A 55,575-nucleotide genomic window follows, 5' to 3' on the forward strand; every position below is an offset into this window, starting at 1 on the left:
GGGGACGACGCGACCGGGCGCCTCGCGGATCGCGGGGCGCCCGGTCGTCTCGAAGTCATGCCCGCAGGATACGACCTCAGGCGGTGAAGCGCGGGAACGCGGCGGCGCCGGCGTACTTCGCGGCGCCCTCCAGCTCCTCCTCGATGCGCATCAGCTGGTTGTACTTGTTGACGCGCTCGCCACGGGCGGGGGCGCCCGACTTGATCTGGCCGCAGTTGGTGGCCACGGCGAGGTCGGCGATGATCGTGTCCTCGGTCTCACCGGAGCGGTGGGACATCATGCAGCGGAAGCCGCTGCGGTGGGCGAGGTCCACGGCGTCGAAGGTCTCGGACAGTGAGCCGATCTGGTTGACCTTCACCAGCAGGGCGTTGGCGGACTTCTCGAGGATTCCGCGACCCAGGCGCTCGGGATTGGTGACGAACAGGTCGTCGCCCACCAGCTGCACCTTGTCGCCGAGGCGCTCGGTCATGGCGTTCCAGCCCTCCCAGTCGTCCTCGTTCAGCGGGTCCTCGATGGAGACCAGCGGGTAGGAGGCGACCAGCTCGGCGTAGTACTCGATCATCTCGGTGGCGGACTTCTTCTCGCCCTCGAAGGTGTAGGAGCCGTCCTCGAAGAACTCCGAGGCGGCCACGTCCAGGGCCAGGGCGACGTCCGCACCGGCCTTGTAGCCGGCCTTCTCGATCGCCTCGACGATCAGGTCCAGGGCCTCGCGGTTGGAGCCCAGGTTCGGGGCGAATCCGCCCTCGTCGCCCAGGCCGGTGGCCAGGCCACGGTCCTTCAGCACGGCCTTGAGCGCGTGATAGACCTCAGCGCCCATGCGCACGGCCTCCTTGAAGGAGTCCGCGCCGATCGGGGCGATCATGAACTCCTGGATGTCGACGTTGGAGTCCGCGTGGGAACCGCCGTTGAGGATGTTCATCATCGGCACGGGCAGGATGTGGGCATTGGCGCCGCCCAGGTACTGGTAGAGGGGCACGCCGGCGGAATCGGCGCCGGCCTTGGCCACGGCCAGGGAGACGCCCAGGATGGCGTTGGCGCCCAGGGTGCCCTTGTTCTTCGAGCCGTCCAGCTCGATCATCGTGGAGTCGATCAGGCGCAGCTCCTGCACGTCCAGGCCCACCACCTTCGGGCCGATCTCCTCGATGACGGCGTCGACGGCCTGCTGCACGCCCTTGCCCAGGTAGCGGCCCTTGTCGCCGTCACGGCGCTCGACGGCCTCGAAGGCCCCGGTGGAGGCGCCGGAGGGGACCTCGGCGCGGGCGAAGGTGCCGTCGTCGAGCAGGACCTCGACCTCGACGGTGGGGTTGCCGCGGGAGTCCAGGATCTCGCGGGCGTGGACGGCATCGATGAAGGCTGCCATGTGCTGTTCCTTCCATAAGGGTGAGGATCGGTCACGGCCGGTCGGCGCTGACCGTCCACGCACCAGTCTAGGTGCACTCCCTCGGGACGTCAGAGGGATCGCGGATCATCCGCCGGTGCCGCGCCCTGGGCGCGCATGCGGGCCAGAAGTGACCTCAGGGCGCTCTCCGGGTCGATGTCGCGCGCCTCGGCGGCCACCCCCACATCCAGCAGGGCACGGCCGATGTCCCCGCCCCAGTCCTCGCGGTCCTCGGTGTCGACCTGATGGTCCGCGCTCTCCAGCAGCTCTTCGAGCCGGCCCGCGGAGCGCGCGCGATGGACAGCCTTGGCGGCTGTCTGCAGGGACGGCAGGCCGGCGGGGATGGAGTCGAACCAGCCCGTGCGCCTTCCACCGCTGGCCTCCTGCTCGGCGGCCTTGACGGCGTGCCACTGGGCGATGATCTCGTCCACGTCGGCGCGGTCGTGCAGGGCGCGATCGCGATCCTCGCCGAAGATGTGGGGGTTGCGCCGCTCCATCTTGGCGATGAAGGAGCGGGCCACATCGTCGACGTCCCACGCGGGGTCCTCGTCCTGCCCGATGCGGGCATGGAACAGGATCTGGAACAGCAGGTCGCCGAGCTCGTCCGTCAGCGCGGTGGAGCCGTGAGCCGCCGGGGTGTCGATCACCTCGAGCACCTCGTGGGTCTCCTCCAGCAGGTACCGGGCCAGGGAGGCGTGGGTCTGCCGGTGCGTCCACGCGTCGCCATCGGGCGCGCGCAGCGCCTCCATCACTTCGACCGCACGCAGCAGGGCGGTTCCGCGCGGCGAAGGGAGGGACTCGTCGGATGCCGGATGGTCCTCGGCGGGCAGCTGGTCGGAGGGGGTCACGAGGCCGAGGCTACCGAGGCGGGGACCAGGGTGCGCAGCACCGCCCGTGCCCAGTCCAGCAGTTCGTGGTCGCGCAGCTCGGTGCCGCCCACGCGCGCGGTGGTGGGACGCGGCACCAGCACCTGTCGGGTGGCGGGCTTGAGCACGGTGCCCGGGTACAGGCGCTTGATCCGCAGCGCGGCGGAGTCCGGCACCTCCAGGTGTGCGAAGCGGATCATCTTGCCCTGGGCCTGGACCTCCTCGACACCGGCGGCGCGGGCGTCGATCCGGAAGCGGGCCACGTCCAGCAGCACCTCAACCGGGGCCGGCGGGGCACCGTAGCGATCGGTGAGCTCGGCCCGCACCTGCTCGATCTCCTCGACCTCCCGCACGGCGGAGAGCTTCGAGTACGCCTCCAGCCGCAGCCGTTCGGAGCCGATGTAGTCGTGCGGGATGTGGGCGTCCAGCGGGAGCTCCACCCGGATCTCCTTCTCGGGGGCGCCGCCCTCGCCGCGGAAGGCGGCCACGGCCTCGCCGACCATCCGCACGTACAGGTCGAAGCCCACCCCGGCGATGTGCCCGGACTGCTCTCCGCCCAGCAGGTTGCCCGCACCGCGGATCTCCAGATCCTTCATGGCCACCTGCATGCCGGCGCCCAGGTCCGTGTTGGTGGCCAGGGTGGTCAGCCGGTCGTGCGCGGTCTCGGTCAGCGGCCTGGAGCCGTCGTAGAGGAAGTAGGCGTAGGCGCGCTCGGAGGAGCGCCCCACCCGGCCTCGCAGCTGGTGCAGCTGGCTGAGACCGAACTTGTCGGCGTTCTCCACGATCAAGGTGTTGGCGTTGGCGATGTCCAGGCCGGTCTCGACGATGGTGGTGCACACCAGCACGTCGAACTCCTTCTCCCAGAAGTCGATGATCACCCGTTCCAGCTGGTGCTCGTTCATCTTGCCGTGCGCCACCTGCACGCGGGCATCGGGCACCAGCTCGCGCAGGTGCTGGGCCGTGCGGTCGATGTCCTCCACCCGGTTGTGGATGTAGAACACCTGGCCGTCCCGCAGCAGCTCGCGGCGGATCGCGGCGGTGACCTGCTTGTCGTCCTGGACCCCGACGTAGGTGAGCACGGGATGGCGCTCCTCCGGCGGGGTGGCCAGGATCGACATCTCGCGGATGCCGGTGACGGCCATCTCCAGGGTGCGCGGGATCGGGGTGGCGCTCATGGCCAGCACGTCCACGTTCGTGCGCAGGGCCTTCAGGGTCTCCTTGTGCTCCACGCCGAAGCGCTGCTCCTCGTCGACGATCAGCAGGCCCAGGTCCTTGAACCGCACCTGCCCGGTCAGCAGACGGTGGGTGCCGATCACCACGTCGACGCTGCCGTCGGCGATGCCGTCGATGGTGGCCTGGGAGTCGGCCGGGGACTGGAAGCGGGACAGGCCCCGCACGGTGACGGGAAAGCCGGTGTACCGCTCGGTGAAGGTGTCCAGGTGCTGCTGGGCCAGCAGCGTCGTGGGGGCCAGCACGGCGACCTGCTTGCCGTCCTGGACGGCCTTGAAGGCCGCGCGCACGGCGATCTCGGTCTTGCCGTAGCCGACGTCGCCCAGGATCAGGCGGTCCATGGGGACGGGCTTCTCCATGTCGGCCTTGACGTCGTCGATGGTGACGAGCTGGTCCGGGGTCTCCGCGAACTCGAAGGCGTCCTCGAGCTCCCGCTGCCAGGGGGTGTCCGGGGCGAAGGAGTGCCCGGGCGCGGACTGCCGCGCCGAGTACAGGCGCACCAGCTCGTCGGCGATCTCGCGGATGGCCTTGCGGGCGCGGGACTTGGTCTTGGCCCAATCCGCCCCGCCCATGCGGTTGATCGACGGCTCCTCGCCGCCCACGTACTTGGTGACCTGGTCGAGCTGGTCGCTGGGCACGTAGAGCCGGTCCCCGGGCTGCCCCTTCTTGGAGGCCGCGTACTCGATGACCAGGTACTCGCGGGTGGTGCGCTTCGCTCCCGCACCCACGGTGCGGCTGGTCATCTCCACGAAGCGACCCACGCCATGGTGGGCGTGGACCACGTGGTCCCCGGGCCGCAGCTGCAGGGGGTCCACCACGTTGCGGCGGCGGGTGGGCATCTTGCGCTCCTCGCCGCGACGGGCACCGGACTTGCCGGTCAGGTCCCGCTCCGAGGCGAGGATGATCTTGGCCGTCTCGTCGACCAGGCCCGCGGGGAAGGGACCGACGGTGACCACGGCCTCGCCGGGGACCACCGGTGCGTCGAGACGCTCCGCGTACACGGCGGGAAGCCCCTCGGCACGCAGGTTCTCCACGGCGTGACGGGCACCGCCCGGGCCCATCATGGTGGCGATCACGGACCAGCCCTCGCGGCGCCGCGCCTCGAGGTCCTTGGCGGCGTCCCCGGGCTTGCCGGAGTAGCCGGGGTGCGTGGTGGCCCTGGCGGTGACGTCCACATCGGTCTCGAGTCCGAAGGCGGCCAGGGTGAACCAGGGGCGGCCGCCCTTCCGCGCACGCTCGACGGCCTCGGCCAGCGGAACGAAGCTGGCATCGCCCACGTCGATGGGCAGCCCTCCCCCGGTGGCCGCGCTGGACCAGGCCGCGGCGAGGAACTCCTCGGTGGTGGAGACCAGCTCGTTCGCACGGCTGCGCACCTTCTCCGGCTCCAGCACCAGGAACCGGGCGCCGGCGGGCAGGACGTCGGAGACCTGCTCCATCTGCTCCACCAGCACGGGGCTGAGGGACTCCATGCCCTCGGCGGCGATGCCCGCGGCGATGCGCAGCAGGATCTCGCGGGCGCCGGGGAGCTGTTCGGCCATGGCCCGGGCGCGCTCGCGCACCTGCGGGGTCAGCAGGATCTCGCGGCAGGGCGGGGCGTCCAGTCCGTGGGGCACGACCTCCAGGGAGCGCTGGTCGGCGACGGAGAAGTACCGCACTTCGTCGATCTCGTCGCCGAACAGGTCCACCCGCACCGGATGGGGCTCGGTCGGCGGGAACACGTCCAGGATGCCGCCGCGCACGGCGAACTCCCCGCGCTTCTCCACCATGTCCACGCGCGCGTAGGCAGCGTCCGCCAGGGCCTGCACCAGGTCATCCAGGGGGTACTCGTCACCGGTGCGGGCGCGGACGGGCATCAGGTCGCCCAGACCCGTGGCGATCGGCTGCAGCAGGGTGCGCACGGGCATCAGCAGCACGTGCACGGGCTGCTCCGTCTCGGGGTGCGCGATGCGGCGCAGAGTGGCCAGGCGGCGGGCCACGGTGTCGGCTCGGGGCGAGAGCTTCTCGTGCGGGAGGGTCTCCCAGGCGGGCAGCTCCGCCAGGTGGTCAGTGCCCACCAGGCAGCTCAGGGCGGAGCGGATGTCCTCCGCCGAGCGGGTGGTGGGAGTGATCACGACCAGCGGGTGCTGGGCATCGGCGCGGCGCGCGAGATCTGCCACGGCGAAGGGGAACAGCCCCGTCGCCGCGACGATGCTGCCGCCCTCCCCGGTCTCGGAGCCCTCCTCGACGAGGGCGCGGATGGCGGTGAGGTCATCCCCCTGCGCGATGTGCTCGAGCAGCGGGCCCAGAGGGGCACGCCGCGCAGGGGCATCGGCAGGGTTGCGGCGGGCGGTGTCGGTGCTCATCGGGCCTCCCGGGAGTGGAAGTGCTGCTGGGCGGGAGCGAGGCCCTCGAGGACCAGCGCCTCCACCGCATCGGCGGCATCGGAGATCAGCAGCTCGAGGGTGCGCCGCTCGGTGCTGGAGAAGGGTGCCAGGACGTGATCGGCGGTGTCGCGACTGCCCGGTGGACGGCCCACGCCCACCCGGACGCGGAGGTAGTCCTTGGTGCCCAGCGCCTTGGAGATGTCGCGCAGGCCGTTGTGGCCGCCCTCCCCGCCGCCGCGCTTGAGGCGGATGGCGTCGAAGGGGATGTCCACCTCGTCGTGCACGACGACGACGCGCTCCGGGGGCACGTCGTAGTAGGCGGCCAGCGCCTTCACGGGGCCCCCGGAGACGTTCATGTAGGTGGTGGTCTTGGCCAGGACCACGCGCTCGTCGGCGCCGGGGATGCCCAGCCGCCCCTCGAGCACCACGGCCTGGGCGCGACGCGCCGCCCCGAAGCGCCCACCAGCGGCCTGCGCGATGTGGTCCACCACCATCTGGCCGACGTTGTGGCGGGTGGCGGCGTACTTCGGCCCGGGGTTGCCCAGGCCCACCACCAGGTGGGTGCCGCTGAGGCGATCGGCCGAGTTCATGCACAGCTCCTTGGGGCGATGAGCGATGGGCGGGGGATGCGGCGGAATGCGGCCGCAGGGCGATATGCGCACCAGGGCGGCATGCGCACCAGGGCGGCATGCGCGCGGAGGCAGCACAGGGCCCCCGCAACGGTACCGGGGCGCCGCGCTCATGCGCGACGCCCCGGCGGCGTGTGTGAGGAACCGAGCGCGCGCCCGGTCCGGGTCACTCCTCCTCGGAGGCCTCCTCGGACTCCTCGCCCTCGGCGCCCTCGGACTCCTCGCCCTCGGTGCCCTCGGCGTCCTCGTCCTCGGTCTCCTCTTCCTCGGCGCGCGGGATGGACACGGCCACGACCAGCAGCTCGGCGTCGGTGACCAGATCGGAGCCCGCGGGAAGGGTGACGTCGCCGGCGAAGAGCTGGTAGCCCTCCTCGGTGCCCTCGACGTCGACCTCGATCTGCTCCGGGACGTTCATCGCGTCGGCGGAGAGGGTGAGGGTCTGAGCGTCGACCACGGCGATGGCCGGCGGGACCGGCTCACCGGTCAGGACCACGGGGATGTCGACCTCGACCTTCTCGCCCCTGCGGACCACGATGAGGTCCAGGTGGGTGATCAGGCGCTTGAGCGGGTGGCGCTGGATGTCCTTGATCAGGGCCAACTTGGTCTCGCCACCGGGCAGGGCCAGCTCGATCAGGGCGTTGGGGTTGCGAGCCAGCAGCGCGGTCTCGTGACCGGGCAGGACCAGGTGGGTGGGATCCTCGCCGTGGCCGTACAGGACCGCGGGGATCTTGTCCTCGCGACGGATGCGGCGGGCGGCGCCCTTGCCGAACTCCTCGCGGAGCTCGATGTTCAGCTTCTCAGCCATGGGTTCTCCTCGGCGGTGGTGGGCCATCTCGGTTCTCGACGGCGAGAACGCGACGGCGCACGGACCGGCAGCCCAGGCATCCGCACCGCGTCGATCACGGAGCGGGCTGGCCCGCTCCCTCGCCGAAGTACCCGGTCACCCTATCCCGTCCGGGCCGGCCATGGGAGATGGCCATGGGCCGCCGCCCTGCGATCTTGCTCACCGGGAACGGCGAAGCAGCGTGGAGGACGACACAGGCCAGCGGGAGACGACGGCGCAGGAGCACGGGCGACAACGGCACCGGCCCGCGGGAGACGACGGCGCAGGACCGCAGGAGGCAACGGCACAGGCCAGCGGGAGATAACTGCGCAGGGCCACGGGAGACGGCGGAAGCGGCGGAGCCGGGTGGCTCCACCGCTTCCTGGTGGTGTGGTCGCGCTGTGGCGATGCTCAGAGGATCACTTGCGCGAGAGGAGGTAGTCCAGGGAGTAGCGGCCGGGGCCGGTCAGGAACAGGGTCACGCCCGGGACGAAGTAGTACAGCGAGGACTCGAAGGCGATGCCGCCGTGCTCGCCGATCCACCCGCCGGGGATGTTGAACAGGACGATGATGAAGACGAACATCAGCGCCATCAGGAAGGCGCAGATGCGGGTCATCAGGCCGAAGGCGAGGACGAAGCCCAGCAGCAGCTGGCCGGCCACGACCATGAAGCCGAACAGGGCGGGGGCGATGCTGCCGACGGGGGCCTCCGACATCATGCCGACGAAGCCGGAGTACCCGGTGGCCTTGGCCCAGCCGTGGAAGAAGAGGAGGAGCATCCCGAGACGAAGCACCAGCAGACCGGCGTCCTTCAGGGCCGGGTTCTCCATGAAGTCCAGGGTGATGAACCGGACCAGCGGGTTGCGGGAGCGGGTGGTGTCCGCGGTGGTGCGGGGGTATCGGTGGCGACGGCGGGAGTAGACATGTCGTCCTCGTCCTTGCTGTGGGGAGTTATCGGGAAGTCAGAGGAGTCCTGCTGACACCGAGAATTCTTCCGGCCGAGATTTTGTCAGGAAGGGACAAACGTCCGTGCGGAGCACTTCTCGAGAAGGTGATCCATTGCACGTCGTCTCGGTCAGGATCGGGCACCAGCGAGTCTCGCCCGCAGCGCTGCACGGCGCGACACGCGAGGGCGACGACGGCGAATCCCCCGATCTCCACCGGGGGCGGCGGGATTCGGGGGATTCGGCGTCGAGCCCGGCGGCGTGTCGCGCAGTGCCGTGGAGGCTCAGACCTCACCGTCGAAGAGGCTGGTCACCGAGCCGTCGTCGAACACGGCGCGGATGGCGCGGGCGATCAGCGGGGCGATCGACAGCTGGGTGAGTCGGTCGAACTGCTTCTCCTCCGGGATCGGCAGGGTGTTGGTGCACACCACCTCCCGCACGGAGCTGTTCTTCAAGCGCTCCGTGGCGGGTGCGGAGAGGATGCCGTGGGTGGTGGCGATGACCACCGAGTCCGCACCGTGGCCCATCAGGGCATCGGCGGCCTGGACGATGGTGCCGCCGGTGTCGACCATGTCGTCCACCAGGATGCAGGTCTTCCCGGAGACCTCGCCGATCACGCGCTTGGCCACGGCCTGGTTGGGCCGGTTGATGTCGCGGGACTTGTGGATGAACGCCAGGCCCACGCCGCCCAGCTTCTTGGCCCACTGCTCGGCCACGCGGATGCGGCCGGCATCCGGGGAGACCACCACGACGTCCTCCTGGCCGTACTTGCCGGCCACGTAGTCGGCGAGGATCGGCAGGGCCATCAGGTGATCCACCGGACGGTCGAAGTACCCCTGCACCTGCGGGGCGTGCAGGTCTACGGAGATCATCCGGTCGATACCGGCGGTCTGGTACAGATCGGCCACCAGACGGGCGGAGATCGGCTCGCGGCCGCGGTGCTTCTTGTCCTGCCGGGCGTAGGGGAAGCTGGGGGCGATCGCGGTGATGCGCTTGGCGGAGGCCCGCTTGAGCGCGTCGATCATGATCAGGTGCTCCATCAGCCAGGTGTTGATGGGGGCGGGGTGGGACTGCAGAACGAACGCATCGGTGCCGCGCACGGACTCGCCGTAGCGCACGTAGATCTCGCCGTTGGCGAAGTCCCAGGCGTCCATCGGGAGCACCTCGACGCCGAGCTCCTCGGAGACCTGCTGGGCCAGTTCGGGGTGAGCCCGGCCGGTGGCGAGCACCAGGCGCTTCTCTCCGGTGGTGACGATTCCGCTCATCGCTGCAGGTGCTCCTTGTTGTCGTCGGCGTCCGGCCCGGCGGTTGACTCGGCCCCGGGCCCGCTCTGGGCGGCCAGGGCCGCGCGTGCCGCGTCCTCGGCCGCCGTCCCGGCACGTCGTCTCAGGGTCCATCCTTCCACGTTCCGCTGCGCCACCGCGTTCACGGCCAGCGCCCCGGGCGGTACGTCCTTGCGCACCACGGTGCCCGCCCCGGTGGCCGCACCGTCCCCGATGGCGACGGGTGCGACGAGCACGCTGTCGGAGCCGACGCGCACGTGCTTGCCCACCGTGGTGCGGTGCTTCTTCTGGCCGTCGTAGTTGGCAAAGATCGTGGCGGCACCGATGTTGGTGCCCTCCCCGATCTCGGCATCACCGACGTAGCTCAGGTGCGGCACCTTGGCGTCCTCGCCGATCTGGGCGTTCTTGGTCTCCACGAACCCGCCGATCTTGCCGCGGGCACCCAGGGCGGTGCCGGGCCGCAGGTACGTGAAGGGGCCCACGGTGGCCTCCGGTCCGATCACGGCGAGCACGGAGTGGGTGCGCACCACCTCGGCGCGGGCACCCACCTCGGTGTCGCGCAGTGTGCAGTCGGGGCCGATCACGGCGTCCTCACCGATGTCGGTGGCGCCGTGCAACTGCACGCCCGGCAGGATCACGGCATCGGTGCCGATGGAGACATCGGCGTCGATCCAGGTGGTGGAGGGGTCCACGATGGTGACCCCTGCCCGCATGTGGCGCTCCAGGATGCGGCGGTTCATCTCCGCGCCGAGCTGGGCGAGCTGCACGCGGTCGTTGGCGCCCTCGACCATCATGGCGTCCTCGGTGACCATGGCCCGAACGGTCCGGCCGTCGGAGCGCGCGATGCCCAGAACGTCGGTGAGGTACATCTCGCCCTGGGCGTTGTCGGTGCCGATGCGCCCCAGGGCATCCCGCAGCACCTGCAGGTCGAAGGCGTAGATGCCGGAGTTGATCTCGTCGATCCCGCGTTGGGACTCGGTGGCGTCCTTGTGCTCGACGATGCCGACCACCTCGGTGCCGTCGTCGCTGCGCAGGATGCGGCCGTACCCGGTGGGATCGGCCACCCGGGCGCTGAGCACGGTGACCGCGGCGCCGGCCTGCTCATGCGCGGCGACCAGCTCGCGCAGGGTGCCGGCCTCCAGCAGCGGGACGTCCCCGTAGGTGACCAGGACCGTACCGGAGGAGGCGCTGACCTTCTCCAGCCCGCACTGGACGGCGCGGCCCGTGCCGGGGATCTCGTCCTGATCGGCGATGGTGACCTCGGGCGCATGGTCGGCCAGGTGCTGGATCAGCCGCTCGCGCTCGTGGCGCACCACCACCACCAGCTCGGCGGGACCGGTCCCCTCGGCGGCGGTGATGGCGTGCCCCAGCAGGGACCGGCCACCGATCGGGTGCAGCACCTTGGGGGTGCGGGACTTCATGCGGGTCCCGGCCCCGGCGGCCAGGACGACGACTGCGGCGGGCGCGGAGGTTTCCACGTCGGCGGCTCCTCGGATCGACAACGGGTGTCTGGCCACCGCACTGCGCAGAACAGCGTCGATGGTCGTTCCGCCATCAGGACTCGAACCTGAAACATCAGAACCAAAATCTGAGGTGTTGCCGATTACACCATGGCGGATCCGCTCCCTCGGTGACCGCCGACGGGAAGCACCGCCACCGGCCGGGACGCGTGCCCGATCCTATCCGTGGGAGACTCCGGGCATGTCCCAGACGGATGCACCACGGACCCGCTCCGCCCGGATGACGGGCCGGGAGCGCCGCGAGCAGCTGGTGGCCGTGGGTCGTCGTCTCTTCGCCGAGAAGGGCTACGACGCCACCAGCGTGGAGGAGATCGCCGCGCGCGCGAAGGTGTCCAAGCCGCTCGTGTACGAGCACTTCGGGGGCAAGGAGGGGCTGTACGCGGTGGTGGTGGACCGCGAGATCGCCACCCTGCTGGCGGTGCTGGAGGAATCCCTGAAGGACCAGCGCATCCACCCCCGGCTGCTGATGGAGCAGGCGGCCATGGCGTTCCTGTCCTACATCGACGAGCACGAGGACGGCTTCCGGATCCTGGTGCGCGACTCCCCCGTCTCCCAGAGCGGGGGCACCTTCTCGGCCCTGCTGACGGATGTGGTCCGGCGCACCGAGCACATCCTGGTGGCCCAGTTCAAGCTGCGCGCCTATCCCACGCGCGATGCGCCGCTGTACGCGCAGATGCTGGTGGGGATGGTCGCGTACACCGGGCAGTGGTGGCTGGAGACCCGCAGCCCCGCCAAGGAGGTGGTCGCCGCTCGCATGGTCAATCTCTCCTGGCACGGACTGGGGGCGCTCGAGAAGAAGCCGGAGCTCGGGCGGCGGCCCGCGGGCTGAGCAGGCGGCGCGCGGGCTGAGCAGGCGGCGCGCCTGGGGCCGCCGCAGGGCAGCTCATCGAGCACGGCGGCACGCACGAGTCGGCCCCTCTAGACTCGATCCATGACCTCCTCGTCCTCCCCCGCCCCCGATGCCGGTCGTGACGAGGTCGACCGCATCATCGCGGGCTGGCGCCGGGCGCGCGCGGATCTCGACACCGCCCCCCTGGGCGTGTTCTCGCGCATCTCCCGGCTGGCACGCCTGCTGGAGGCGGCGCGCCGCGAGGCGTTCTCCGGGGCCGGGCTGGAGGGCTGGGAGTTCGACATGCTCTCGGCGCTGCGGCGCAGCGGGGAGGATGCGCTGTCCCCCGGGGCACTGGCCCAGCAGACCCTGGTCACCAGCGGCACCATGACCACCCGGCTCGACAAGCTCAGCGCCCGCGGGCTGGTGAGCCGCTCACGCAGCCCGCACGACGGCCGCGCGGTGGAGGTGCGACTGCTGCCCGAGGGCATCACCCGCATCGACGCCGCCATGGAGCGCCTGCTGACGGCGGAGGACTCCCTGCTGGAGCCCCTGGACGCCCAGGAGCGCGAGGTGCTGGCCTCGATGCTGCGCACCCTGGCCCTCGGCTTCGAACCTGCGGACGAGGACGGGGCCTGATCCGCACCTCCCGACCCCCGGGGTGCTGCATCGCTGGTGGCCCGCCCCGCACCGGTCGCCCCTCCATCCGATCACCACGAACGCCCCCACGAAAGAAGCTCCTGCATGGCCCACCTGCTCGGCGCCCAGTCCCTCCACGTCGCCCTGCCCGACCGCGTGCTGCTGGACTCCATCACCCTGGGCATCGACGCGGGCGACCGGATCGGCGTGGTGGGTCGCAACGGGGACGGCAAGTCGACCCTGCTGCGGCTGCTGGCCCGCCAGACCGAACCCCATGCGGGCCGTGTCACGGTGCGGGGCGGCGTCCGGGTGGGAGTGCTCGATCAGCGCGACGAGGCCACCGCCGGTGCCACCGTGCGCGAGCGCGTGGTGGGCGATCGGCCCGAGCACGAATGGGCCTCCGACCCGCGGATCCGCGACGTGCTGGGCGGCCTGCTGGGAGGCATCGACCTGGAGGAGCAGCTTCCCTCCCTCTCGGGCGGCCAGCTGCGGCGAGTACACCTGGCCGCCCTGCTGGTGGGCGACTGGGACGTGCTGCTGCTGGATGAGCCCACCAACCATCTTGATGTGGAGGGCATCGCGTGGCTCGCCCAGCACCTGCGTGGACGCTGGCCCCGCGGTGCGGGGGGCCTGGTGGTCATCACCCACGACCGCTGGTTCCTCGACGAGGTGTGCACGCGCATGTGGGAGGTGCACGACGGGGTGGTGGAGCCCTTCGAGGGCGGGTACGCCGCCTACGTTCTGCAGCGCGTGGAGCGCGACCGCCAGGCCGCCGCCGTCGAGGCCAAGCGGCAGAACCTGATGCGCAAGGAGCTGGCGTGGCTGCGGCGCGGCGCACCGGCGCGCACCTCCAAGCCCAAGTTCCGCATCGACGCCGCCAATGAGCTGATCGCCGGAGAGCCCCCGGTGCGCGACACCGTGGAGCTGACCCGCCTGGCCACCTCACGCCTGGGTCGTGACGTTCTGGACCTGCTGGACGTGGACGCCGGCTACAACGGCACCCCGGTGCTCCAGGACGTCACCGTGCACATCGGTCCCGCCGACCGCATCGGCGTGCTCGGCCCCAACGGAGCCGGCAAGTCGACCCTGCTGGCCCTGATCACCGGGGACCTGGAGCCGATGGCCGGTCGCGTCAAGCGCGGGAAGACAGTGACCGTCAGGCAGGTCTCCCAGCGCCTGACCGGACTGGAAGAGCTGGGCGAGCAGAGGATCAGCGACGTCGTGGGCCGCTACCGCACCAGCTACACGGCGGGGAAGGACGAGGTGAGCCCCGGCCAGCTCCTGGAGCGCCTGGGCTTCACCGCTGCCCATCAGAAGGTGCAGGTCAAGGAGCTCAGCGGCGGGCAGCAGCGGCGGCTGGACCTGCTGCTGACCCTGCTGGAGGAGCCCAACGTGCTGGTCCTGGACGAGCCCACCAACGACATGGACACCGACATGCTGGCGGCGATGGAGGACCTGCTGGACACCTGGTCCGGTCCGCTGATCGTGGTCTCCCACGACCGCTACCTGCTCGAGCGCGTCACCGACTCCCAGTACGCAGTGCTCGAGGGCACGGTTCGCCACCTCCCCGGCGGAGTGGACCAGTACCTGCGGGTGCGAGCCGAGTCCGAGCGGACAGCCGCATCGGGGGCCCGTCCCGGTGCCGCTGCGGGGGCACCGGGCATCGGCGGTCCCGGCGCGACCGGGTCCGGGGCGGGCGGTGCGGAGGCCGCCGGTGCGGGCACGGGCGGCCTGACCGGAGCGGAGCGCCGCAGCGCGGAGAAGGAGATGGGTTCGCTGGAGCGGAAGGTCGCGAAGCTGCGCAAGGACGCCGAGGCGGCACGGCAGGCGATGGCCGAGGTGGACCCCTCCGACTACCAGGAGCTGTCGCGGCGGATGGAGAAGGTGCGCGCCGCGGACGCAGAGGCCGACGAGCTCGAGGAGCGCTGGCTGGAGCTGTCCCTCGAGCTCGAGAGCTGAGAGCCGCCCGGGCGCTGACGCCCGCTCAGTCGACCGCGACGATCCTTGCGCCGTACGGGCTGCTGCGGGTGAGGGTGCACTCCAGGTCGCCGCGGTCCTCCCTCACGCGGGCGGAGACCTCCTCCCCGTGCTGCGCATCGCGCACCAGGGCGGCCAGCGTGGGGCCGGAGCCCGAGACGATCGCGCCCAGGGCACCGTGCTCGCGCAGCGCGCTCAGGATCTCCTGCAGGTCGGGCCGCAGATGGACCGCGGGCTCGTGCAGTTCGTTGGCCAGGCTGCGTGCGATCGCCTCCCGGTCCCCGGCGGCCAGCGCCGCGAGCTGGTGCTGGTCCGCCCGGGGAGTTCGGGGAGGCTGCGCATCGGCCTGTGCGGCAAGGGCGTCGAAGGCGCGGAACACCTCGGGGGTGGCCAGGTGCCCGCCCGGTGCGCACAGCAGCCAGGTGAGCGGTGCCGGTGCCGGCACCCGCTGCAGCTGGTCGCCGTTGCCGGTGCCCAGCGCGGTGCCCCCGAGGACGGCGAAGGGCACGTCCGCGCCGAGTCCGGCCCCCAGCAGCATCAGCTCCCGGTCGCTCAGCCCCAGCTGCCAGAGCCGGTTCAGGGCCACCAGCGCTGCGGCCGCGTCGGCCGATCCGCCGCCCATACCGCCGGCGACGGGGACCCGCTTGGTGATGTGCAGGGCCGCTCCCTGCGTCGTGCCCGTCTCGGCGCGCAGCAGAGCGGCCGCGCGCAGGGCCAGGTTGGTGGCGTCCACCGGCACGTCCCCGCGCACCCGGGAGTCGACCGTGAGGGTGAGGGCGCCGGGAACCTGGGGCAGGCGGGCCTCGACGGTCTCCAGCAGGTCGACGGCCTGGAACACGGTGGCCAGGGCGTGGTAGCCGCGCTCATCGGCGGCGCCCACGCGCAGGGAGAGGTTGATCTTGCCGGGCGCGGTGGCGACCACCCGCTGCGGTGCCCCGCTCATGACCGCCCCTCCTCGCTCTCCTCGCTCCCGCCCGCGTCCGCGCGGGCACGGGCGATCGCGAGGTAGTCGGCGATCTCAAGGGTCTCGCCGCGACGGCCGGGGTCAATGCCGGCGGCCTCGAGGATCTGCCCTGCCCGGGGTGCGCTGCCGGCCCAGGTGGCCAGGGCCGCGCGCAGGGTCTTGCGGCGCTGAGCGAAGGCGGCATCGATCACCGCGAAGGTGCCGCGGCGCTCGGTCTCGGTGCCCATCGGGCTGCCGTGCCGGGTGACCTCCACCAGGGCGGAGTCCACGTTGGGGACGGGCCAGAACACCTGACGGGAGATCTGGCCTGCCCGCTGCACGCTGCCGTACCAGGCGGCCTTCACGCTGGGCGCTCCGTAGGTGCGGGAACCGGGGCCGGCGGCGAGACGGTCCACCACCTCGGACTGCACCATCACCAGCGCGGTGCGAAGGCTCTCGAAGCGCTGCAGATGGGTGAGCAGGATGGGGGTGGCCACGTTGTAGGGCAGGTTGGCCACCAGGCGGGTGGGGAGGCGGTCCGGAGCTCCCTGACCGGGCAGGCGGGGCAGCTCGGTGACCTGGAGGGCGTCGGCGTGGACCAGGGTCCAGCGCTCCTGGGGCACCCCGCGGGCGGTGAGGGTGGCCGGCAGCAGCTCGGCCAGGCCCCGGTCGATCTCGATCGCGGCCACATCGGCCCCGGCCTCGAGCAGCCCCAGGGTCAGCGAGCCCAGGCCGGGCCCGACCTCGAGGACGGCCTCCCCGGGCTGGACACCGGCCCGCTCGACGATGGTGCGCACCGTATTGGGGTCCACCACGAAGTTCTGACCGCGCTGCTTGGAAGGGTGGATCCCGGCGAAGGCCGCCAGCTCCCGCACGTCCCGCGGGGTGAGCAGCAGTCCCTCGGACCCATCGGTGGGCCTCATGCCGCAGGCCATCCGTAGACCTCGCGGGTGGTACGCCTCACCCGCCGGCAGGTCTCCTCGAGGCCCACCCCGGCGGACTCGGCGATCTGCGCCATGGTCAGCGGTACCAGGTAGGACGAGTTGGGGCGGCCACGATAGGGCATGGGGGTGAGGAAGGGGGCGTCGGTCTCCACCATCACTCGGTCGATGCCCACCTCGGCCAGCGCTGAGCGCAGGTGCTCGGCGTTCTTGAAGGTGACGTTGCCGGCGAAGGAGAGGTAGAAGCCGCGGTCGACGCAGGCTCGTGCGAACTCGGCATCCCCGGAGAAGCAGTGCAGCACGGTCCGCTCGGGGGCGCCGTCGGCATCCAGCACCTCCAGCACGTCGCGGTGCGCCTCACGATCGTGGATCTGCATCGGCAGGCCCATCTCCTTGGCCAGGGCGATGTGGGCGCGGAACGCCTCGACCTGGGCGGTACGGGCCTGCTCGTCCTTGCGGGAGGTGCGGAACCAGTCCAGGCCCGTCTCCCCCACCGTGACCATGCCGTCGGTGCGGATCAGCTGGGCGACCTCGGCGATCGCCTCGTCCAGCGCGATCATCGGCTCGCCGTCGTGGTCGTGACCGCGGGCGTGCAGGGCCGCCTCGTTGGGGTGCACGGCCACGCCGCCACGCAGCGATGCGGGCCGATCGGGATCGGCCATCAGTCGGGCGGTCCAGCGGGCGGCCGCCAGGTCGGAGCCGATCGTGATCATCCCGTCGACCCCCACCCGGGCCGCGCGCTCGACGTGGTCGGGGACCAAGAGCTCCTGGTCCCCGTCGGCGAAGTCGAGGTGGCAGTGGTTGTCGATTACCGGCAGCGGCAGCGGCTCGGGGATCGGCGGCCAGGAGCGGTCGCGGGAACGGGGGCGGGGATCGAGGTCCTCGCGTCGGCGCACAGGGGATGGGGATGCGTCGGGCATGATGACCATCGTAGGTTCCGCCGGGACCGCGGATGTCCGTTTCCGTGGCAGCGGGGGCGCCCGCGCGACCCAGTGAGCACGCCACGGCCCGCAGCACCCGCGGCGGCGGTGGCAGAGGTCACCCGCCGCGGCGGTGCCGCCCGGCGCACGGCTGTGGCAGAATGATCGGTCGTTGCGTGTCCCTCTGCGCGCCTGCTCGGCTGATCACGGCCGCGGGCCGTCCTCGCGGGGGATGCGGGCTGCAGACCATCCTCCGGACCGTCAAGGAGCGTCCCATGGCAGTGCCCAAGTTCAAGATGTCCCGGGCTCGCACCCGGTCCCGCCGCGCGAACTGGAAGGCGTCCAACGCCGACCTCGTGCAGGTCACCGTTCGCGGTCGCACCGCTGCGGTGCCGCGTCGCCTGGCCAAGGCCTACCAGCGCGGCCTGATCCAGATCGACGACTGATCATCCCGGCCGATCACGGCCCGCAGGCACCGCGCCTGCCGCAGAACCGCTCAAGAGCCCCGGCCTCGGCCGGGGCTCTTGTGCATTCACTCGCGTCGAGCAGCCAGGGCCAGGTCGTACAGCTCTCGGGCGGTGACGCCCTGGCTGGTGCGGGCCACGGCCTTGGCCGCGTCCTTCAGTCGCTCCCCCGCCTGCGCTCTGTCCAGCACCTCCTCGAGCAGGTCCTCCGCGCTGGCGGCTCGTGGCGCGGCTCCGGCCACCACGATCACGATCTCCCCCAGCACCTCGGTTCCCTCGGCCCACGCCGCGAGCTCGGCGAGACTGCCCCGCAGCACCTCTTCGTGGGTCTTGGTGAGCTCCCGGGCCACGGCTGCTTCCCTGTCGGGCCCGAAGACCTCCCGCATCGCCGCGAGGGTGACGGCGGTGCGCCGGGGGGACTCGAAGAACACCAGGGTGCGCGCCTCGTGCGCGAGCAGTTCGAAGGCGGCGGCGCGCCTGCTGTCGCGGCGGGGAGGGAAGCCCTCGAAGCTGAACCGGTCCGGGGCGATCCCGGAGGCGGCCAGGGCGGTGAGCACGGCCGAGGGCCCGGGGATCACCGTGGTCTCGTACCCGGCCTCGGCAGCAGCGCGCACGGCCCGGAACCCGGGGTCGGAGACCACGGGCATGCCGGCGTCGGTGACGATCAGGACCCGCTGCCCGCCCGCCAGCGCCTCCAGCAGGCGGGGGGTGCGCTCGGCCTCGTTGTGCTCGTGGTAAGACAGCACGGTCGCGCGGAGGGTCACCTCGAGGTCGGCGGCCAGGCGCGCCAGGCGCCGAGTGTCCTCCGCCGCGATGAGATCAGCCTGCTCGAGTGCGCGCACCAGCCGCACCGAGGCGTCCAGGGGGTTGCCGATGGGGGTGGCGGCGAGCGTGAGGACACCGGGTGCGAGCATGCCGGCCATGGTAGTCATGCGGTGCGGTCCGGACCCTCTGCTCCCCCTCCCGGGCCGGACGCGCCCCTGCCGCGGGTGCGCCGGGTGCGCGAAGTCGGGATCGGCCGGGCGGGTGCTGGGATGACCTAGCATGACCGGGTGCACACCCAGGAGCGGGCGCGGCCGCGCAGCGTCGCCGAGGTCGAGACGGACGCCGTGCTCGACTCCTACCGCTCCCGGCTCAAGGTCATGGACCTTCCCTTCTCGCGGCTCGCATGGGCCTCAGCTCTGGCGGTGTTCGCCCTCGCGCTGGTCCTGCGGCTGTGGGGGCTGGGCGGCATCGCCGAGCTGATCTTCGACGAGACCTACTACGTCAAGGACGGCTACACCCTCACCCAGGAGGGCGTGGAGATGTCCTGGCCCGACGAGCACGACCCGGTGTTCGAGGGCGGGGAGGTGGACACCTACGAGGACCGCGGCGCCTATGTAGTCCATCCCAGTGTGGGCAAGTGGGTGATCGGGGCCGGGATGCTGCTGCTGGGTGCCGACAATCCCTGGGGATGGCGGATCTCGGTGGCGGTGCTGGGGTCGCTGAGCGTGCTGATGCTGGCCCGCATCGGCCGCCGCCTGTTCCGCTCCACCACGGTGGGTCTGATCGCCGGGCTGCTGCTGGCCATCGACGGGATGCACCTGGTGCACTCCCGCACCAGCCTGCTGGACCTGCTGCTGATGTTCTTCGCGCTGGCCGGCTTCGGGGCGCTGCTGATCGACAGGGACCGATTCCGCGAGCGCCTGGCCCTGCACGCCGCCCGCCTGCACCTGGCCGCGGTGGATCCGGCCCCGACCGAGCACGTCACCGGGTCGCGCCCCCTCCCCCATCCGGGCGCCGTCTTCCATGCGGGGTGGAGGCCGTGGCGGCTCGCAGCCGGTGCCCTGCTGGGACTGGCCTGCTCGGTGAAATGGTCGGGCATCTACTTCCTGGCGGTGGTCGGCATCATGACGGTGCTCTGGGACTGGTGGGCACGCCGCGCTGCCGCACAGCGCCGCTGGGCCTGGGTGGGCCTGGTGCGCGATGCGATCCCGGCGTTCTTCGCGATGGTGGGCACCGCGCTGGTCGTGTACGTGGCCTCCTGGGCGGGCTGGTTCGCCAGCGACAAGGGCTACTACCGCACCTGGGCGCAGGACGAGGGGCACGCCACCGGGTTCGGACCGCTGGATGCGCTGCTGTCCCTGTGGCACTACCACCGCCAGGCCTACGACTTCCACATCGGCCTGGACTCGGAGCACCCCTACATGGCTCAGCCGTGGGGATGGCCGCTGATGCTGCGCCCCACGAACTTCTACTACCGCGCCTACGAGTACGGGGAGCACGGCTGCGAGGTCGCACGCTGCTCCGCCCACATCCTCTCCGTGGGCAATCCGCTGATCTGGTGGCTGGGCTCGCTCGCGGTGCTCGTGTCGGTGACGCTCGCGGTGCGGTTCCACGACGGCCGCGCCTGGGCCGCGCTGTCCGGCATCGCGGGCGGCTACCTGCCGTGGCTGATGTACACCGACCGCACCATCTTCACGTTCTACGCGGTGGTGTTCGAGCCGTGGCTGGTGCTGTGCCTGGCGTACGTGCTGGGGCTGGTGATCGGCCCACGTGATGCTGATCCCGATCGGCGACTGGCCGGCGGGCTGTTCGTCGGGAGCCTGCTGACCCTGACGGTGCTGGTCTCGGCATTCTTCTGGCCGGTGTGGACCGGGGACGTGATCGACACCGAGCAGTGGCGGTGGCGCATATGGCTGCCCGGCTGGAGCTGAGCACCCGGGGGTGAGCTGAGGTCCCGGTGCGGGCCGTTACGATTGTGCGCATGGCTCTGGACTCCATCGCCCTGCGTGAATTCGCCCGCGACCTCGGCATCGGCACCGAGTACTGGGGGTTCGACGGCACCCAGAAGAACGTCTCCGACGGCACTCTGCGCAAGGTGATCGCAGCCCTCGGCCACGCCGTCGACAGCGACGAGGACCTCGCCGCCGTGCGGGCCGAGCGGGAGCGCGAGCCGTGGCGCCGCACCCTTCCCCCCGTCACCGTGCTGCGCGAGGACCACGAATCCAGCATCCCCGTGCACGTGGACCACGGGACCCCCGTCTCGGTGCATCTGCGGCTGGAGAGCGGCGGCCGGTGGGACCTGCACCAGATGGACGACTTCACCCCGCCGTTCGACCTGGGCGGCCGTCAGCTTGGCCGCGCCCGCTTCCACCTGCCGGCCGGCCTGCCGCTGGGCTGGCATCGGGCGGTCGCCGAGACCTCCACCGGGGCCCACGAGGCCGACGTGGTGGTCACCCCGGCGCGGCTGCGGGTCCACGAGCAGCTCGGCGCCCGACGGGCCTACGGCCTGCAGGCGCAGCTGTACTCGGTGCGCTCTGACCGCTCCTGGGGCATCGGCGACCTGGGTGACATGCGCGACCTGGCCGCGATCAGCGCCGCCCGCCACGGCGCGGACTTCCTGCTGGTCAACCCGCTGCACGCCTCCTATCCGACCGCTCCCGTGGAGCCCTCCCCGTACCTGCCGGTGACCCGCCGCTTCATGAGCCCGCTGTACCTGCGGATCGAGGACGTGCCGGAGCTGCGGGACCTTCCCCCCTACGCCCGGCAGCGGATCTCCCTGCTGCGCACGACGGTGCAGGCATGGAACGAGCGCACCGATCGCCTGGAGCGCGACGAGGTGCTCACCGCCAAGATGGAGGCGCTGGAGGAGCTGTACGCGGTGCCGCGCACCGCGGGCCGCCAGGCGCTGTTCGAGGCCTACCGCCGCCGTGAGGGCCAGGGGCTGGAGGACTTCGCCACCTGGTCGGCGATCGCCGAGAAGCTGCGCGGAGAGCAGGACGCGGCGCTGAAGGACCTCGATGACCGCACCGTCGAGCAGGCCCGCACGGAGCTGGCCGATCGCATCGAGTTCCACGCCTGGGTGCAGTGGCTGCTGGACGAGCAGCAGTCCGCTGCGCAGACTGCCGCTCTCGATGCCGGCATGCGGATCGGCGTCATGCACGACCTCGCCGTGGGCGTGGAGCAGGTGGGAGCCGACTCCTGGCGCCTGCGGCACGCCCTGGCCTCCGGCGTGGGCGTGGGTGCCCCGGCCGACCAGTACAACCAGCAGGGCCAGAACTGGGACCAGCCGCCGTGGCACCCGGAGGGCCTGCGCGATGCCTCCTACCGCCCGTGGCGGGACATGCTGCGCTCACTGATGCGGCACGCCGGTGCCCTGCGCATCGACCACGTGCTGGGCCTGTTCCGACTGTGGTGGATCCCCGAGGGGAACATCGCAGCCGACGGCGCCTACGTGTTCTACGACCACGACGCCATGGTGGGCATCCTGGCCCTGGAGGCGCACCGCTCGAACACCCTGGTGGTGGGCGAGGACCTGGGCACCTTCGAGCCGTGGGTGCGCGACTACCTCAGCGACCGCGGCATCCTGGGCACCTCGATCCTGTGGTTCGAGTACGACCACGAGGGCAAGCCGCTGCCGCCGGAGGACTACCGCGAGCTGTGCATGGCCTCGGTCAACACCCATGATCTGCCACCGACCGCCGGCTACCTTGCCGGGGACCACGTGACGCTGCGCCACCAGCTGGGCCTGCTGGAGCGGGACCTGGAGGAGGAGCAGACGGCCGATGCCGCCGGCCGCGAGGAGGTGCTGGACGCGCTGAGGGACGAGGGCCTGCTCCAGCCCGGTGCCGACATCGAGGACACCGTGATTGCCCTGCATCGCCACCTGGCGCGCACGCCCTCCCTGCTGCTGGGCGTGTCCCTGGTGGACTGCGTGGGCGAGCGGCGGATCCAGAACCAGCCTGGCACCGACGAGGAGTACCCGAACTGGCGGATCCCCCTGGCCGATGCCCAGCTGCATCCGGTCACCATCGACGACCTGGCCACCGATGCGCGCACGGAGCGTCTGCTGAGCGCGGTGCGGGACGCACTCAGCTCGCGCTGACCTGACCCCACTGCTCACGCGCGTCGAGGAAGGCGCGAGCGGCGGACTGGGCGCCCTCCAGGGTGTGGTGGGCGCCCCAGCCGCACTGGACCTCGTTGGCGGCGGGCACCTCATCGGCCTCGACCAGGTCGCGCAGGGTGGCCTCCAGCACGGGCGCGAAGCCCTCGGCGGTGTGATCACCGATCAGCAGCACGTAGAAGCCGGTGCGGCAGCCCATCGGGGACACGTCGATCACCTGGTCGGAGTGGTTGCGCATGTGCTCGGCCATCATGTGCTCGAGCGAGTGCACGGCCTCGGAGTCCAGGTGCTCGATGTTGGGCTGGGTGAAGCGCACGTCGAACTTGGTCAGCACGTCCCCGCCGGGCAGCTCCTTGCGGTCGGCGATGCGCAGGTAGGGGGCGGCCACAGTGCGATGGTCCAGGTTGAAGCTCTCCACGTTCATGCGGGGCTGCTCGGTCACGGTGTGTCTCCTTCGGTCGGGTTTGTCGGTGATGGGGTCCGCGTCGGGTGCGGGGCCGGGACGCGGCTGGGTCAGCGGGAGGAGCGGGGGGTGCGCCCGCGGACCACGCCCACGAACGCCTGCCGCAGCTCGTCGTCGTCATCCCGGGGCCACACCAGCACGATCCTGGTGGGCTCCGCCCCCCGCAGGGGCCGGTGCGCCACGTCCTTGCGGTGGTGCAGCCGGGCCAGGGACAGCGGCATCCGCGCATAGCCGACTCCGGTGGCTGCCACGGCGACCCGGTCTGCGGCATCGTCGGCGTGCTGGGCGGGGATCTCGGTCTCGTCGCCGAGGTCAGCGGCGGTGACCTCGGCGAGCACGGTGAGCACGTGATCGGTGTTGATCACGACGACGGGCTGCTCCTCCCAGAGAGGGACCGCGTGCAGGGTGTCCCGCGCCGGGCGGTCCGAGGGCAGGGGGTCGCGCGCGAAGCACATGTCCACCTCACCATCGGCGATCACCTCATCCTGCTGGGACTGCGGCACGGGCACCAGTTCGAGCCGCGCTGCCCGCCGACCCTGCTTCCAGCGCTGGAGGAAGCGGTCCGGCTCGACGCCGGGCACGAAGCCGACACGCAGGGTGGGGTGGATCATGGAACCAGGGTAGGCGGTCGCGTGCTCGGAGCCCGCTGGGGCGGGGCACCGCATCCGGTCCGTTCGCCGTCAGGCGCGAGCGAGCACCCGCAGCAGATCAGCGGTGAAGCGTTCGGGCCGGTTCAGGTTCACCAGGTGCGTGCCGTACGGCAGCACTTCGAGCCGTCCGTGCCGCGCCGCCGCCGTGAAGGCCCTCTCCTGGATCCGCAGCTGGTCGAAGCGGCCGTGCAGGAACGTCACCGGCACCTGGATCCGTCCCAGGTCCCGACGCAGGTCCAGGGAGGCCACGGCGCGGAAGGCCGGGCCGACGACCTCCGCTCCTGCGCGCCCACCGCGCAGGTAGGCGCGAGCCCCCTCGCGGCCCAGCAGCAGGCGGAACAGGGACGAGCTGCCGTCGGGCCCGCCCGGGAGCCGGTCGCTCAGCGTCACCAGGCCGCCGTACAGTCGGGCCGTCCACGGGCCCGGCTGCACCGCTGCGCCGCACACGGTGAGGGAGGCCAGGGGCAGGGACACCGTGGCGGCGGTGTGGATCGCGAGCATGCCGCCGAGGGAGGAGCCGACGAGATGGACGCGGGCGGTCCCGTCGGCACCGGGCGGGCCGTGCTGATCCTGGACACCTGGGGGTCGGCGGGCGAGGTCGGCCGCCGTCCGCACCGCCGCTGTGATCGCGTCGATCGCACCGGCGAGGGTGAAGGGCTCGGTGCGCCGGGCGCCGTGACCGGGGAGGTCCGGCGCCACCACCGTGTACCCGGCGGCCAGCAGGGAGGGCACCTGGGGGTCCCATTGGCTGGCGGAGGTCCGGGTGCCGTGCACCAGCACGACGGCGTGAGGGCTCATGGGTCCATTGTCCCCTCGCCCTCTCCCTACCCCCTGACGGCGTTTGTCACGATCCAGTAGGTGCGCACACTGAGCGAGAAGTCCAGCAGGGCCCGGTGGGTGGGGGCGTGCTCGGATCGCACGATCGCGAGCCGCTGGGGCAGGCCCGCCGCATCCAGGCAGAAGAACACGATGGTGACGAAGGTGGCCGCCAGCAGGCCCCGACCGCGCCCACGGAGGAGACGGCACTGTTGAGCAGTCCGAACAGGCATCGCACTTCTTTCCCCCGGGGCATCGAGCTTCGCAGGAGCGCGCAACGGCGCGATGATGTCCGGATGGAGCTGAGCGCCGCGAAGGACCTCGACCGCACCCGCGACCACTGGTGGTGGCGGCCCGGCCGGACCGGAAGGCGTACGAGTGGGAGGTTCTGCGGCAGCAGCCGGCCCCCGGCCCCGCCACCCCACCGGCCGGGCACGCCGAGGCGGGCACCGGCCCGGTACCCTCGGCCGATCCTGGACGGCGATGAGCACCGCCCGCTCAGCCGCGCCGAGCAGGTCGACGCGGCCACACCGGATTCCCGCAACCGGGTGGTGGACTTCCTGCGCGCGGCCGCTATCACGGTGGTGGTGCTGGGGCACTGGACGATCATGGCCGTCAGCGTGGACGGGGGCCTGCAGCCGCACGGGGTGCTGGACCAGGCCCGCTGGACTCACCCGCTGACCTGGGTGTTCCAGGTGATGCCGATCTTCTTCCTGGTGGGCGGGTACTCCAATGCCCTGTCGTGGCGCTCGGCCCGGCGCCGGCAGGAGGGCTACGCCTCCTGGCTGCGCACCCGCCTGCGCCGACTGGGGATCCCCCTGCTGCCCCTGCTGCTGACCTGGCTGGTGATCTGCACCCTCGCACTCGCACTCGGGGCACCGGCGCAGACGGTGCGGCTGGCCTCTCAGATGGCCCTGATCCCCACCTGGTTCCTGGCCGCCTATCTGCTGGTGATCGTGCTGGCCCCTGCCTGCCTGGTGCTGTGGGAGAGGTTCGGCTGGTACTCGATCATCGGTGGGGTGGTGCTGGCCGGGCTGGTGGACGCGCTCAGCATCACCACCGGGCAGCCGCTGCTGGGATACCCGAACTACGTGCTGGTGTGGGCTGCCTTCCACCAGTTCGGCTACGCCTGGCTGGACGGACGCCTGGCCGGGGCGGGTCGCCGACTGGTCCTGGCGGCGATCGGCGCTGCAGGGCTGGTGCTGCTGGTGGGGCCGGGGCCGTACCCCGTCTCGATGATCACCGCGGGCACCGATGCGATCAGCAACTCCAACCCCACCCGGGTCACGATGGCGTTCCTGGGCATGATGCAGGCGGGACTGGTGCTGCTGGCGGAGCGGCCGCTGACCGCACTGCTGCGCCGCCCGCGGGTGTGGCTGGTCACGGTGCTGCTCAACCGGCGCATCATGAGCTGGTTCCTGTGGCACCTGACCGCTCTGGTGGGCCTCGCGCACCTGCTGGTGGCCCTGGATGCGCAAACCCTGCTACCACAGCCTCTGACCGGCACCTGGTGGGCCACCCGGCCGCTGTGGTGCCTGGCCCTGCTGGCGATCACCGGCGTGATCGTGCTGGTCGTGGGCCGGTTCGAGGACCCCCGCGCCGATGACCGGCCGGCCCCGGCCCTGTGGCGGCCGGTGCTGGCGGCAGCGCTGGTGTGCGCGGGCCTGGCGGTGATGGCCACCTCGGGGATGGTGGGATCCGACGGTGTGAACTGGGTGTGGCCTCTGCTGCCTGTGGTGGGCCTGCTGGGGCTGGGGATGGTGCGCCTGCGACCGTGAGCCGCGGCGTGTTGCTAGCGTGGCGAAGTGACTGATTCGGCTCCCGCTGCCCCTGCCCCTGCCTTCCCCGCCGATCCCTCGGCATCCCGGCCGGCCGGCTTCGACCGGCAGCGCTACATCGAGCTGCAGTCCCAGCACATCCAGGCTCGCCGTGAGCAGATCGGCGGGAAGCTGTACCTGGAGATGGGCGGGAAGCTGTTCGACGACCTGCACGCCTCCCGCGTGCTGCCCGGCTTCACCCCGGACAACAAGATCGCGATGCTGGAGCGGCTGCGGGACGAGCTGGAGATCCTGATCTGCTTGAACGCCAAGGACCTCGAGCGGCACAAGGTGCGGGCGGATCTGGGCATCCCCTACGAGGACGACGTGCTGCGCCTGATCGACGTGTTCCGCGAGCGCGGCTTCCTGGTCCAGCACGTGGTGCTCACCCAGCTGGAGGACACCAACCACGTCGCCCATGCGTTCCGCGAGCGCCTGGAGCGGCTGGGCCTGACGGTGGCGCGGCACGGAGTGATCCCCGGGTACCCGCAGGACATCTCCCGGATCGTCTCCGATCAGGGGCTCGGGGCCAACGAGTACTCGCTCACCTCGCGGGACCTCATCGTGGTGACCGCGCCGGGGCCCGGATCGGGCAAGCTCGCCACATGCCTGTCGCAGATCTACCACGACCACCGCCGGGGGGTGCGATCGGGATACGCGAAGTTCGAGACCTTCCCGATCTGGGACCTGCCGCTGGAGCACCCGGTGAACCTGGCCTACGAGGCCGCCACCGCAGATCTGGACGACCTGAACCTGATCGACCCGTACCACCTGGCCGCCTACGGCACCCAGGTGACCAGCTACAACCGGGACGTGGAGGTGTTCCCGCTGCTGCGGGCGATGCTTGTCGAGCTGACCGGCTCCTCACCGTACGCCTCTCCCACCGACATGGGGGTGAACCTGGCCGGTCGCGGCATCATCGACGACGGGGTGTGCCGGCAGGCAGCCAAGCAGGAGATCATCCGCCGCTACTACAAGGCGCTGATGGACGAGCGGATCAACGACCGCGACGACGACGTGTCCCAGCGGGTGGCGATGGTGATGAGCAAGGCCGGCTGCCGGGTGGAGGACCGCGCCGTGGTGGCACCGGCCCTCGCGGTGGAGGCCGCCACCGGGCATCCCGGCTCGGCTCTCGAACTGGCCGACGGCACCATCATCACCGGCAAGACCTCCGCGCTGCTGGGCTGTTCGGCGGCGATGCTGCTGAACGCCCTGAAGCGCCTGGCGGGCCTCGAGGACTCGGTGCACCTGCTGTCCCCGGCAGCGATCGAGCCGATCCAGACCCTGAAGACGGAGCACCTGGGCTCCCGCAACCCGCGCCTGCACACCGATGAGGTGCTGATCGCGCTGTCTGTCTCCGCCGCGACCGACGAGAACGCGCGCCGCGCCCTCGCACAGCTGCGGAGCCTGGAAGGCTGCGACGTGCACACCACCACCATCCTGGGCACGGTGGACGAGGGGATCTTCCGCCAGCTCGGCATCCACGTCACCTCCGAACCGCGCTTCCAGCGCAAGGCGCTGTACCAGAAGCGGTAGAGGACCACTCAGCTGGCGGGACTGGCGCACAGATAGGTGGCATCTTGACCTGACCTTTGGCTCGGTTTCCAGTTGACTTCGCTAGTCGATGGTCTTCACGGAAGGCTCTTCGCATGCCCCCCGTACCCTCCCGAGTTCCGTGCCCGTGCCATCACTCTGGTCCGCGAGGGCCGCGATCGACACCCGCCACTGCTTCCGGCCGCCGACCGGGATCGCGGCAAGCTTCCTCGAGCGGACGAGCTGGAGCGTCTGCAGGTACGAGATCGAGAGCTCCTGTTGGAGGTGCTCGAGCGGTACGAAGTGGGACAGGGCTGCGGGGTCGGTCTTGCCTCGACGGTAGAGCAGGTGAGGGTGGCGCGAGGATCCTCGATCAGAGCCGTGGACGGCCCGCGACTGCTGAGTGCACTGAGCCCGCATCCGTCACGCGGTTCGTTCGAGCGAGGCGGCCATAGGGTCCTGCGCTACTCCTTCGATTCGACCGTCCGTGGGGGCCTGGAAGTGACCTGAGCCTTAGAAAGACGTTGCGAGCCCTAGAGAGCCGCAAACACCGAGTGACGGACTGAGTGATCGCGACCCACTGAGGGCAAAGAAGAAGGGCCCCGACCCGGGAACCGTCCCTGGTCAGAGGCCCTTTCTGGACTTCCTTGGTGGAGCTAAGGGGAATCGAACCCCTGACCTTTTCATTGCGAACGAAACGCTCTACCAACTGAGCTATAGCCCCGTGCCTTACGGCAACCCCACCAGGGTAGCACCGCAGGCCACCGGCTCCGGCCGCCCCGGGCCGGGTTTGGCAAGCATCACATGGAGGCGGTGTGCCCTCTCCGTCCAGCGCTCACGGCGGGCTGGCAGGCCACCATCAGGCGCTGCGCTCGCGCTCCCGCTGCAGCTCGTCCTGGAGGCGATCCAGCAGCTCGAGACGTCCAGGGCCCGCGCAGGCCACGCACGCGGGCTGCAGGTGGGCGGGCGCATCAGCATCGACGACCACGCCCGGCCAGGTGCGTACGCTGCCGCCGGCCTGGCGCACGATGTGGAAGCCCGCGGCCACGTCCCAGGAGTTCAGGGTGGCGAAGGCGGTGGCATCGGCCCACCCTGCCGCCACGTACGCCAGTTCGAGCGCGGCGGTGCCCAGGCTGCGCACCGCGGAGTACTCGGCGTTGACCTCGAGGCCGGCGCGGGCGGCGAACTCGGGGTGCTGGGCGGTCACTCGCGGGCCCAGGAACCCGGAGAGCACCATGGCGTCCTTCGCCTCACGGGTGGGGCGCGGCGTGATCGGAGCGCCGTTGATCATGGCGGGGCCGTCCGCCGCGGTGAACACGGTGCCCAGCACCGGGGCGTCGATCACCCCGGCCACCAGTGCGTCATCCACGGCCACGCCGATGGACACGCAGAACAAGGGCAGGCCGGCCGCGAAGTTGCTGGTGCCGTCGATGGGGTCCACGAAGAAGGAGACCACCGGACTACCGGCGGCGGTGTCGATGCCCGGTCCCGCGCCGGTTGCGGTGCCCTGGGCGGGTCGCTCCCCGCCCTCTTCGCCCACGATGCGGCAGCCGGGAAGGCGACGGCGCAGCTCGGCGACGATCATCTCCTCGCAGGCACGATCGTGCTCGGTGACGATGTCCTTGCTGGAGGTCTTGTACTCGCGGGCCAAGGAGTCGCGGTCCAGACCCCGGATGTGGTCGGCGGCCAATGCCGCGGCACCCACGGCGATGTCCAGCAGCTGGGAGGGGGTGGGGACGCTCGAGGTGGCGGGGGCGGAGGGCGCAGTGGTGTTCATCGCCTCCCAGCCTAGGCCGGATCGCCTCTACGGTGCAGGAACGCCCATCAGGTGGCGCAGGTACGGGCTCAGCAGCAGGCCACCCGGATCGGCCGGCCGGGGCCGATGAGCCCGCGGGTCGCGTCCAGGATCAGGTCCAGCTGGGCGGTCTCGTCGACCATCAGCGTGATGTGGGAGCGGGCGCGGTCGTCCCGCGCGAGGGAGGCGATGGCCTCGCGGTCTGCCGTGGGGTAGGCGACCACCAGGTCCTTGATGCCGCAGGAGGACAGCCACATCGCCTCACGCAGCGTGTAGGCCAGCACGCCAGCGAACCCGGGTCGCTTCAGCACCCGTTCCAGCAGGCCCCGCACCCGCAGCGACTTGGAGGCTACCCGGATGGGCAGTCCTTGCTCGCGCGAGGCACCGGCGCGGGTGGCGAGGTCCTCCGCATTGGCGTCGAAGGCTTCCAGGTCCAGCACCGCGACTGGCCGCTGATCGATGCCCGCTCGGGCCAGGCTTCCTCGATGCGCCGGACCGCGCTCATCAGGCCCTCCGGCGTGCGAGCACCTCGTCCAGGTGCAGGTCCACGGCGGGAGCGGCCTGCTCGTCGGTGGCCTCCAGCAGCTCCACGTCGCCCCGCTCCAGGGGCACGGTGGTGGCGCGCACGTACTCGCGGTGGGCGGCGTGGCGGGTGGCGAGGTCATCCACCTCGCCGCGCATCGTGTAGGTGGGGCGGGGCACCGGGCGCGGGGTCCACTCCCGGCGCGGCCACGTGCCGGGCGGCCCGCTCGGTGGTCCCCTCGAGGGTGTCGCGCTCGGGCAGGCGCGCAGCAGGCCGGGAAGCAGCCACGGGTGCCTCGTCCCGGATGCGAAGGGCCTCCTCGCGGGCGCGGGCCTCCTGCTTGGCGATCGCAGCGGCCCGCTGGGAGCGGGCGCGACGTTCGAGCTCGGCACGGCGCAGGCCCACCAGGTACACGGCGAGCACCGCGGCCGGAACGGCCGGGGACCACACGGGCAGCATCTGCGTGAAGGCGAGAACCCCCACCGCGGCCGTGGCCAGCAGCAGTGACACCAGCACGACAGCCAGCAGACGGCGGTGGCGTGCGCGCTCCTCGAGGTGGTCGATGCGCTCACCGGGGGTGGCGTCGAAGCGGGGACGACGGGCGGGGTCGGCGGGGGGCAGGAGCAGACGGTCCTGGGGCACGGGGGCACTCACCTCTCGGGAAGGGCGGCGGGATCGGATCGCGGCGGAGAGATCCCTCGCGGTGGCGGACACCTCGGTGCGTTCAGCGGCGCGAGCGCGGCCCATCACGTCGCGGCGCTGCGCGAGCTGGGGGATGGCGTAGGCCACCCACAGCACCAGCAGCAGGGCGAACAGGACGGCCCCGAGATTGATCGATTCCACTCCCCCAGGGTAATGACACCCGTGTGATTCAGCAGGTCAGGTGGGGCGCGTGTCGGGAGGGTATTCCGTCAACAATCGGTCAAGGACCCCGCGGCCGCCATGATCGCGGCGATCGGTTCGGCCCGCGTGAGCGGGGCGGATCTCCTCAGCGGTGATCGCGAACACCAGGTGGTCGCGCCAGGCCCCGTCCACGTGGATCGCCGAGCGCCGCAGGCCCTCCCCACGCAGGTGCAGCTTCTCCACCACCCGCAAACTGGCGGCGTTCTCGGGCCGCACCGTGACCTCCACCCGGTGGATGCCCATCTCGGCGAACAGGTGGTCGATCACCAGTGCGGCCGCGCGCGGCACGATCCCACGGCCGGCGCTCTCGCGGTCGATCCAGTACCCCAAGGTGGCGCAGCGCTGCGGGCCGTAGAGGATGGGGGCAGCCGTGATCTGCCCGCGCAGCCTGCCGTCGACCACGATGCCCAGCGGCAGCATGGTGCCGGCCCTGGCCTGTCTCTCGCCCCAGCGGCGCAGGGTGGCGAACGGCGGCTGCACCCGGCCGTGCTCGGGATCGGTCGCGTCCCAGGGGCGCAGCCAGGCCGCATTGCGGCGACGCAGAGCGTCGTAGGCGGCGCGGTCACGGCGCTGCAGCGGCCGCAGCACCAGCTCGCGGTCGCGCAGCGTGAGTGGCCACGTGTGCACCATCGGGTCATCGTAGGCCCGGAGGCGAGCCGACGATCCCGGGGCGCGGGCACGATGGGTGTGGGCCGCTGTGCGCAGGGACGGGGCGCACATCACCGAGCAGAAGCGAGCACTCCGCCGGCGTCTGCGCGAGCAGCGCACGCGCGCCTACGGCGGCCCGGAGGGCACCCGCCGGCGCGAGGTGGAGGGAAGGGCGCTCCTCCGCCATGCCGCTGCCGTGCGCGCTCTGGTCGAGGCCGCCCTGGCCGAGCACGGAACCGCCCGGGTGGCCGCCTACCATCCCACGCCCACCGAGGCCGATGTGATGCCGCTGGCTGCGGAACTGGCCGAACTCGGTGCGCAGCTGGTGTTCCCCGCCGCCGCCGGCCACGAACTGGAGTGGATCACCTGGGACGGGCACTCCGCGTTCGTGCCCTCCCCCGGCAAGGGCTTCGGGCACGAGCCCGACGGCCGGCGACTGGGACCGGGAGCACTGTCAGAGGCGGTGCTGGTGCTGGCCCCGGCCGTCGCCGTGGACCGGAAGGGCACCCGGATGGGCCATGGCGCCGGCTACTACGACCGAGCCCTGCCGCACCGCCCCGCCTCCACGCCGGTGGTGGCGGTGATCCATCCTGCCGAGCTGCTCGAGCCGGGGATCCTGCCGCGCGAGGCGCACGACGTGCCGATCGACGCGGTGCTCACGGCGGAGGGCCTGCACGTGATCTCCGACCACCTGGCACTGCCCCGGGCCCGGCGGTCGTAGAATCGCCTCGGTCGCCGCGCAGCGGCGCCACTTCCACCCTTACTCCCCCTGCCCCTACGGGGCCCCGCACCCGGGACATCGTGAAGGACTGCTCGTGCCCACCTACGTCTATGCCTGCAAGAACTGCGACCACCGCTTCGAGCAGTATCAGAGCTTCTCCGAAAACTCCCTGGTGACCTGCCCTGAGTGCACGCAGGACACGCTGCGCAAGGTGTTCGACAGCGTGGGCATCGTGTTCAAGGGCCCCGGCTTCTACTCCACCGACTCCCAGTCCTCCACCAAGGGCGGCACCCGCTCCCACGGCGCGGAGAGCTCCACGACCTCCTCTGGCAGTTCCGAGAGCGCATCCGCTTCCTCCGGTGCTCCCGGAGCCGGCAGCGACTCCTCCAGCTCGGCGGGGCCCGGCTCGGCGGGGCCCGGCTCGGCGGGGTCCGGCTCGGCGGGGTCCGGATCGGGCTCCTCGACCTCGGGCTCCGGTTCGACCTCCAGCCGTTCCGCCGGCGAGAAGAGCGCCGCCTCGGCCTGACGGCGAGGTTCCTCCCCACCGCTCCTTCGTCCACCGGCGCCGAGGTTCCGGCCCGACGGCAGGGCCCGGTCCATAGCGTGCAGAGCATGCTCTCCAGGATCCGCTCGCAGCTCCCCCTCTACCGGCGTGCCCTGCGTCGCCGCCGGCGAACGCTGATCGTGCTGCTGATCGCGGTGCTCGCAGCCGCAGTGCTGCCCTCGGCACTGCCCACCTCCACGAGGGGCACCACGGTGGTGGTGGCGGCCGCCGACCTGCCCGCGGGGACGACTCTCGCGCCGGAGCACCTGCAGGAGAAGCAGGTGGCCGCGGAACTGGCCCCTGAGGGCATCGCGACCACCGCGGAGTCGCTGCTGGGCAGCACCACCGCACTCCCCCTGACCGCGGGAACGCCGATCCTCCCAGGCACCTTGACGGGGAAGGACTCTGCGGAGATACCCGAGGGGCGTGCACTGCTGGCGGTCTCTGCACCTGTCCAGCTCGCGGATCGTCTGCGGCCGGGGACCGAGCTGGAGATCCACCACTCCACACCGGATCCCACACAGCCCGGCCGGACCTCGGCCACCGTGGTCGAGGTGACCCCGGCCACCGAAGCCGGGGTGGCGGGCCTGACGGATGCCGGGGCTGATGTGGTGGTGCTGGTCACCGTGGCGCGCGGCGATGCCGCGGACGTAGCACAAGCCACACGGGAGGGATGGTCCATTTTGTCGATACTCGGCTAGGGTTCCCGTTCGGGCGCCGGGGTGCGCCTTCGCAGAACCATCCCTACCCAGATAGGAGAAGCCATGAAGGGCTTCAAGGACTTCATCATGCAGGGCAACGTCCTGGACCTCGCCGTCGGCGTGGTCATCGGCAGTGCCTTCACCGCCCTCATCAGCGCCTTCGTCGACAACCTGATCCAGCCCGTGATCAACGTGTTCGGCGGCACCAACGTCGACGGCCTCTCGTTCAAGATCATCCAGGTCAACGAGGCCACCCGTCTCGACCTCGGCGCGCTGCTGTCCGCGATCATCGCCTTCCTGATCACCGCGGCCGTCGTGTACTTCGTCTTCGTGCTGCCGGTCACCAAGGCTCGCGCCTTCGACCGCAAGCGCCGTGGCCTGCCCGAGGAGGACGAGGGCGGCGCCCCCGAGGACGTCGTCCTGCTGGGCGAGATCCGCGACCTCCTCGCCGCTCAGCGCGGCGGTGCCGCCCCCACCCAGGGCAACACCCTTCCCCCGCAGCTCTGATCTGACCTGCGTCGCGGCCTCCGGCCGCAACCGACCCCAGCGGGGCGGGACCATTGCGGTCTCGCCCCGCTGTCGTATCCCGCACCCCTGTCGCCTGCGGTCCCGCTGCCGCCTGCGGTCCCGCTGCCGCCCCTGCGCTCACTGCCGCCTCGCGCCTGGGCCGGGAGCGTCCTGGATGCGATAGCGTCCCGGCGTGGCCTCCGCACAGTCTCACCCCGCCGGGGCACCGTCCCGCCCCGACCCCCCTCCCCTGCACGAGCGGCGTCCGCGGCCACCGTGCCACTCGATGCGCACGCCGTGACCGCGGTGATCGCCTGGTTCGCCGACGCGGGTCGGGACCTGCCCTGGAGGAGCCCCGGTGCCTCCGCCTGGTCGATTCTGGTCTCCGAGGTGATGCTGCAGCAGACCCCCGTGGTCCGGGTGCTCCCGCGGTGGCTGGACTGGATGGACCGCTGGCCCGCTCCGGCCGATCTCGCATCCGCTCCCACCGCCGAGGTGCTGCGCGCCTGGGACCGCCTGGGCTACCCGCGCCGTGCACTGCGCCTGCAGCAGTGCGCCCGGGCCATCGTGGACGAGCACGACGGGGAGGTGCCCCGCGGCGAGGAAGCGCTGAGGGCTCTTCCCGGCATCGGCGAGTACACCGCTGCTGCCGTCACCGCCTTCGCCCACCACGACCGGGCGGTGGTGCTGGACACCAATGTGCGCCGGGTGCTGGCCCGCACCATGGCGGGGGCCGCCCTGCCGCCACGGTCCCTGACTGTCGCCGAGCGCCGCACCGCCACGCAGGTGCTGCCCGAGGAGCCGGAGCGCTCGGTGGCCTGGAACCAGGCGGTGATGGAGCTGGGGGCACTGGTGTGCACCGCCGGCGCACCGCGCTGCGAGCAGTGCCCGTTGGCGGGCCCCGCCTGCGCCTGGTACAGCGCCGGCAGGCCGCCGGCCGCTGAGGGGTCCCGCCGCGTGCAGGCCTTCGCCGGCACGGATCGTCAGCTGCGCGGGCAGATCATGGCCCTGCTGCGCACCCAGGACCGGGCCACCGAGCAGGCACTGCTGGAACTGGATCCGGGGGACGAGCAGCGCGTGCAGCGCTGCAGGGCCTCACTGGTGGCCGATGGGCTGGCCGTCCCGGACGGCGCGGGGCTGCGCCTGCCCTGAATCCGCCGCCGCGGGCGGCTTGGGAGCTGCGTGGGATGCGGCCCCGGGTGCGGCAGGCCCTTCGGGCATCAGCGTGCGCGGTCCTCGATGACCGCGTGCTCGAGGTCGATGATCATGCGGGTGTTGCCCAGGGTGTTGGGCTTGACCCGAGCCAGGTCCAGGAACTCCGCGACGCCCTCGTCGGCGGAGCGCAGCAGCTGGTTGTAGACCTCCGGATCCACCTGCTCGTCCATCTCCCGGAAGCCGTGCCTGCGGAAGAAATCCACCTCGAAGGTCAGGCAGAACACGCGCTGCAGGCCCAGCTGCATGGCCCGGGCCAGCAGAGCCAGCAGCATCCGGTGGCCCACACCGGAGCCCCGGTGGGACTCCGCGACCGCGAGGGTGCGGACCTCGGCAAGGTCCTCCCACATCACGTGCAGTGCCCCGCATCCCACCAGCCGGCCGTTCTCGTCCTCGGCGACCAGGAACTCCTGAACGGATTCGTAGTAGGAGACCAGGTCCTTGGCCAGCAGGATGTTGCGGTGGGTCAGCGGTTCCACGAGCCCGTTGATGGCGCGCACGTCAGCCGGGCGCGCAGCGCGGATGGTGACGCTCATCGCGAGCCCGTCTCCCCTTCACTGCTGCCGCAGCCTGCGGTTGCCTGCACCCGGTGGGAGCCCTGCGGACCCTCACCGCGAAGATCGGCCGGGGCGTTGAAGGTGCCGAACTCGGCGTCGGTGGCGTCATCGGCGTCGACGCGGTCGGGCACCACCTCGCCCCCACGGGCCGCGCGGCGATCCAGGGCCTTGTGGATCGCGGTGATGATGCGCTCGGCGATCAGGGCCAGCACCACGGCGGCCACCAGGGCCACGCTGACGGCGAGCAGGTGGTGGTCCTCGAACCAGGCTCCGGCCACGGCACCGATGCTGCAGGAGTACACGGCCCAGACGAAGGTGGACAGCAGCGAGCGGGGCCAGAACTGCGTGTGCGGGTAGTGCACGGCCCCGGCCACGAGGTTCACCGCCGTGCGGCCGAAGGGGATGTAGCGGGCGGTCATCAGGAACAGCAGCGCCCGGCGCTGGAGGCCGCGGTCGGCAGCCTCCACTGCCCTGCGGCCCTTGCCCTCTCGCAGGAAGCGGAACCGCTCCCAGCCCACCTTCTTGCCGATCCAGTAGCCGATGTTGTCCCCGGTCCAGGCGCCGATCCAGGCGGCCAGGCCCACCAGGATGATGGAGGGCCGCCCCGAGGTGGACCACAGGGAGGACAGGGTCACGATCGTCGACTCGCCGGGCACGCTGGGGAAGAAGCCGTCAGTGGCGGCGAAGCCGAACACCACCAGGTGCACCCACCAGGCGTCGGCGATCCCCAACACCCACTCCTCGACCGCGCCGGTCCAGGACATGAGCTGATCGATGAACTCGCCCACAGGCGGCCCCTTTCCCTAGCGCATCGGCGGCGGCGCGATCCTCCGGTGCCCGCGCTCCGGCCGGCGCCCGCGGTTGCGGTCGGCGCCCGCGCCCGTGCTCGCGCACTGTACCGCCCCATCCCGAGAGCACTCCCAGGGTGGTACGGACAGGGCCGGCCCCGCCGCTGGGCGGGACCGGCCCTGTGCCGTCAGGAGGTGTGCGCCTCCGCGGCGTCGTCGGACTCGGCGTCCGCATCCGGGTGGGTCATCTCCTCGGCACGGGCCTGCGTGATCGACTCGACGTCCACCTCGTCGGAGATGGGGGTGACCTCGCCGTCGGCACCGCGACGGGCGAAGGTGAGCTCGCCCAGGAGGCCCTCGCCCTCGGAGTCCACGATGATCGCGTCCCCGGCGTGGACCTGACCGAACAGGATCCGCTCCGAGAGGGCGTCCTCGATGTCGCGCTGGATGGTGCGGCGCAGCGGCCGGGCGCCCAGCACCGGGTCGTAGCCCTTCTCCGCCAGGAGCTTCTTGGCCCCGTCGGTGAGCTCGAGAGTCATGTCCTTCTCGGCCAGACGGGTCTCCAGCTTGGCGATCATCAGATCCACGATCTGGACGATCTCCTCCTGCGAGAGCTGCGGGAAGACGACCACATCGTCCACACGGTTGAGGAACTCGGGCTTGAAGTGCTGCTTGAGCTCCTCGTGCACCTTGGACTTCATCCGCTCGTAGTCGGTGGAGAGGTCGCCTCCGGCCTGGAAGCCCATGGAGACGCCCTTGGCGATGTCCCGGGTGCCGAGGTTGGTGGTCATGATGATGATGGTGTTCTTGAAGTCCACCACCCGGCCCTGGGAGTCGGTGAGGCGGCCGTCCTCGAGGATCTGCAGCAGCGAGTTGAAGATGTCCACGTGGGCCTTCTCCACCTCGTCGAACAGCACCACGCTGAACGGCTTGCGGCGCACCTTCTCGGTGAGCTGGCCGCCCTCGTCGTAGCCCACGTAGCCGGGGGGCGAGCCGAACAGGCGCGAAGCGGTGTGCTTCTCGCCGAACTCGGACATGTCCAGCTGGATCAGGGAGTCCTCGTCACCGAACAGGAACTCGGCCAGGGCCTTGGCCAGCTCGGTCTTGCCCACGCCGGTGGGGCCGGCGAAGATGAACGAGCCACCCGGGCGCTTGGGGTCCTTCAGACCCGCACGGGTGCGGCGGATGGCCTGCGAGATGGCCTTGATGGCCTCGTTCTGGCCGATGACCCGCTTGTGCAGCTCGTCCTCCATGTGGAGCAGACGCGAGGACTCCTCCTCGGTGAGCTTCACGATCGGGATGCCGGTGGAGGCGGCGCGCACCTCGGCGATGGTCTCCTCGCTCACGGTGGTGACCTCATCGGACTCCCCGTGGCGCCAGGCCTTTTCCTTCTCGTCGCGCTCGGTCTTCAGCTGCTGCTCCTGGTCCCGCAGGGAGGCGGCGAGCTCGAAGTCCTGACCGTCGATCGCCTCCTCCTTCTTCTTGCGGACCTCCTCGATGCGGGCGTCGAACTCCTTGAGCTCGGGCGGCGCGGTGAGTCGACGGATGCGCAGACGGGCGCCGGCCTCGTCGATCAGGTCGATCGCCTTGTCCGGCAGGAAGCGATCGTTGACGTAGCGATCGGCCAGGTTCGCCGCCGAGACCAGGGCACCGTCGGTGATGGTCACCTTGTGGTGCGCCTCGTAGCGGTCCCGCAGTCCCTTGAGGATCTCGATGGCCAGGGCCACGGAGGGCTCGTCCACCTGGATCGGCTGGAAGCGGCGCTCCAGGGCGGCGTCCTTCTCGATGTGCTTGCGGTACTCCTCCAGCGTGGTGGCGCCGATGGTCTGCAGCTCACCGCGGGCCAGCATGGGCTTGAGGATCGAGGCGGCGTCGATCGCGCCCTCGGCGGCGCCGGCACCGACCAGGGTGTGGATCTCGTCGATGAACAGGATGATGTCGCCGCGGGTGCGGATCTCCTTGAGCACCTTCTTCAGGCGCTCCTCGAAGTCACCGCGGTAGCGGGAACCGGCCACCAGGGACCCGAGGTCCAGGGTGTACAGCTGCTTGTCCTTGAGGGTCTCCGGGACGTCCCCGGCCACGATCGACTGGGCCAGGCCCTCGACCACGGCGCTCTTGCCCACGCCGGGCTCGCCGATCAGCACCGGGTTGTTCTTGGTGCGGCGGGAGAGCACCTGCATGACGCGCTCGGCCTCGTGCTCGCGACCGATCACCGGATCCAGCTTGCCCTCGCGCGCAGCCTGGGTGAGGTTGCGGCCGAACTGGTCCAGCACCAGCGAACCGGCGGGCTGGCCCTCGGCGGGGCCGCCGGCGGTGGCGGGCTCCTTGCCCTGGTAGCCGGAGAGGCGCTCGATGACCTCCTGGCGCACCGCGGCAGGCTCGGCGTTCAGGCGGGACAGCACCTTGACGGCCGTGCCCTCACCCTCGCGCAGCAGGCCCAGCAGGATGTGCTCGGTGCCGATGTAGTTGTGCCCCAGCTGCAGCGCCTCGCGCAGACTCAGCTCGAGCACCTTCTTGGCGCGCGGCGTGAACGGGATGTGCCCGCTGGGCGTCTGATTGCCCTCGCCGATGATGTCGCGCACCTGTTCGCGCGCGGCGTCCAGGGTGACGCCGAGTGCCTCCAGGGCCTTCGCCCCGACGCCCTCGGCCTCGTGGATCAGGCCCAGCAGGATGTGCTCGGTGCCGATGTAGTTGTGGTTGAGCAAGCGGGCTTCGTCCTGTGCCAGGACGACGACGCGGCGGGCGCGATCGGTGAAGCGTTCGAACATGGTCCTCCCCCGTCCGGTGGTGGTGATGGATCGAGACTACGCGTCCCCACCGACGAACCACCGGCCTGTTCGCCGCGGGCGTGACGGGCCCCGATGCGGCATGACACGACGACGGACCCCTCGGTCGGTGCACGTCGGCAGACCGCGACTGCTCTAGAGTGGCCCCCATCACCGTGGCCGAGGTCCCCCGAGGCGCTCACGGCACGCGGCCCCCGGGTGCCCGCGGCGCCACCTCGCCGCACCGATCATCCAAGGAGCACCCATGGGCGCCATCGTCGGCGGAATCATCCTCTTCATCCTGGGAGCGATCGTCCGATTCGCTCTCGAGGTCGACCTGCCCGGTCTCGAATCGTCCACGCTGGGCACCATCCTGATGGTGGGCGGCGCGATCCTGTTCGTGGTGGGCCTGCTGCTGATGCTGAGGTCCCGCAAGACCGTCGTGAACACCCAGAGCGCTCCCGGCCACTCGGTCTCCGAGCGTCGGGACCCCCCTCCCACCGTTTGATCCCCCGCAGCACCCGGCCGCCGCGGCCGGAACAATCGAACGCCGCAGCGCCCGCGGGCCTGCGGCGTTCGTGCTGGTCACGAGGGGACCTGGCAGCGGGTCCTCTCCCCCGATCAGGAAGTCGTCGAGCGCCTGCGCGGGGTCGAGGAGCATTTCGGGGTGCGGGTGCTGCCCGAGTGCTTCGAGGCGACAGGCCCGATCAGCGCGGCCGACGTGCTCGTGCCGGGGGCGCGGGTGTGCTTCTCCGGCACCGCCCACTCGCCCCGGCACGGCTGGCTGGAGAAGGAGCAGCTGCACGCCATGGCCGAGGCGCGCGGGCTCCGGGCCGTCGCGACCCTCACCAAGACCCGGACGGATGTGCTGGTCGTCGCCGAGGCCGGCTCGCAGTCGACCAAGGCGAAGAACGCGGCGAGGCGGGAGAACCCGGTGATCACGGCAGAGGAGTTCCTGGAGTGGGTGGGATGAACCGCAGCGACGAGGCGAGGACCGACGTGGATGATACGGAGGACGAGGACCGTTACCTGATCATCCGGGGACGGAGATGGCGACGCACGGACCCGGCGCTGGGCGCCGACGTGGTCCGTGCGCTGAAGAGCCATCTGGGCAGAGCCCGCTCCGAGGTCGGGCGAGCCGGCCGCGACGACGACCAGGCGAGCGTCCGATCAGCTCGAGACCGTGTCCAGCTCGCGAAGGAAGGCCTCGGAGAGCGCGGCCCCGCATGGTGGGAGCGCCCCGAGGACGAGCGCCGCCGTCAGGCCGCGGATCGACTCGCTCGGCTCGAGCGGCCGGACACCTTAGCCCGCGATACCGACACGGACGAGGACGGCGGGGAACAGCCCCACCATGGTGAGCGTCCAGAGGGCATGGACGAAGAGCGCCCCGCTAAGTGAGCCGGAGGTCTCGCGGGCCCACATCGCCACCGGTCCCAGCAGGAGGGCCATCACCGCGAGAGCAGGGCTGCCGGTGCACAGCGTGACGAGGCCGTACACCGCGGTGGGGACCACCCAGCGGGCCCGGCCGGTGAGCAGCCGAGGCAGCGCACCGCGGAAGAACACCTCTTCAGCGGCGCCCGCCACCAGCGCGACCGCGAGCACGCCCCACCGTCCGTCGGCCGCTGCGGCGACGGGACCGGCCACCCACGGGGCAGTGGCCGGGACACCGGCCAGGACCAGACCGCCCGCCATCGAGGCCGCGGCCAGACCGACGCCCGCGGCGGCCACCGCGACCTTCGGTGCGCGCCCCGGGGCCCGGCGGTCGAGATCCGAAGGTGCCAGGCGCATGATCAGCAGTCCGCCGACAGTCCAGGTCAGGGCGATTCCCAGTGCCCAACCGGCGACGGTCCCCGGCCCCTCGCCCTCGGCGCGCAGCGACGCGGCCAGGAGCGGCGCAGCCACCACGACGGCGAGGCCGACCACCCACCACGCGCCGGGACGGGAGGCGGGACGATCAGGGCTCATGCGCCAAGCGTACGAGGCCGCTCGCCGCGACAGGGCGAGTCCGGTCTTGCTCGAGAGCGCCGGCACACAGCACCCACGGCGTGTACGACATCGGCGGGGGCGAGGTCATCGCCTATCCGCAGCTCGTCGAGAAGGCCACCGGACGTGGGCCGCAGCCCCCGCGAGCGGGATCCGCTCGCGGTCATGCCCGGCGAGGCACGGATCTCGCCGATCACCGGCCCGATGGCGGCGACGCCGATGCGCAGGTTCAGCTCGATCAGGATCAGTCCAACGCCGGGCAGCTGCAGGGCTGAGCTGCCGCGGGGCCGTGCGGCGGGCCGCTGCACTGCGGGGCGCCGGGAGGCGGTCACTCATTGCAACCTACGCTCCTTGGTCGGCGGACATGCAACCCGCGTCCGGAATCGTGTGGTCCGCGGAGTGGTCCGCCGCGTTCCCGGTGGTCGTCGGGAGGTGCGCCGGTCCGGCGCGGGACGATGATCTGTCGGACGCCCGCCCTACTCTCCCCCCATGATCATGATCCTCGGCGAGGAGCCGACGCCGCCGTACACGGAGCCGCGGGGTACGTGTCCCGACTGCGGATCCGCCCGCGTGAGGCACCATCTGCTCGGCATGGCGGACCCGCGCACGGACCCTCCGCCCCCCGACTGGGTCGACTGGCACGGCTGCCTTCTCCCGTTCGGGGACCGGTCCTGCGAGGAGTGCGACAACTTCTGGCGCGTGGGGTGGCTGGAGGAGCCGCATGCTCCGATGCGCCTCGTCTCCGCGGACGGTGCGGCCTTCGCCCTCTTGCCGGTTCCCGACCTGGAGGACGACGGCGTGGTCGAGGTCGACATCGAGCTGCTGACCTCGGACCGGCTGGTCCGCTATCTCCATCGCGCGCCGGAGGAGGGGGCGCTCTCCCGGCTCGGCGGCATGCTGCAGGACGCCGCGAAGGCCGACCTGCCCGAGGTCGAGGTCCCGTCCTTCCAGGATGAAGAGTCGGAGCTCGCGGTGCTCGTGCTCGACTCCGACCCCCTGACCGTGACCCTCGAGATCCTGGTCGCCAAGGAGCCGGGCAGTGAGGAGCGCGAGGTCGATGCGGTCGCCTTCGACGTCACCCGCGCCGACCTCATCTCCGCCTCCTATCAGATCTGGGCGTGGGAGGAATGAGCCACCTCGGAAACCTCCTGGAACTTCCGGAGGGGTCGCGCCTCACGGGCGTGACCCTCCACGACGTCGGCATCATGCCGAGGCACCTCTGGATGGCCGCGCACCTGCAGGTCGTGCTCCTGCCGGAGACGGCGGAGCCGTCGGCGAGCGCGGGAGCTCTCAGTGCCTTCCTCCCCGAGGTCTTCGCGAGCCTCCATGGCACCTCGCCCGACGGCGGGAGCTGGGCTGCGTTCCTGCTGCTCCCCCGCAGCGACCGATAGGTGATCCCTCGCGACGTCATAGCCCTCGCGCCCCTGCGCCGCGCGCTGGGGCTGCTTGGACTGGACGGGGCGGCGGCGAGGAGCATGCCACTGACCGCGAAGGCCCTGCAGGGGATGTACTGGCAGAGGGACACGCCCGACACCGACAGCTGGCCCGCCGAGGAGATGCTCCTCGGCCTGCTCGTCGAGCTGACCGGGGCGCCGCTGAAGGATGCGGTGGAGTTCGCGACGCGCGGCGGAGCGGAGTGGGCGCCATCAGGTCAGCGGGAGCGGCTGGTGTCGCTGCTGGAGTCGTGGTCCGTGGGGTGAGGGACTGCGGGTTCGGCTGACGCTGGGGTCCGGGGTGGCGCGGCCTCAGAAGAGGCGCGCCTGCCCGGGAAACCCACTATTGAGCACTCGTTCCTCCATCGCGGCGAGATGCTTGGTGCTGCTGACGACCTCCGCGTCGGCCCAACGAATCGCAACACGATTCCCGGCACGGGTGACGAGGCGGGTCGCCGTCCAGCGTCGCCCCGCGGTTCTTTGCCCCTGCTGGACCCTCCTTGCATCCCGCAGGGTGCCGGTGACGACCCCGATCCGGAGGATCACGACGGCGAGGACTCCCAGAAGCCCCGGGAGAAACCACAGAACGAGGATCAGGGCGAGCAGCAGATCCACGGAGAAGCTGAGCCCGATGAAGACCCATGAGCTCACCACCTCTATGCGATTCGGATCCGGTTTTCTTGACGCACTCGCGAACACCAGCATGGCCGCAGACATCGCACCAGCTACGACGACGGATCCGGCGAGGACGAGCGTGGGCAGTGGATCGAACGACGGCGGGTGATCCCGAGAGACGATCCGGACGACGACGATCGGGAGCACAACGCACACCACCGTCTGCGCAGCGCCGCCCACCCCAGCGGTGACTACGGGATGCAGTGTCGGCAATCCCGTGAGCGCCTCTGCCTGGTCTTGTGCGTGCTCGTTCCGTCGTTGTGCCCGCCTCAGGAGCAGATAGTCCGGGCCCGGCTGGAAGGTCGCGATGAAAACAGCGATCGCGAGCATCGTCAGGTACACCGGCACGGCGACGAAGAGCGCCGCTCCCGCCTCCGCTGATCCGATCGCACCGAGAACGAGGAGCAACATCGCGGGCGACAGTGCCGCGCTGGGAAGGACGCCGAGAAGAAGGAGGGCATCTCGCACCCCGGCTTCCTGCTCCTGGTCCCCCAAAGCCATCTGACCTCCCACGATGGCGACGAGCACACCGAACTGCACGGTCGCGACGGCACCGAAACCCCAGCCCAGGTGTCCAGAGATCGTCGCACCAGCATTCACAGCCCACTGCCCGATAAACGGATCATCCGAACCCTCGCGGTCGAGCATGAGCGCGAGCGAGAAGAGAACAGGTCCCGCACCGAACACCGCCACCATGCCGCCGACGAATCTGACCGCAGACCGCACGGACGTCCTAGCCGGCGCGAACGACCCTGTCACCGCAGCTCTTTTCCCCATGCTCATCCCCCGTCCGCCCCGCGGAGAATCTCAGAGAGCTCCCTGCTGCTCGCCCTCCGCGACTCCGCCGCCTGCACGTTGTCGAATCTCCATTCTGGAGCACCCCGAGCGTGCCTGCGGGCTGTGACAGACGACGTGTGCGGTGGTTCCTCGCCCGGCGAGGAACCGGATGTCTCCGCCAGGGTGCGCCCCCGTCCTTCACCCCTTCGCCGCGGAGACGTCCTCGCCGAGCTCGGTGACGTACGCGGCGAAAATGTCCTCGCGCAACGCATCGATCTTCTTCTTCAGGGTCTTGCGCTGCTTCGCTGTGGAGCCCGCGGCGGCCAGAGTCTTCGCGGCACCGGTGGCCGCGTCGAGCTTGGCGGACCAGGCGGCCGCCTGAGCGGCCTCCTGCTCGTCGTCGGCCGATTCGGTCAGCAGCGCGACCTGCTCGTGCAGGGCCTCCACCGTCGCGAGCATCGCCTCGGGCGTGGCCTTGTCGTTGTGCTTGAGCCTCGCGAACTGCTCCTTCACGAAGTGCGAGATCTCCGGGTTGTCCTTCATTGTCTGCACGACCCGGATCACGATCGGCGTGGCCGTACTGAGGACGGCGATCGCCATCGCCAGCCCGCCCTTCGTCGTGCCCACCTGTGCGGGTTTCCTCGCCACCATTGCTGCTCCCCTCGTCGAGTACAGCGACACTGTCGACGTGCACGCCGCGGCTGAGCAGCGGCGGGTCGGTGCGGCGGAGGTAGTCCATCAGCGCCCGGGACGTACCGGCCCGGTCTCGTAGGCGAGCACCACGAGCGCGGCGAGGTCGCGGGCACCGAGCCTGGTCAGCAGGCGCCTGACGTAGGTGCGGGAGGTGGCGGGGATGAGGAAAAGCTCCGCGGCGATCTCTGCGTTGGTCAGGCCACGGCCGACGGGTCAAGTGGTGCCGTCCTCGACCAGAACGCGCCCTGCGCGCGGTCAGTTCTCTGGAGGGCGCCAGTCGTACGTCGTCGGCCGGCGCACCTCGTGGAAGGTGAGGTCGGGGTCGTCAGCGTCGACGAGGTGGATCACCAACCACTGGTCGTAGTACTCGCCGATCCCGGCGTTCCTGGGCAGATCCTTCCGCTGGATCCACAGCTGGTACCGCCCGCGCGAGGAGGGGCCGACGTCCACCGGGATGACGCGATACTCGCCGGGGTAGGTATACCTGACGATCTCCTCCACGTCCTCGGGGCCGACGGGGAGCAGCCACGCGGGCTCCTGCCGTTCCCACTCCGGACCGGGAGACGTCGGGGTGCGCGCCAGGAGCACGTCACGGCCGCGGATCCGGAGTAGCGCATACTCCTCGCCGCGCCAGGTGGCGTACGGGCCGGGGTCCTTCATCGTCGTCACGGGGTCCATCATTCCTGGTCGGCGGCGCCACCCGCGCTGTCGAGCTCGAGGACCGCGAGATCAACGGGCAGCGGATGGACCTGACCGGCGTCGACGAGGTTGTCCACGAGGGCGACGCCGAGATCTGGTAGGTGCACAGCAGCCAGCGCATCCCCACAGCGTCCCCATCCACGACGTCCAGTTCCGGATCCTCACGATCGACGGAGACGCCCCTCCCCCTGAGCTCGCCGGGCCGAAGGACACGATCTACCTGCTGCCGAACGTCCGCTACCGGCTGCTGGTGCGCTTCGCGGACTACGCCGACCCGCACGTGCCGTACATGTACCACTGCCACATGCTGCTGCACGAGGACGAGGGGATGATGGGCCAGTTCGTGGTCATCGAGCAGGGGCAGGAAGGGATGGTGGGGGTCGCGGGGATGGAGGGGCATGGGCATGGGTGACGGGTGATGCGGGGACGGCTCCCGGCCAACCCATCAGATCTTGCGCGTGCAAACAGTTCACGTCGGACACCAGGACCCAGTACCGCCAGCGCCGCCGCCATTATCTACTTTCAGCGTCTGACTCCCATCGTCAGAGCGGCTTCTTAGGATGCACCTATGACGACGATCCCGCAGGCCCTGATCGATGCACACAAGCAGTGGGTCAACGCAGGTAAGCGCCCGCAGGGCGCGTTCCGGTGGCGTCCTGAGGCATGGGAACGACGCTTCTCCCGTCGCGGCGGGCTCATCATCTCGGGTGTCGACGCGGCCGAAGCCGTCCGGACCATCTCAATTGCCGCGAAGACGCGATTCAACGGCAACGACGAGCTGATCGACCGTGACCTGGTCAGGTCGCTCCATGCTCCAGATCTGCTGCGCCCCGGAGGCTCTGACGACACCCGGGCCGTGGTCACGGCGTTCATCGCAGCGATGATCTGGGGCTACGGCGCTACGGGTTATGGGCCGTATCGCACCGAGCGAGTGCTCACTGCGGATCCCGAAGCGGTCCGTCACCTGTGCGAGATCGCGCGGATCGCGCAAGATCCCAGTCGCGAACAGCTTGATGCGTTCTCCGCGGTCGCCGACAAGAAGCGTCACGGCGAACTGAAGTACCTCGGTCCCGCGTTCGGCACCAAGTTCCTCTACTTCCTCACCTCTGCCGCCGATGGGGTGAGGTCGACCCCGGTCATGGACGCGGTCGTGCGGCGCTGGTTCTCGATCGAGGCAGGTGTCGCGCTTACGACGAGCTGGTGGGACAGCACGAGCTACGCAACCTTTCTCGAGGCGCTCGATGATTGGGGAGCTGCGCTGGCCGAGGAGGCTGACGGAGATGCGCTGGCACGCGACACGGTCGAGCTGCTCATCTTCGCTAGCGCTCGCGGAGATGCGTGGTCCTGGGTACCCGGTACTGAGGTCGCTGCCATCGAGGACAGCACTGTGGATCAGCTGCTCGACGTCCTACAGGGAGACATTGCCGAGCTGTCCGAGCGAAGCGGATCTACCCGAGGGCCGGAGCTCCTCGCCCAGCTGGCAGATTGGGTCGCCGGGGTGGGCCGCGAGGGGGAACAACTAGTCCGGTAAACGCCGCGAACGGCGTGAACACGAAACCCGGAGGGATCTTCTCCTCCGCTCCGGGGCTTGCTCACTCCAGTCTCCACTCTGCGGACTCGGCCTTGGGAACTCATGGATTGTTCAGCGTCGTGTCCGACGCTACCTGCGGCCGACAGAGTTCAGATTCTCGACCTCACCCTCCAGTTCTCAGACGGTGCGCAGCCGGCGCGACTGGTAGAGGTACTCACCGATGAGGCGAATGAACTCGTCCGCGCGATCGCTCTCCCCCGTCAACGCACCCGTGAGCTTGCCGAACGCGCCCTCGTTGAGCACGGCTGCATCTGTAAGCGTCTCTCGGAGGTCGGGCGAGCTGAGGAACTGGTCCTGGGCGTTGAAGTCGATCTGCTCGACGATGCGTGGATCTTCCTCGGCCATTCCTGCTGCAGCGACAACGAATCCTTCGATCTGCGGATCAGCGAACTCAGAGCCGAACAGCGCGTTGATCTTGGAGACGACCTCGGACAACAGTTCAAGCTGCGGGTCCTGGCGCGAGGCTCCGGTACCGACGCCTGTGAAACCTCCTTCGAGCCCTGGAGTGTCTTGATTCCCGCTGCTTCCGATCTTGGCAGTACCCTGATCGATCTGGCGGACGCGGCGCAGCTCGAGCCCGGAGACGTCCGCATCGACAGGCATGTCCTCTGAAGGGAGGATCCGCACGAGCTGGCGCAGGAACTCGGCGAGCTTCTCGAGGTCGCTGGTGGCGTAGTCGACGACCTGCGACATGAAGTCGTAAAGCCGCACATATGAGCCACAGTCCTTCTTGAACGTGCGCAGCACGTCGAGGGCCTGATCATCGGAATCCGAACGAGCTTCTTCCCACCTGGCCACATACTCGTCACGTGCCGGGGCCACCGCAGCCCCCAGCGCCTCGTGCGACTGCTTCGGCGTCCACCAGGCCTCGGCGTAGCGCTCGATGTCCGCAGGGGTGAAGATGCGCGCCTCAAGAAGCTTCGTCGCGAGCCGGTGGACGAGGTTCGGGTCCGTCTCGGTCTCGACGTGGGCCTCGAGGTAGTAGGTCAGGAACGCTTCGCGGATCTCGTGAGGGTCGTTGGCGAAGTCGAGTACGAAGGTGCGGTCCTTCACCTCACCGGAGGGCGCGCGGTAGGTGCGGTTCAGCCGCGAGAGGGTCTGCACGGCGTGCACGTCTGGGAGCTTCTTGTCGACGTACATCGCGCACAGCAGCGGCTGGTCGAAGCCGGTCTGGAACTTGTCCGCGACCAGCATGAACCGGTACTCCGGCCGGCGGAACTCCTTGGCGAGGTCGGAGCCGAGTCCCGGGTTCATCGACGCCTCGGTGGCATCAACGATGCCGTACTCCTCGTCGCTGATCTTGTCGCTGAACGCCACGATCGACTGGTAGCCGTACCCCTTTTTCGCGAGGTACTTGTCGGTCTCGATCTTGTAGCGGACCGCGGCCTGGCGGGAGTCGGTGACCACCATGGCCTTCGCATGCCCGTCGAGCAGGTGCGCGACGTTCGCCCGGAAGTGCTCGACGATGATCTCGACCTTCTGCCCGACGTTGGTGGGGTGGAGGTTCGCGAACCGCATGATCTTCCGCGTCGCAACCTTCGGGTCCACATACCGATCCGCATCCCCGACGGGACGGCCGGCGCTGATTTGCGTGACCAGGCCCTTGTCGTCGCGCTGCTCGATCTCGAAGGCAGTCTTGTAGGTCTGGTAGCCGCGCAGCACGTCGAGGATGAAGCCCTCCTCGATCGCCTGCCGCATCGGGTAGACGTCGAACGAGACGGGCAGTCCGTCCTCACCGGGCCGCCCGAAGAGGGTCTTGGTCTTGTGCTTCGGGGTCGCGGTGAACGCGAGCAGGGAGACGTTCCGCGCTCCGGCCCGGGCCGCGGTCTCCTCGGCGATCTGCCGCTCCCGGGCGACGTCCTCCTCGACGACCTGGTTCACGACGTCCTGGCTGTCGAGCTCGTTCTCGTCGGTGACCTGGCCTCCCTCGGTGAGCACCTTCTTCAGGTCGGCCGCGGTCTTGCCGGACTGCGAGGTGTGCGCCTCGTCGATGATCACGGCGAAGTTCTTGTCGCCGAGCGTCGTCTCGAGCAGCCCCTTCACGTAGGGGAAGGTCTGGATCGTGACGACGACGATGAGCGCTGAGCCCGTGAGCGCATCCAGCAGCGCGCGGGACTTCGAGCCGCCCGAGCGGCGCACAGCCACCGAGTCGATGACCGCGACGGTGCCGACGGTGTCATCGACCTGCTCGACGGCCTGCTGCAGCTGCGCATCGAGCACCCGACGGTCCGAGACGATGAGGATCTTGTCGAAGACCTTCTCGTTCGAGCGGTCGTGCAGTCGCGCAAGTCGGTGCGCCGTCCAGGCGATGGTGTTCGTCTTCCCAGAGCCGGCGGAGTGCTCGATGAGGTAGCGTCGCCCGGGGCCCTCCTCGGTGATCTCGTCGACGAGCTTCGTCACCGCGCGCCACTGGTGGTAGCGGGGGAACATCAGCGCGGTCGAGCGCTTGAGCTTGCCGGTGGTCGGGTCCTCGTCGGTCTCGGTCTTGAGGAACATCTGCGAGCCGAGGATCTGGAGCCAGGCGTCGCGCTGCAGCACCCGCTCCCAGAGGTACGAGGTCGCGGCGCCCTCGGGGTTTGCGGGGTTCCCCGACGCGCCGGTGTCGTCGTGCCCGCGGTTGAAGGGCAGGAAGTAGGTCTTCTCGCCGGCGAGCTTCGTGGTCATGTGCACCTGGTCGTCATCGACCGCGAAGTGCACGAGCGCGCGGGTGCCGAAGCCGAACAGCGGCTGCCCGGCCGGGTCCCGGTCCTTGCGGTACTGGGTCACAGCGCTGCGCCACTGCTGCTTGAAGAACGACTTCAGCTCGAGCGTCGCCACCGGCAGACCGTTGACGAAGAACACCAGGTCGATCGAGCGGTTGTCCCCGCGCTTCGGCGAGAAATGCACCTGGCGCGCAACCCGGAGCCGCACCTTGCGATAGTGCTCGGTGACCTCACGGTTCAGCGTCGTCGCGGGCTTGAACTGGCACATCCGCAGGTGCGCGGTCGCGCCGCGAGTGTGCGAGAACTTCCGCCGCAGCACGTTCAACGTCCCGCCACCCGAGGACATAGGCGTGTCCAACCGCGCCACGAGCGCGGATTCCAGCGCCGCACGGTCGGCCTGCTCCGCACCAGTACCGACGCGCACGACTTTCGCGTACTCGTCCGGCTGAGTCTCCTGCAACCACCAGTGGATGTCCTTGGGCCAGATCGCGCGCGAAGCGTCGTAGCCGGCGTCGTTCGGGCTGTACTCCCAGCCGTGGGCTGAGAGGTACTCCGCGATCTCCGTCTCAAACGCTTCCTCGCGCGTGCCGTCCACTGCCATCTCGTTCAGCTCGCCTTCTGTGCGGCCGTGCGCACGTCGATCTGCCCGGTCACCGCAGCCGTGATCAGCGCCGAGCGACGTTCATTCGCCAGCGCGATGTGCTCCTCGGCTTTCGCGATGAGTGTGTCGATACGAGAAGTCTGCTCGTCTAGGTGATCTACGATCTCGTACTGCTTAGATTCCGGATGCAAGGGAACCAAAACGGATCCAATAGTCGAACCATTCAGGTTAGAGAGTCCCGTTGAAGTCGTCGACAGCAGATCGAACTGCTCCCGGACCGCCCGTGAATTCAAGCAATACCAAAGAAACTTCGGCGATGTTCCAGAACGAGCACGAAGTCGCTGCATGAAATTGCCGAAGCACGCAGACATGGACGACACATGTTCGTCGACAAGTGTCGTTTTGCCGATATGCTTCGAACTTCCACTTGTCTTAGTGACCAGGAGATCACCAACTTCAAGGAGCGCAGCCTTGAACTCCTTCGCAGTAAGCGATCGACGCGCGGGGTCTTCGATGCGCCACCTTCCATCAACTGTTTGCTCAGTCGATCGAAGCACTACCGTCCCTTCACTGCGAGCCGCATCCTCACCCCATACGCCACCATCATTCCTGTCCAGTAAGTTCTTCAGGCGAGTATGGCCAAGACTGCCGGAATCCAGCTCGCGATCAACAACAGATCTGCGTCGCTCACGAAGAGTTGCCGCCAGCTCCTCCTGCTTTTCTACGAGCGCATCGATCTGGACCGTCTCGTGGTCGAGGTAGTCGGCGATGGCGCGCTGCTCGTCGAGAGGTGGCAAGGGGAGTGGCACTTTGGCAAAGGTCGAGTACTTAATCGACTGCCCATCCCTCAGTTGATCCGTAGTTGAGCTAAGTTCCCGAATGTACGCCAAAGACTTTAGCGTCCAGCGGTAGTATGCAGGCAGCACGTTACGCCCTCGGGGCGACAATACGGTGTATGCCATACTAACCTTCCCGGGGAGGCTCGACCATTCGATCCCGCCCTGAAAGCTTCGAAGATGGATGACAAAATCATTGGCTTCGACGTGCTTCATATTGTCCTGGCCTTCAAGATTTAGTACGACACGAGTCCCAGTGATCCGCATATATTCTTCTTGAGGAAGGATTCCGAACTTCTGCGAAGGCGTTAAATGGACATCTGTAGTCCTGGACCTTTGACGCCGCTCAAGGAAAGCGGCCTTTGCTGGAATAATTTCCCAATTTGACGGAATCGCATCCAGCCATCCCGGGCACGGATTGCAAGTGCTTTTCACGCCTCAACCTCCCGCAGCAGCTCCATAATCTCGCCAACGACGCGCTCGAGGTCGGCGTCGATCTCCTCGAGCGGCCGGGGTGGTACGTATTCGTAGAAGTGCCGCGTGAATGGGATCTCGTAGCCCGTCTTCTGCTTGGTCCAGTCGATCCAGGCGTCGTCGACGTGCGGCTTCACCTCGGCGTCGAAGTAGTCCTGCACGGTCTCTTGGAACGCCCCGTGGGTCTTCGGGTGCCCACCCCAGCCGAACGGCACGTTCTCGGTGTCACGCAGCGCGGCGTCCGGTTCGAGTTCGCCCTTCTGCTTGCCGGTCTGCACGCGGCAGTAGTCGGCTTTCCCATCGTGGACGCCGATCACTTGCCAGAGTGTCTTGCGCTGAGCCGGCGTGAGCTTCACGCCCAGGTCGCCGAGATGTGCACCGAGCGCGCGGTTGAACTTCTCGCGGTTCAGGTACCGCTCCTCGCCGAACGACTCGAGCGCCTCAGTGAGCCCGGTGATCTTCCCGAGGGTCTTGTGCTCAGTGACAGCGCTGATCGTCTCGGGGATGCATTCGAAGCGCAGCTGCAGCGGCCGCTCGACGGTCACCGTCCAGTAGGCGAAGTCGCGGTTCGAGAACGTCTTCACGGGCACCTGTTGCTCGCTCTGCTCGTCCTGGGTTCCGGCGAACGCGCGGATGACCCGCTCGCGGTCCTGCTCGGTGATCTCGAGGCGCTTCGAGCCGATGGACTTGCGCAGCTTCGTGCCGAACTTCGAGGCGTCGATCAGCCGCACCGTGCCCTTGTGCTCGGCGACCTTGGCGTTCGAGAGAATCCACAGGTAGGTCGCGATGCCGGTGTTGTAGAACATGTCGTTCGGCAGCGCCACGATCGCCTCGACGAGGTCGCGCTCGAGCAGGTGGCCGCGGATCTCCGAGGGTCCGGAACCGGCGCCGCCGTTGAACAGCGGAGAGCCGTTGAGGACGATGCCGACCTTGCCGCCGCGGCCGGTGTCGTCCACGTCGCGCATCTTCGAGGCCGCGTGCAGCAGGAACAGCATCGCCGCGTCGCCGACGGCCGGCAGGCCCGGTGCGAAGCGTCCCTGACCGCCGCGGGCGTGCTCGCCCTTCACCTCCTGCTCGACGGCCTTCCAGTCTGTGCCGAAGGGCGGGTTCGAGAGCACGTAGTCGAAGCGGCGGTCCTCGAAGCGATCGACGACGAGGGTGTCGCCCTGGCGCACATTGGACGGGTCCTGACCTTTGATGAGCAGATCGGCCTTGCAGATCGCGTAGGTGCGCGGGTTGATCTCCTGGCCGAACAGCGCCGTCGAGGCGTCGGGGTTCAGCTCGTGGAGATGCTCATCGGCGACGGTGAGCATGCCGCCGGTGCCGACGGTCGGGTCGTAGATCGAGCGCACGGTGCCGCGATCGCGCAGCGCCTCAGTGTCCTCGGCGTAGACCAGGTCAACCAGCAGCCGCACGACATCGCGCGGCGTGTAGAACTGGCCCGCGCCCTCGTTCGCGGACTCCGCGAAGCGGTAGATGAGGTTCTCGAACAGGTCGCCCATGTCCGCGTTCGACACGGCATCCGGCGACAGATCGATGCCCTCGAAGTGCCGGACCACCTGGGCGAGCCGGTTCCGCGCATCGAGCGTGCGCAGGACGTTCTCGAAGTCGAAGGACTTGAACACGTCGAGGTTCGCGGAGAATCCGCCGACGTAGTCGATGAGATTCTCGGCGAGGTTGTCGGGGTCCTGCAGAGCCTTCTTCAGCGAGTAGTCGCTCGTCGTCCAGAACGACAGCCCAGAACTGTCCTCGGTGCGGGTCTTGAGCTTCAGGTGCGTGCGCCGCTGCTGCTCACCTGGGTAGCTCGAGACGATGTCGGCCATCACCTCGCGGTGCGGCTTCATCACGCACTCGAGTCGCCTCAGCACGGTGAACGGCAGGATCACGGAGCCGTACTCGGCCTCGCTGTAGGGGCCGCGGAGCGTATCAGCGACGCTCCAGACGAAAGCGGAAAGGCGTGACACGGTCGCTAGAACTCCTGGTCTGGAATGGCGTTTGCTCGTGGGCCGATCCTATCGACGTGGCCGACAGTCGAGAGGGCTGTCCCCTTCGTTGACCCGGTTGCGCAACTGGGTGGGTCCCGCTCCCAGCGCACGACGGAGCAGTGGGGCTTTGGGTGACAGCTCTAGCCGTTCAGGGACCTCGCACGATGCCTGCGGACCAGTCCCCTAGTAGTTCGTCGAACACTTCACGCCGAGACGTTTCCCGTCGCGTTGCGAAGTTCCCTGTCGTCACCACCTCCGGGAGATCGTCGGTCGCAAGTTCCACGACGAGTCCGAGAAACAGCTCTTCGAGGGTCCACTCCGCAACATCGCCAGACCCTGCGTAGGCCTCGGCAAGGAGGTTCGGGGGAAAGGCGATGCCCCTGAAACGTCCGGCGCGCGTTCCGGTCAGGTCAAGAGCTCGACGGAGCAAGGCATCAGCCGCTGGGCCGGAGTTCACCTGAGTGATGTCGTGGCGGGCGCGTTGCGCCGTGGCAAGCCAGGTAGCTCCGTCAGGGCGGTACCCGGCGATAGAAGCGAGCCGAGTGGGCAGGAATGACGAGATCGCCCCGGCGAGGGAGTGCGGATCGGTCGTCGACTGCGGTGTGAGGACGTGGAAGTAAATGGCACCCACCTGGAGCGATTCCTCGCCCGGTGCTGTGGGCAAGGCTTGATCCTCGGGATACAGCACCACGTCGGTCAGGCGCGATCCATCCTCGAGGTCGAGCACCATTCCGAGCCGGCTCATCGCTGCCACTCCTCGAGCTGGTGAGCCATGTCCACGAGACTCTGCCTGGGTGTTTCGAAGGAGATGCCGTCATGGTCGGGCAGATCGGCCTCGAGATCATGCAGCACCAGGAACTCGAGGTGCACATCCGCTTTGGTCGATCCCTTCACGAGGACCGCGAGTCCCGCCGTGTCGTCCTGCACCGTGGGCACAGTCTGCTCGGGGTACGGCTCGGTGGCCATCTGTATGAGTGCCTCAGCGAGGGCGGTGGTGGTCCTCGCCTCGAGCGGCCTCGCCAGGTACCGGACGAGACGATCTGGGGATAGGAGCTCAATGTCCACGACGAGCTCTGTGCTCCCGGTCAGGTCGGGCACTGGTAGCAGAGCGAATGCCGCGCCCGCGGCGGCGAGAAGCCGCGCAGGCTCCCGGACAGCGAGAGTGCGTGCAGCCCCCGCCGCAGCACGACCTCCGCTCGGTGGGTCGTCCGTCCCCTGAGCGTGCCGCGGAGGCTTCTCCCTCATGACGAGGCCTTCGACGTACGCAGCGCTGTTTGGTGCACCTTGGTCTTCGTCGCGACCACGAGTCCGAGCCGCTTCGCGAGCACCGGATGGTCAACCTCCAGCCGCCTGAAGATCCCGCTCGACTTCACCTTCGTGATCAGCTCCTGCAGGAGGATCACCTCGAATGCCGCAGCGTCCGACCACCGGACATCCTTCCGGTAGCCGATGACGGCACGGGCGCGGGTACGGTTCGCGAACTTCTGCAGACGCTTCTCGTCCGCCTTGAGCGTGGAGCAGGACGCGAAGTAGATGACTTTGCCTGAGC

Annotated in this window: 56 protein-coding genes and 2 tRNA genes (1 of these 58 only partly in view); 21 read left to right on the forward strand and 37 right to left on the reverse strand. The window is 70.0% G+C overall.

The window, feature by feature from the left end:
* Window positions 1–76 precede the first annotated feature (76 nt).
* The 9 genes from eno to IOE58_RS08545 form a co-directional block, all read right to left on the reverse strand.
* A complete protein-coding gene (eno, locus tag IOE58_RS08505; RefSeq protein ID WP_193865976.1) occupies window positions 77–1,360 on the reverse strand; it encodes a phosphopyruvate hydratase in 1,284 nt (427 codons plus the stop codon).
* A gap of 89 nt (window positions 1,361–1,449) precedes the next feature.
* A complete protein-coding gene (locus tag IOE58_RS08510) occupies window positions 1,450–2,226 on the reverse strand; it encodes a MazG nucleotide pyrophosphohydrolase domain-containing protein (protein WP_348981928.1) in 777 nt (258 codons plus the stop codon).
* Window positions 2,223–5,816 (reverse strand): transcription-repair coupling factor, encoded by a 3,594-nt coding sequence (mfd, locus tag IOE58_RS08515; protein ID WP_193865977.1) that lies wholly within the window; start codon window positions 5,814–5,816, stop codon window positions 2,223–2,225. Before mfd ends, IOE58_RS08510 begins: the two co-directional genes overlap by 4 nt.
* Window positions 5,813–6,427, reverse strand: a complete 615-nt coding sequence (pth, locus tag IOE58_RS08520; protein WP_193865978.1) for an aminoacyl-tRNA hydrolase — start codon at window positions 6,425–6,427, stop codon at window positions 5,813–5,815. Before pth ends, mfd begins: the two co-directional genes overlap by 4 nt.
* A gap of 205 nt (window positions 6,428–6,632) precedes the next feature.
* Entirely contained in the window at window positions 6,633–7,271 is a 639-nt protein-coding gene (locus IOE58_RS08525; RefSeq protein ID WP_193865979.1) for a 50S ribosomal protein L25/general stress protein Ctc, read from the reverse strand.
* Window positions 7,272–7,708: 437 nt separating this feature from the next.
* A complete protein-coding gene (locus IOE58_RS08530) occupies window positions 7,709–8,119 on the reverse strand; it encodes a DoxX family protein (RefSeq protein ID WP_193865980.1) in 411 nt (136 codons plus the stop codon).
* 398 nt (window positions 8,120–8,517) lie between these two features.
* Window positions 8,518–9,498, reverse strand: a complete 981-nt coding sequence (locus IOE58_RS08535; protein WP_193865981.1) for a ribose-phosphate diphosphokinase — start codon at window positions 9,496–9,498, stop codon at window positions 8,518–8,520.
* Complete coding sequence (glmU, locus tag IOE58_RS08540) at window positions 9,495–10,994, reverse strand: bifunctional UDP-N-acetylglucosamine diphosphorylase/glucosamine-1-phosphate N-acetyltransferase GlmU (protein ID WP_193865982.1); 1,500 nt, start codon at window positions 10,992–10,994, stop codon at window positions 9,495–9,497. Before glmU ends, IOE58_RS08535 begins: the two co-directional genes overlap by 4 nt.
* 68 nt (window positions 10,995–11,062) lie before the next feature.
* Window positions 11,063–11,134: transfer RNA gene (locus IOE58_RS08545), tRNA-Gln, on the reverse strand.
* 83 nt (window positions 11,135–11,217) lie between these two features.
* Between IOE58_RS08545 and IOE58_RS08550 the strand changes: the two genes are divergently transcribed.
* From IOE58_RS08550 to IOE58_RS08560, 3 genes are all read left to right on the forward strand, one after another.
* Window positions 11,218–11,865, forward strand: a complete 648-nt coding sequence (locus tag IOE58_RS08550) for a TetR/AcrR family transcriptional regulator (protein ID WP_193865983.1) — start codon at window positions 11,218–11,220, stop codon at window positions 11,863–11,865.
* A 102-nt stretch (window positions 11,866–11,967) separates the two neighbouring features.
* Window positions 11,968–12,504 carry a MarR family winged helix-turn-helix transcriptional regulator gene (locus tag IOE58_RS08555; RefSeq protein ID WP_193865984.1) on the forward strand — a complete coding sequence of 179 codons (537 nt, stop codon included), beginning with the start codon at window positions 11,968–11,970 and terminating at the stop codon, window positions 12,502–12,504.
* 105 nt (window positions 12,505–12,609) lie between these two features.
* A complete protein-coding gene (locus tag IOE58_RS08560; protein WP_193865985.1) occupies window positions 12,610–14,463 on the forward strand; it encodes an ABC-F family ATP-binding cassette domain-containing protein in 1,854 nt (617 codons plus the stop codon).
* 25 nt (window positions 14,464–14,488) lie between these two features.
* Here the strand turns inward: IOE58_RS08560 and IOE58_RS08565 are convergent, their stop codons facing one another.
* Genes IOE58_RS08565 through IOE58_RS08575 form a run of 3 tightly spaced genes read right to left on the reverse strand, consistent with a single transcriptional unit; the run spans window position 14,489 to window position 17,285 of the window.
* Entirely contained in the window at window positions 14,489–15,424 is a 936-nt protein-coding gene (locus IOE58_RS08565; RefSeq protein WP_193865986.1) for a 4-(cytidine 5'-diphospho)-2-C-methyl-D-erythritol kinase, read from the reverse strand.
* Window positions 15,421–16,347, reverse strand: coding sequence for a 16S rRNA (adenine(1518)-N(6)/adenine(1519)-N(6))-dimethyltransferase RsmA (rsmA, locus tag IOE58_RS08570; protein WP_193865987.1), 927 nt, complete (start codon window positions 16,345–16,347; stop codon window positions 15,421–15,423). The genes IOE58_RS08565 and rsmA overlap by 4 nt, the downstream gene beginning before the upstream one ends.
* The gene (locus IOE58_RS08575) at window positions 16,344–17,285 is read right to left on the reverse strand and encodes a TatD family hydrolase (RefSeq protein ID WP_193865988.1); all 942 of its coding nucleotides are present in this window, start codon (window positions 17,283–17,285) and stop codon (window positions 16,344–16,346) included. The genes rsmA and IOE58_RS08575 overlap by 4 nt, the downstream gene beginning before the upstream one ends.
* A gap of 275 nt (window positions 17,286–17,560) precedes the next feature.
* Between IOE58_RS08575 and rpmF the strand changes: the two genes are divergently transcribed.
* Window positions 17,561–17,731, forward strand: a complete 171-nt coding sequence (gene rpmF / locus IOE58_RS08580) for a 50S ribosomal protein L32 (protein ID WP_193865989.1) — start codon at window positions 17,561–17,563, stop codon at window positions 17,729–17,731.
* Between the two features lie 86 nt (window positions 17,732–17,817).
* On the opposite strand, the gene rsmI is transcribed toward rpmF, so the two are convergent.
* Window positions 17,818–18,672 (reverse strand): 16S rRNA (cytidine(1402)-2'-O)-methyltransferase, encoded by an 855-nt coding sequence (rsmI, locus tag IOE58_RS08585; protein WP_193866068.1) that lies wholly within the window; start codon window positions 18,670–18,672, stop codon window positions 17,818–17,820.
* A gap of 129 nt (window positions 18,673–18,801) precedes the next feature.
* Between rsmI and IOE58_RS08590 the strand changes: the two genes are divergently transcribed.
* Window positions 18,802–20,445: a phospholipid carrier-dependent glycosyltransferase gene (locus IOE58_RS08590; protein ID WP_193865990.1), complete on the forward strand. Its 1,644-nt coding sequence runs from the start codon at window positions 18,802–18,804 to the stop codon at window positions 20,443–20,445.
* A gap of 50 nt (window positions 20,446–20,495) precedes the next feature.
* Entirely contained in the window at window positions 20,496–22,616 is a 2,121-nt protein-coding gene (malQ, locus tag IOE58_RS08595; RefSeq protein WP_193865991.1) for a 4-alpha-glucanotransferase, read from the forward strand.
* On the opposite strand, the gene IOE58_RS08600 is transcribed toward malQ, so the two are convergent.
* The 4 genes from IOE58_RS08600 to IOE58_RS08615 all read right to left on the reverse strand — a co-directional run bounded on the left by IOE58_RS08600 (window position 22,603) and on the right by IOE58_RS08615 (window position 24,796).
* Window positions 22,603–23,076 (reverse strand): S-ribosylhomocysteine lyase, encoded by a 474-nt coding sequence (locus tag IOE58_RS08600; RefSeq protein WP_193865992.1) that lies wholly within the window; start codon window positions 23,074–23,076, stop codon window positions 22,603–22,605. The two genes, malQ and IOE58_RS08600, sit on opposite strands and share 14 nt — an antisense overlap.
* A 71-nt stretch (window positions 23,077–23,147) precedes the next feature.
* Window positions 23,148–23,708: a LysR substrate-binding domain-containing protein gene (locus IOE58_RS08605; protein WP_193865993.1), complete on the reverse strand. Its 561-nt coding sequence runs from the start codon at window positions 23,706–23,708 to the stop codon at window positions 23,148–23,150.
* A 69-nt stretch (window positions 23,709–23,777) separates the two neighbouring features.
* A complete protein-coding gene (locus IOE58_RS08610) occupies window positions 23,778–24,545 on the reverse strand; it encodes an alpha/beta fold hydrolase (protein WP_193865994.1) in 768 nt (255 codons plus the stop codon).
* Window positions 24,546–24,571: 26 nt separating this feature from the next.
* A complete protein-coding gene (locus IOE58_RS08615) occupies window positions 24,572–24,796 on the reverse strand; it encodes a hypothetical protein (protein ID WP_193865995.1) in 225 nt (74 codons plus the stop codon).
* Between the two features lie 63 nt (window positions 24,797–24,859).
* On the opposite strand from IOE58_RS08615, the gene IOE58_RS08620 reads away from it, so the two are divergent.
* A complete protein-coding gene (locus tag IOE58_RS08620) occupies window positions 24,860–26,341 on the forward strand; it encodes an acyltransferase family protein (protein WP_228019412.1) in 1,482 nt (493 codons plus the stop codon).
* Between the two features lie 27 nt (window positions 26,342–26,368).
* Entirely contained in the window at window positions 26,369–27,916 is a 1,548-nt protein-coding gene (locus tag IOE58_RS08625; protein WP_193865996.1) for a DUF1846 domain-containing protein, read from the forward strand.
* A gap of 645 nt (window positions 27,917–28,561) precedes the next feature.
* On the opposite strand, the gene IOE58_RS08630 is transcribed toward IOE58_RS08625, so the two are convergent.
* The 6 genes from IOE58_RS08630 to IOE58_RS08650 form a co-directional block, all read right to left on the reverse strand.
* Window positions 28,562–28,637: transfer RNA gene (locus IOE58_RS08630), tRNA-Ala, on the reverse strand.
* Window positions 28,638–28,772: 135 nt separating this feature from the next.
* Entirely contained in the window at window positions 28,773–29,690 is a 918-nt protein-coding gene (locus IOE58_RS08635) for an inositol monophosphatase family protein (RefSeq protein WP_193865997.1), read from the reverse strand.
* A 68-nt stretch (window positions 29,691–29,758) separates the two neighbouring features.
* Complete coding sequence (locus IOE58_RS08640; RefSeq protein WP_228019414.1) at window positions 29,759–30,148, reverse strand: type III PLP-dependent enzyme domain-containing protein; 390 nt, start codon at window positions 30,146–30,148, stop codon at window positions 29,759–29,761.
* A gap of 64 nt (window positions 30,149–30,212) precedes the next feature.
* Entirely contained in the window at window positions 30,213–30,410 is a 198-nt protein-coding gene (locus IOE58_RS14345) for a hypothetical protein (protein WP_228019416.1), read from the reverse strand.
* Window positions 30,370–31,074, reverse strand: coding sequence for a hypothetical protein (locus IOE58_RS08645; protein ID WP_228019419.1), 705 nt, complete (start codon window positions 31,072–31,074; stop codon window positions 30,370–30,372). The genes IOE58_RS14345 and IOE58_RS08645 overlap by 41 nt, the downstream gene beginning before the upstream one ends.
* 36 nt (window positions 31,075–31,110) lie before the next feature.
* Window positions 31,111–31,764 carry a GNAT family N-acetyltransferase gene (locus IOE58_RS08650; protein WP_193865998.1) on the reverse strand — a complete coding sequence of 218 codons (654 nt, stop codon included), beginning with the start codon at window positions 31,762–31,764 and terminating at the stop codon, window positions 31,111–31,113.
* Between the two features lie 67 nt (window positions 31,765–31,831).
* Between IOE58_RS08650 and IOE58_RS08655 the strand changes: the two genes are divergently transcribed.
* The 5 genes from IOE58_RS08655 (at window position 31,832) to IOE58_RS08675 (ending at window position 35,407) form a co-directional block, all read left to right on the forward strand.
* The gene (locus IOE58_RS08655) at window positions 31,832–32,503 is read left to right on the forward strand and encodes a 5-formyltetrahydrofolate cyclo-ligase (protein WP_193865999.1); all 672 of its coding nucleotides are present in this window, start codon (window positions 31,832–31,834) and stop codon (window positions 32,501–32,503) included.
* A gap of 94 nt (window positions 32,504–32,597) precedes the next feature.
* Window positions 32,598–33,029 (forward strand): FmdB family zinc ribbon protein, encoded by a 432-nt coding sequence (locus IOE58_RS08660; RefSeq protein ID WP_193866000.1) that lies wholly within the window; start codon window positions 32,598–32,600, stop codon window positions 33,027–33,029.
* 86 nt (window positions 33,030–33,115) lie between these two features.
* Entirely contained in the window at window positions 33,116–33,748 is a 633-nt protein-coding gene (locus IOE58_RS08665) for an SAF domain-containing protein (RefSeq protein WP_193866001.1), read from the forward strand.
* 63 nt (window positions 33,749–33,811) lie between these two features.
* Window positions 33,812–34,255, forward strand: a complete 444-nt coding sequence (gene mscL, locus IOE58_RS08670) for a large conductance mechanosensitive channel protein MscL (RefSeq protein ID WP_193866002.1) — start codon at window positions 33,812–33,814, stop codon at window positions 34,253–34,255.
* Between the two features lie 276 nt (window positions 34,256–34,531).
* Window positions 34,532–35,407: an HhH-GPD family protein gene (locus IOE58_RS08675; RefSeq protein ID WP_259890051.1), complete on the forward strand. Its 876-nt coding sequence runs from the start codon at window positions 34,532–34,534 to the stop codon at window positions 35,405–35,407.
* Between the two features lie 68 nt (window positions 35,408–35,475).
* Here IOE58_RS08675 and IOE58_RS08680 read toward each other — a convergent pair whose 3' ends face one another.
* The 3 genes from IOE58_RS08680 to IOE58_RS08690 form a co-directional block, all read right to left on the reverse strand.
* Window positions 35,476–36,003 carry an amino-acid N-acetyltransferase gene (locus IOE58_RS08680; RefSeq protein WP_193866003.1) on the reverse strand — a complete coding sequence of 176 codons (528 nt, stop codon included), beginning with the start codon at window positions 36,001–36,003 and terminating at the stop codon, window positions 35,476–35,478.
* Window positions 36,000–36,812, reverse strand: coding sequence for a DedA family protein (locus IOE58_RS08685; RefSeq protein ID WP_193866004.1), 813 nt, complete (start codon window positions 36,810–36,812; stop codon window positions 36,000–36,002). The genes IOE58_RS08680 and IOE58_RS08685 overlap by 4 nt, the downstream gene beginning before the upstream one ends.
* Before the next feature lie 188 nt (window positions 36,813–37,000).
* Window positions 37,001–39,580 (reverse strand): ATP-dependent Clp protease ATP-binding subunit, encoded by a 2,580-nt coding sequence (locus IOE58_RS08690; RefSeq protein WP_193866005.1) that lies wholly within the window; start codon window positions 39,578–39,580, stop codon window positions 37,001–37,003.
* A gap of 262 nt (window positions 39,581–39,842) precedes the next feature.
* On the opposite strand from IOE58_RS08690, the gene IOE58_RS08695 reads away from it, so the two are divergent.
* Both IOE58_RS08695 and IOE58_RS08700 read left to right on the forward strand, forming a co-directional pair.
* Window positions 39,843–40,085, forward strand: coding sequence for a hypothetical protein (locus tag IOE58_RS08695; protein WP_193866006.1), 243 nt, complete (start codon window positions 39,843–39,845; stop codon window positions 40,083–40,085).
* Between the two features lie 159 nt (window positions 40,086–40,244).
* Window positions 40,245–40,550: a hypothetical protein gene (locus IOE58_RS08700; protein WP_228019422.1), complete on the forward strand. Its 306-nt coding sequence runs from the start codon at window positions 40,245–40,247 to the stop codon at window positions 40,548–40,550.
* Window positions 40,551–40,879: 329 nt separating this feature from the next.
* Here the strand turns inward: IOE58_RS08700 and IOE58_RS08705 are convergent, their stop codons facing one another.
* The gene (locus IOE58_RS08705) at window positions 40,880–41,542 is read right to left on the reverse strand and encodes a CPBP family intramembrane glutamic endopeptidase (RefSeq protein ID WP_193866007.1); all 663 of its coding nucleotides are present in this window, start codon (window positions 41,540–41,542) and stop codon (window positions 40,880–40,882) included.
* A gap of 80 nt (window positions 41,543–41,622) precedes the next feature.
* On the opposite strand from IOE58_RS08705, the gene IOE58_RS08710 reads away from it, so the two are divergent.
* From IOE58_RS08710 to IOE58_RS08725, 4 genes are all read left to right on the forward strand, one after another.
* Entirely contained in the window at window positions 41,623–41,835 is a 213-nt protein-coding gene (locus IOE58_RS08710) for a hypothetical protein (RefSeq protein ID WP_193866008.1), read from the forward strand.
* Window positions 41,836–42,049: 214 nt separating this feature from the next.
* The gene (locus IOE58_RS14355; RefSeq protein WP_228019425.1) at window positions 42,050–42,691 is read left to right on the forward strand and encodes a hypothetical protein; all 642 of its coding nucleotides are present in this window, start codon (window positions 42,050–42,052) and stop codon (window positions 42,689–42,691) included.
* Complete coding sequence (locus tag IOE58_RS08720) at window positions 42,688–42,951, forward strand: hypothetical protein (protein WP_193866010.1); 264 nt, start codon at window positions 42,688–42,690, stop codon at window positions 42,949–42,951. Before IOE58_RS14355 ends, IOE58_RS08720 begins: the two co-directional genes overlap by 4 nt.
* Window positions 42,952–43,035: 84 nt before the next feature.
* Entirely contained in the window at window positions 43,036–43,260 is a 225-nt protein-coding gene (locus tag IOE58_RS08725) for a hypothetical protein (protein WP_193866011.1), read from the forward strand.
* 45 nt (window positions 43,261–43,305) lie between these two features.
* On the opposite strand, the gene IOE58_RS08730 is transcribed toward IOE58_RS08725, so the two are convergent.
* From IOE58_RS08730 to IOE58_RS08745, 4 genes are all read right to left on the reverse strand, one after another.
* Entirely contained in the window at window positions 43,306–44,364 is a 1,059-nt protein-coding gene (locus tag IOE58_RS08730) for a hypothetical protein (RefSeq protein ID WP_193866012.1), read from the reverse strand.
* A 279-nt stretch (window positions 44,365–44,643) separates the two neighbouring features.
* Window positions 44,644–45,045, reverse strand: a complete 402-nt coding sequence (locus tag IOE58_RS08735; RefSeq protein WP_193866013.1) for a hypothetical protein — start codon at window positions 45,043–45,045, stop codon at window positions 44,644–44,646.
* Window positions 45,046–45,183: 138 nt separating this feature from the next.
* The gene (locus tag IOE58_RS08740) at window positions 45,184–45,336 is read right to left on the reverse strand and encodes a LuxR C-terminal-related transcriptional regulator (protein ID WP_193866071.1); all 153 of its coding nucleotides are present in this window, start codon (window positions 45,334–45,336) and stop codon (window positions 45,184–45,186) included.
* A 57-nt stretch (window positions 45,337–45,393) separates the two neighbouring features.
* Window positions 45,394–45,807 (reverse strand): hypothetical protein, encoded by a 414-nt coding sequence (locus tag IOE58_RS08745; RefSeq protein WP_193866014.1) that lies wholly within the window; start codon window positions 45,805–45,807, stop codon window positions 45,394–45,396.
* 196 nt (window positions 45,808–46,003) lie between these two features.
* On the opposite strand from IOE58_RS08745, the gene IOE58_RS08750 reads away from it, so the two are divergent.
* Both IOE58_RS08750 and IOE58_RS08755 read left to right on the forward strand, forming a co-directional pair.
* Entirely contained in the window at window positions 46,004–46,249 is a 246-nt protein-coding gene (locus IOE58_RS08750) for a multicopper oxidase domain-containing protein (protein ID WP_348981932.1), read from the forward strand.
* A 156-nt stretch (window positions 46,250–46,405) separates the two neighbouring features.
* The gene (locus IOE58_RS08755; RefSeq protein ID WP_193866015.1) at window positions 46,406–47,368 is read left to right on the forward strand and encodes an 8-oxoguanine DNA glycosylase OGG fold protein; all 963 of its coding nucleotides are present in this window, start codon (window positions 46,406–46,408) and stop codon (window positions 47,366–47,368) included.
* Between the two features lie 177 nt (window positions 47,369–47,545).
* On the opposite strand, the gene IOE58_RS08760 is transcribed toward IOE58_RS08755, so the two are convergent.
* The 6 genes from IOE58_RS08760 to IOE58_RS08785 all read right to left on the reverse strand — a co-directional run.
* The gene (locus tag IOE58_RS08760) at window positions 47,546–50,731 is read right to left on the reverse strand and encodes a type I restriction endonuclease subunit R (protein ID WP_193866016.1); all 3,186 of its coding nucleotides are present in this window, start codon (window positions 50,729–50,731) and stop codon (window positions 47,546–47,548) included.
* Window positions 50,732–50,736: 5 nt separating this feature from the next.
* Window positions 50,737–51,834 carry a restriction endonuclease subunit S gene (locus IOE58_RS08765; RefSeq protein WP_228019468.1) on the reverse strand — a complete coding sequence of 366 codons (1,098 nt, stop codon included), beginning with the start codon at window positions 51,832–51,834 and terminating at the stop codon, window positions 50,737–50,739.
* 164 nt (window positions 51,835–51,998) lie between these two features.
* Window positions 51,999–54,005 carry an N-6 DNA methylase gene (locus IOE58_RS08770; protein WP_193866018.1) on the reverse strand — a complete coding sequence of 669 codons (2,007 nt, stop codon included), beginning with the start codon at window positions 54,003–54,005 and terminating at the stop codon, window positions 51,999–52,001.
* 169 nt (window positions 54,006–54,174) lie between these two features.
* Window positions 54,175–54,771 carry a hypothetical protein gene (locus tag IOE58_RS08775; RefSeq protein WP_193866019.1) on the reverse strand — a complete coding sequence of 199 codons (597 nt, stop codon included), beginning with the start codon at window positions 54,769–54,771 and terminating at the stop codon, window positions 54,175–54,177.
* Complete coding sequence (locus IOE58_RS08780) at window positions 54,768–54,992, reverse strand: hypothetical protein (RefSeq protein WP_193866020.1); 225 nt, start codon at window positions 54,990–54,992, stop codon at window positions 54,768–54,770. Before IOE58_RS08780 ends, IOE58_RS08775 begins: the two co-directional genes overlap by 4 nt.
* Window positions 54,993–55,267: 275 nt before the next feature.
* On the reverse strand, window positions 55,268–55,575 hold the 3' portion of the coding sequence (locus IOE58_RS08785) for a DUF6642 family protein (protein ID WP_193866021.1). 307 nt of this gene lie beyond the right edge of the window; 308 of the gene's 615 nt are visible here — the last part of the coding sequence; its start codon lies beyond the right edge, outside the window; its stop codon occupies window positions 55,268–55,270.

Source organism: Brachybacterium epidermidis (assembly GCF_015209585.1).
In the GTDB taxonomy this organism is placed as follows: domain Bacteria; phylum Actinomycetota; class Actinomycetes; order Actinomycetales; family Dermabacteraceae; genus Brachybacterium; species Brachybacterium epidermidis.

What these genes read in the sequence shown, in the direction of transcription:
- eno (WP_193865976.1), bottom strand. Translation starts at nt 1,360, where the DNA reads ATGGCAGCCTTCATCGATGCCGTCCACGCCCGCGAGATCCTGGACTCC.
- mfd (WP_193865977.1), bottom strand. Translation starts at nt 5,816, where the DNA reads ATGAGCACCGACACCGCCCGCCGCAACCCTGCCGATGCCCCTGCGCGG.
- pth (WP_193865978.1), bottom strand. Translation starts at nt 6,427, where the DNA reads ATGAACTCGGCCGATCGCCTCAGCGGCACCCACCTGGTGGTGGGCCTG.
- IOE58_RS08525 (WP_193865979.1), bottom strand. Translation starts at nt 7,271, where the DNA reads ATGGCTGAGAAGCTGAACATCGAGCTCCGCGAGGAGTTCGGCAAGGGC.
- IOE58_RS08530 (WP_193865980.1), bottom strand. Translation starts at nt 8,119, where the DNA reads ATGGAGAACCCGGCCCTGAAGGACGCCGGTCTGCTGGTGCTTCGTCTC.
- IOE58_RS08535 (WP_193865981.1), bottom strand. Translation starts at nt 9,498, where the DNA reads ATGAGCGGAATCGTCACCACCGGAGAGAAGCGCCTGGTGCTCGCCACC.
- IOE58_RS08550 (WP_193865983.1), top strand. Translation starts at nt 11,218, where the DNA reads ATGTCCCAGACGGATGCACCACGGACCCGCTCCGCCCGGATGACGGGC.
- IOE58_RS08555 (WP_193865984.1), top strand. Translation starts at nt 11,968, where the DNA reads ATGACCTCCTCGTCCTCCCCCGCCCCCGATGCCGGTCGTGACGAGGTC.
- IOE58_RS08560 (WP_193865985.1), top strand. Translation starts at nt 12,610, where the DNA reads ATGGCCCACCTGCTCGGCGCCCAGTCCCTCCACGTCGCCCTGCCCGAC.
- IOE58_RS08565 (WP_193865986.1), bottom strand. Translation starts at nt 15,424, where the DNA reads ATGAGCGGGGCACCGCAGCGGGTGGTCGCCACCGCGCCCGGCAAGATC.
- rsmA (WP_193865987.1), bottom strand. Translation starts at nt 16,347, where the DNA reads ATGAGGCCCACCGATGGGTCCGAGGGACTGCTGCTCACCCCGCGGGAC.
- IOE58_RS08575 (WP_193865988.1), bottom strand. Translation starts at nt 17,285, where the DNA reads ATGCCCGACGCATCCCCATCCCCTGTGCGCCGACGCGAGGACCTCGAT.
- rpmF (WP_193865989.1), top strand. Translation starts at nt 17,561, where the DNA reads ATGGCAGTGCCCAAGTTCAAGATGTCCCGGGCTCGCACCCGGTCCCGC.
- rsmI (WP_193866068.1), bottom strand. Translation starts at nt 18,672, where the DNA reads ATGGCCGGCATGCTCGCACCCGGTGTCCTCACGCTCGCCGCCACCCCC.
- malQ (WP_193865991.1), top strand. Translation starts at nt 20,496, where the DNA reads ATGGCTCTGGACTCCATCGCCCTGCGTGAATTCGCCCGCGACCTCGGC.
- IOE58_RS08605 (WP_193865993.1), bottom strand. Translation starts at nt 23,708, where the DNA reads ATGATCCACCCCACCCTGCGTGTCGGCTTCGTGCCCGGCGTCGAGCCG.
- IOE58_RS08610 (WP_193865994.1), bottom strand. Translation starts at nt 24,545, where the DNA reads ATGAGCCCTCACGCCGTCGTGCTGGTGCACGGCACCCGGACCTCCGCC.
- IOE58_RS08615 (WP_193865995.1), bottom strand. Translation starts at nt 24,796, where the DNA reads ATGCCTGTTCGGACTGCTCAACAGTGCCGTCTCCTCCGTGGGCGCGGT.
- IOE58_RS08620 (WP_228019412.1), top strand. Translation starts at nt 24,860, where the DNA reads ATGGAGCTGAGCGCCGCGAAGGACCTCGACCGCACCCGCGACCACTGG.
- IOE58_RS08635 (WP_193865997.1), bottom strand. Translation starts at nt 29,690, where the DNA reads ATGAACACCACTGCGCCCTCCGCCCCCGCCACCTCGAGCGTCCCCACC.
- IOE58_RS08650 (WP_193865998.1), bottom strand. Translation starts at nt 31,764, where the DNA reads ATGGTGCACACGTGGCCACTCACGCTGCGCGACCGCGAGCTGGTGCTG.
- IOE58_RS08665 (WP_193866001.1), top strand. Translation starts at nt 33,116, where the DNA reads ATGCTCTCCAGGATCCGCTCGCAGCTCCCCCTCTACCGGCGTGCCCTG.
- mscL (WP_193866002.1), top strand. Translation starts at nt 33,812, where the DNA reads ATGAAGGGCTTCAAGGACTTCATCATGCAGGGCAACGTCCTGGACCTC.
- IOE58_RS08680 (WP_193866003.1), bottom strand. Translation starts at nt 36,003, where the DNA reads ATGAGCGTCACCATCCGCGCTGCGCGCCCGGCTGACGTGCGCGCCATC.
- IOE58_RS08690 (WP_193866005.1), bottom strand. Translation starts at nt 39,580, where the DNA reads ATGTTCGAACGCTTCACCGATCGCGCCCGCCGCGTCGTCGTCCTGGCA.
- IOE58_RS08695 (WP_193866006.1), top strand. Translation starts at nt 39,843, where the DNA reads ATGGGCGCCATCGTCGGCGGAATCATCCTCTTCATCCTGGGAGCGATC.
- IOE58_RS08705 (WP_193866007.1), bottom strand. Translation starts at nt 41,542, where the DNA reads ATGAGCCCTGATCGTCCCGCCTCCCGTCCCGGCGCGTGGTGGGTGGTC.
- IOE58_RS14355 (WP_228019425.1), top strand. Translation starts at nt 42,050, where the DNA reads ATGATCATGATCCTCGGCGAGGAGCCGACGCCGCCGTACACGGAGCCG.
- IOE58_RS08720 (WP_193866010.1), top strand. Translation starts at nt 42,688, where the DNA reads ATGAGCCACCTCGGAAACCTCCTGGAACTTCCGGAGGGGTCGCGCCTC.
- IOE58_RS08725 (WP_193866011.1), top strand. Translation starts at nt 43,036, where the DNA reads ATGCCACTGACCGCGAAGGCCCTGCAGGGGATGTACTGGCAGAGGGAC.
- IOE58_RS08730 (WP_193866012.1), bottom strand. Translation starts at nt 44,364, where the DNA reads ATGGTGGCGGTGTTCGGTGCGGGACCTGTTCTCTTCTCGCTCGCGCTC.
- IOE58_RS08735 (WP_193866013.1), bottom strand. Translation starts at nt 45,045, where the DNA reads ATGGCGATCGCCGTCCTCAGTACGGCCACGCCGATCGTGATCCGGGTC.
- IOE58_RS08755 (WP_193866015.1), top strand. Translation starts at nt 46,406, where the DNA reads ATGACGACGATCCCGCAGGCCCTGATCGATGCACACAAGCAGTGGGTC.
- IOE58_RS08760 (WP_193866016.1), bottom strand. Translation starts at nt 50,731, where the DNA reads ATGGCAGTGGACGGCACGCGCGAGGAAGCGTTTGAGACGGAGATCGCG.
- IOE58_RS08765 (WP_228019468.1), bottom strand. Translation starts at nt 51,834, where the DNA reads ATGCGGATCACTGGGACTCGTGTCGTACTAAATCTTGAAGGCCAGGAC.
- IOE58_RS08775 (WP_193866019.1), bottom strand. Translation starts at nt 54,771, where the DNA reads ATGAGCCGGCTCGGAATGGTGCTCGACCTCGAGGATGGATCGCGCCTG.
- IOE58_RS08780 (WP_193866020.1), bottom strand. Translation starts at nt 54,992, where the DNA reads ATGGCCACCGAGCCGTACCCCGAGCAGACTGTGCCCACGGTGCAGGAC.